The 57,309-nt window shown below is 49.0% G+C and carries 59 protein-coding genes, 1 pseudogene and 1 riboswitch (1 of these 61 only partly in view); of the genes and pseudogenes, 42 read left to right on the top strand and 18 right to left on the bottom strand.

Annotated elements, in window-relative coordinates:
- The 4 genes from ACPV3A_RS19135 to ACPV3A_RS19120 form a co-directional block, all read left to right on the top strand.
- On the top strand, positions 1–11 hold the 3' portion of the coding sequence (locus ACPV3A_RS19135; RefSeq protein ID WP_426200605.1) for a methionine ABC transporter ATP-binding protein. Its footprint begins 1,006 nt before the window's first position; the window shows 11 of its 1,017 coding nt (coding positions 1,007–1,017); its start codon lies off the left edge, out of view; the stop codon is at positions 9–11.
- Positions 11–679 carry a methionine ABC transporter permease gene (locus tag ACPV3A_RS19130; protein WP_426200604.1) on the top strand — a complete coding sequence of 223 codons (669 nt, stop codon included), beginning with the start codon at positions 11–13 and terminating at the stop codon, positions 677–679. The genes ACPV3A_RS19135 and ACPV3A_RS19130 overlap by 1 nt, the downstream gene beginning before the upstream one ends.
- A 69-nt stretch (positions 680–748) precedes the next feature.
- A complete protein-coding gene (locus ACPV3A_RS19125) occupies positions 749–1,591 on the top strand; it encodes a MetQ/NlpA family ABC transporter substrate-binding protein (protein WP_426200603.1) in 843 nt (280 codons plus the stop codon).
- A 203-nt stretch (positions 1,592–1,794) separates the two neighbouring features.
- On the top strand, positions 1,795–2,568 hold the full coding sequence (locus ACPV3A_RS19120) for an SDR family oxidoreductase (protein ID WP_426200602.1): 774 nt from the start codon (positions 1,795–1,797) through the stop codon (positions 2,566–2,568).
- Between the two features lie 197 nt (positions 2,569–2,765).
- Here the strand turns inward: ACPV3A_RS19120 and ACPV3A_RS19115 are convergent, their stop codons facing one another.
- A complete protein-coding gene (locus ACPV3A_RS19115; protein ID WP_006212609.1) occupies positions 2,766–3,011 on the bottom strand; it encodes a NifU family protein in 246 nt (81 codons plus the stop codon).
- An 82-nt stretch (positions 3,012–3,093) separates the two neighbouring features.
- Between ACPV3A_RS19115 and ACPV3A_RS19110 the strand changes: the two genes are divergently transcribed.
- On the top strand, positions 3,094–3,342 hold the full coding sequence (locus ACPV3A_RS19110; protein WP_071222396.1) for a YuzB family protein: 249 nt from the start codon (positions 3,094–3,096) through the stop codon (positions 3,340–3,342).
- Between the two features lie 57 nt (positions 3,343–3,399).
- On the opposite strand, the gene ACPV3A_RS19105 is transcribed toward ACPV3A_RS19110, so the two are convergent.
- Both ACPV3A_RS19105 and mqnE read right to left on the bottom strand, forming a co-directional pair.
- Positions 3,400–4,458: an NAD(P)/FAD-dependent oxidoreductase gene (locus ACPV3A_RS19105; protein WP_426200601.1), complete on the bottom strand. Its 1,059-nt coding sequence runs from the start codon at positions 4,456–4,458 to the stop codon at positions 3,400–3,402.
- A gap of 156 nt (positions 4,459–4,614) precedes the next feature.
- Positions 4,615–5,721 (bottom strand): aminofutalosine synthase MqnE, encoded by a 1,107-nt coding sequence (gene mqnE, locus ACPV3A_RS19100; RefSeq protein WP_426200600.1) that lies wholly within the window; start codon positions 5,719–5,721, stop codon positions 4,615–4,617.
- 392 nt (positions 5,722–6,113) lie between these two features.
- On the opposite strand from mqnE, the gene ACPV3A_RS19095 reads away from it, so the two are divergent.
- A complete protein-coding gene (locus tag ACPV3A_RS19095; protein WP_071222399.1) occupies positions 6,114–6,473 on the top strand; it encodes a HesB/IscA family protein in 360 nt (119 codons plus the stop codon).
- Between the two features lie 173 nt (positions 6,474–6,646).
- Here ACPV3A_RS19095 and ACPV3A_RS19090 read toward each other — a convergent pair whose 3' ends face one another.
- Positions 6,647–6,856, bottom strand: a complete 210-nt coding sequence (locus ACPV3A_RS19090; protein ID WP_071222401.1) for a hypothetical protein — start codon at positions 6,854–6,856, stop codon at positions 6,647–6,649.
- Between the two features lie 221 nt (positions 6,857–7,077).
- Between ACPV3A_RS19090 and ACPV3A_RS19085 the strand changes: the two genes are divergently transcribed.
- Entirely contained in the window at positions 7,078–7,740 is a 663-nt protein-coding gene (locus ACPV3A_RS19085) for a YheC/YheD family protein (protein WP_426200599.1), read from the top strand.
- Positions 7,741–8,039: 299 nt separating this feature from the next.
- Entirely contained in the window at positions 8,040–8,183 is a 144-nt protein-coding gene (locus ACPV3A_RS19080; RefSeq protein ID WP_006212600.1) for a sporulation histidine kinase inhibitor Sda, read from the top strand.
- Between the two features lie 199 nt (positions 8,184–8,382).
- Here ACPV3A_RS19080 and ACPV3A_RS19075 read toward each other — a convergent pair whose 3' ends face one another.
- Entirely contained in the window at positions 8,383–9,384 is a 1,002-nt protein-coding gene (locus tag ACPV3A_RS19075; RefSeq protein WP_426200598.1) for an NAD(P)/FAD-dependent oxidoreductase, read from the bottom strand.
- Positions 9,385–9,863: 479 nt separating this feature from the next.
- Between ACPV3A_RS19075 and ACPV3A_RS19070 the strand changes: the two genes are divergently transcribed.
- Together ACPV3A_RS19070 and ACPV3A_RS19065 are read left to right on the top strand one after the other, a co-directional pair.
- The gene (locus ACPV3A_RS19070) at positions 9,864–11,057 is read left to right on the top strand and encodes an NAD(P)/FAD-dependent oxidoreductase (protein WP_076324836.1); all 1,194 of its coding nucleotides are present in this window, start codon (positions 9,864–9,866) and stop codon (positions 11,055–11,057) included.
- Positions 11,058–11,321, top strand: a complete 264-nt coding sequence (locus ACPV3A_RS19065) for a hypothetical protein (RefSeq protein ID WP_071222405.1) — start codon at positions 11,058–11,060, stop codon at positions 11,319–11,321.
- Between the two features lie 145 nt (positions 11,322–11,466).
- Here ACPV3A_RS19065 and hemQ read toward each other — a convergent pair whose 3' ends face one another.
- The gene (gene hemQ, locus ACPV3A_RS19060) at positions 11,467–12,216 is read right to left on the bottom strand and encodes a hydrogen peroxide-dependent heme synthase (RefSeq protein WP_071222406.1); all 750 of its coding nucleotides are present in this window, start codon (positions 12,214–12,216) and stop codon (positions 11,467–11,469) included.
- A gap of 250 nt (positions 12,217–12,466) precedes the next feature.
- Here hemQ and ACPV3A_RS19055 point away from each other — a divergent pair, with 250 nt between their 5' ends.
- From ACPV3A_RS19055 to dnaI, 3 genes are all read left to right on the top strand, one after another.
- Positions 12,467–12,766 (top strand): YuiB family protein, encoded by a 300-nt coding sequence (locus ACPV3A_RS19055; RefSeq protein ID WP_015737411.1) that lies wholly within the window; start codon positions 12,467–12,469, stop codon positions 12,764–12,766.
- Positions 12,767–12,965: 199 nt separating this feature from the next.
- The gene (locus ACPV3A_RS19050) at positions 12,966–14,471 is read left to right on the top strand and encodes a helicase DnaB (protein WP_426200597.1); all 1,506 of its coding nucleotides are present in this window, start codon (positions 12,966–12,968) and stop codon (positions 14,469–14,471) included.
- A 32-nt stretch (positions 14,472–14,503) separates the two neighbouring features.
- Complete coding sequence (gene dnaI / locus ACPV3A_RS19045) at positions 14,504–15,457, top strand: primosomal protein DnaI (protein WP_216530810.1); 954 nt, start codon at positions 14,504–14,506, stop codon at positions 15,455–15,457.
- 120 nt (positions 15,458–15,577) lie between these two features.
- Here the strand turns inward: dnaI and ACPV3A_RS19040 are convergent, their stop codons facing one another.
- Positions 15,578–15,733, bottom strand: coding sequence for a hypothetical protein (locus ACPV3A_RS19040; RefSeq protein ID WP_006212594.1), 156 nt, complete (start codon positions 15,731–15,733; stop codon positions 15,578–15,580).
- 253 nt (positions 15,734–15,986) lie between these two features.
- On the opposite strand from ACPV3A_RS19040, the gene trxA reads away from it, so the two are divergent.
- Positions 15,987–16,304, top strand: a complete 318-nt coding sequence (gene trxA, locus ACPV3A_RS19035; protein ID WP_009592891.1) for a thioredoxin — start codon at positions 15,987–15,989, stop codon at positions 16,302–16,304.
- A 135-nt stretch (positions 16,305–16,439) separates the two neighbouring features.
- Complete coding sequence (gene uvrC, locus ACPV3A_RS19030) at positions 16,440–18,443, top strand: excinuclease ABC subunit UvrC (RefSeq protein ID WP_426200596.1); 2,004 nt, start codon at positions 16,440–16,442, stop codon at positions 18,441–18,443.
- Here uvrC and ACPV3A_RS19025 read toward each other — a convergent pair.
- On the bottom strand, positions 18,415–20,103 hold the full coding sequence (locus ACPV3A_RS19025) for a CPBP family intramembrane glutamic endopeptidase (RefSeq protein WP_426200595.1): 1,689 nt from the start codon (positions 20,101–20,103) through the stop codon (positions 18,415–18,417). The two genes, uvrC and ACPV3A_RS19025, sit on opposite strands and share 29 nt — an antisense overlap.
- 291 nt (positions 20,104–20,394) lie before the next feature.
- A riboswitch (cyclic di-AMP (ydaO/yuaA leader) is annotated at positions 20,395–20,539 on the top strand.
- A gap of 65 nt (positions 20,540–20,604) precedes the next feature.
- On the opposite strand from ACPV3A_RS19025, the gene ACPV3A_RS19020 reads away from it, so the two are divergent.
- The gene (locus ACPV3A_RS19020) at positions 20,605–21,945 is read left to right on the top strand and encodes a TrkH family potassium uptake protein (RefSeq protein ID WP_426200594.1); all 1,341 of its coding nucleotides are present in this window, start codon (positions 20,605–20,607) and stop codon (positions 21,943–21,945) included.
- Positions 21,946–21,961: 16 nt separating this feature from the next.
- Entirely contained in the window at positions 21,962–22,636 is a 675-nt protein-coding gene (locus tag ACPV3A_RS19015; RefSeq protein WP_009592874.1) for a potassium channel family protein, read from the top strand.
- Between the two features lie 36 nt (positions 22,637–22,672).
- Here ACPV3A_RS19015 and ACPV3A_RS19010 read toward each other — a convergent pair whose 3' ends face one another.
- Positions 22,673–23,590: a LysR family transcriptional regulator gene (locus tag ACPV3A_RS19010; RefSeq protein WP_216530807.1), complete on the bottom strand. Its 918-nt coding sequence runs from the start codon at positions 23,588–23,590 to the stop codon at positions 22,673–22,675.
- Positions 23,591–23,943: 353 nt separating this feature from the next.
- On the opposite strand from ACPV3A_RS19010, the gene ACPV3A_RS19005 reads away from it, so the two are divergent.
- From ACPV3A_RS19005 to ACPV3A_RS18985, 5 genes are all read left to right on the top strand, one after another.
- Positions 23,944–24,612, top strand: coding sequence for a succinate dehydrogenase cytochrome b558 subunit (locus ACPV3A_RS19005; protein ID WP_071222413.1), 669 nt, complete (start codon positions 23,944–23,946; stop codon positions 24,610–24,612).
- Between the two features lie 16 nt (positions 24,613–24,628).
- Positions 24,629–26,371 (top strand): succinate dehydrogenase flavoprotein subunit, encoded by a 1,743-nt coding sequence (gene sdhA, locus ACPV3A_RS19000; protein ID WP_071222414.1) that lies wholly within the window; start codon positions 24,629–24,631, stop codon positions 26,369–26,371.
- 19 nt (positions 26,372–26,390) lie between these two features.
- Positions 26,391–27,155, top strand: a complete 765-nt coding sequence (gene sdhB / locus ACPV3A_RS18995; protein WP_071222415.1) for a succinate dehydrogenase iron-sulfur subunit — start codon at positions 26,391–26,393, stop codon at positions 27,153–27,155.
- Positions 27,156–27,271: 116 nt separating this feature from the next.
- Positions 27,272–28,072, top strand: a complete 801-nt coding sequence (locus tag ACPV3A_RS18990; RefSeq protein WP_426200593.1) for an aminoglycoside N(3)-acetyltransferase — start codon at positions 27,272–27,274, stop codon at positions 28,070–28,072.
- Positions 28,073–28,289: 217 nt separating this feature from the next.
- Complete coding sequence (locus ACPV3A_RS18985) at positions 28,290–28,976, top strand: potassium channel family protein (RefSeq protein ID WP_194544528.1); 687 nt, start codon at positions 28,290–28,292, stop codon at positions 28,974–28,976.
- A 70-nt stretch (positions 28,977–29,046) separates the two neighbouring features.
- Here ACPV3A_RS18985 and ACPV3A_RS18980 read toward each other — a convergent pair whose 3' ends face one another.
- The gene (locus tag ACPV3A_RS18980) at positions 29,047–30,426 is read right to left on the bottom strand and encodes an aldehyde dehydrogenase (RefSeq protein ID WP_426200592.1); all 1,380 of its coding nucleotides are present in this window, start codon (positions 30,424–30,426) and stop codon (positions 29,047–29,049) included.
- Positions 30,427–30,522: 96 nt separating this feature from the next.
- Between ACPV3A_RS18980 and ACPV3A_RS18975 the strand changes: the two genes are divergently transcribed.
- Positions 30,523–31,431, top strand: a complete 909-nt coding sequence (locus ACPV3A_RS18975; RefSeq protein WP_220683918.1) for a metallophosphoesterase — start codon at positions 30,523–30,525, stop codon at positions 31,429–31,431.
- A 233-nt stretch (positions 31,432–31,664) separates the two neighbouring features.
- Here ACPV3A_RS18975 and ACPV3A_RS18970 read toward each other — a convergent pair whose 3' ends face one another.
- Both ACPV3A_RS18970 and ACPV3A_RS18965 read right to left on the bottom strand, forming a co-directional pair.
- Complete coding sequence (locus ACPV3A_RS18970) at positions 31,665–32,474, bottom strand: histidinol-phosphatase (RefSeq protein ID WP_426200591.1); 810 nt, start codon at positions 32,472–32,474, stop codon at positions 31,665–31,667.
- A 53-nt stretch (positions 32,475–32,527) separates the two neighbouring features.
- Entirely contained in the window at positions 32,528–33,430 is a 903-nt protein-coding gene (locus ACPV3A_RS18965) for a LysR family transcriptional regulator (RefSeq protein WP_194544524.1), read from the bottom strand.
- Between the two features lie 418 nt (positions 33,431–33,848).
- On the opposite strand from ACPV3A_RS18965, the gene ACPV3A_RS18960 reads away from it, so the two are divergent.
- Together ACPV3A_RS18960 and ACPV3A_RS18955 are read left to right on the top strand one after the other, a co-directional pair.
- The gene (locus ACPV3A_RS18960) at positions 33,849–34,307 is read left to right on the top strand and encodes a chemotaxis protein CheX (RefSeq protein ID WP_071222422.1); all 459 of its coding nucleotides are present in this window, start codon (positions 33,849–33,851) and stop codon (positions 34,305–34,307) included.
- Positions 34,308–34,401: 94 nt separating this feature from the next.
- Positions 34,402–35,175 (top strand): SDR family NAD(P)-dependent oxidoreductase, encoded by a 774-nt coding sequence (locus ACPV3A_RS18955; protein WP_426200590.1) that lies wholly within the window; start codon positions 34,402–34,404, stop codon positions 35,173–35,175.
- 11 nt (positions 35,176–35,186) lie between these two features.
- Here the strand turns inward: ACPV3A_RS18955 and ACPV3A_RS18950 are convergent.
- Positions 35,187–36,019, bottom strand: a pseudogene (locus tag ACPV3A_RS18950) (nucleotidyltransferase domain-containing protein).
- Positions 36,020–36,273: 254 nt separating this feature from the next.
- Positions 36,274–37,005, bottom strand: coding sequence for a helix-turn-helix transcriptional regulator (locus ACPV3A_RS18945; protein ID WP_426200589.1), 732 nt, complete (start codon positions 37,003–37,005; stop codon positions 36,274–36,276).
- A 147-nt stretch (positions 37,006–37,152) separates the two neighbouring features.
- Between ACPV3A_RS18945 and ACPV3A_RS18940 the strand changes: the two genes are divergently transcribed.
- Entirely contained in the window at positions 37,153–37,905 is a 753-nt protein-coding gene (locus ACPV3A_RS18940) for an alpha/beta fold hydrolase (RefSeq protein ID WP_194544521.1), read from the top strand.
- Here the strand turns inward: ACPV3A_RS18940 and ACPV3A_RS18935 are convergent.
- Positions 37,892–39,172 carry an adenylosuccinate synthase gene (locus ACPV3A_RS18935; protein ID WP_071222426.1) on the bottom strand — a complete coding sequence of 427 codons (1,281 nt, stop codon included), beginning with the start codon at positions 39,170–39,172 and terminating at the stop codon, positions 37,892–37,894. The genes ACPV3A_RS18940 and ACPV3A_RS18935 overlap by 14 nt on opposite strands.
- A gap of 209 nt (positions 39,173–39,381) precedes the next feature.
- Here ACPV3A_RS18935 and ACPV3A_RS18930 point away from each other — a divergent pair, with 209 nt between their 5' ends.
- The 4 genes from ACPV3A_RS18930 to ACPV3A_RS18915 all read left to right on the top strand — a co-directional run bounded on the left by ACPV3A_RS18930 (position 39,382) and on the right by ACPV3A_RS18915 (position 43,956).
- Positions 39,382–40,266, top strand: coding sequence for a LysR family transcriptional regulator (locus ACPV3A_RS18930; protein ID WP_194544519.1), 885 nt, complete (start codon positions 39,382–39,384; stop codon positions 40,264–40,266).
- 254 nt (positions 40,267–40,520) lie between these two features.
- Entirely contained in the window at positions 40,521–41,867 is a 1,347-nt protein-coding gene (locus ACPV3A_RS18925; protein ID WP_220683922.1) for a DEAD/DEAH box helicase, read from the top strand.
- Positions 41,868–41,986: 119 nt separating this feature from the next.
- Positions 41,987–42,739 carry an ABC transporter ATP-binding protein gene (locus tag ACPV3A_RS18920; protein WP_071222429.1) on the top strand — a complete coding sequence of 251 codons (753 nt, stop codon included), beginning with the start codon at positions 41,987–41,989 and terminating at the stop codon, positions 42,737–42,739.
- Positions 42,736–43,956 (top strand): ABC transporter permease, encoded by a 1,221-nt coding sequence (locus ACPV3A_RS18915; protein ID WP_194544517.1) that lies wholly within the window; start codon positions 42,736–42,738, stop codon positions 43,954–43,956. Before ACPV3A_RS18920 ends, ACPV3A_RS18915 begins: the two co-directional genes overlap by 4 nt.
- Before the next feature lie 130 nt (positions 43,957–44,086).
- On the opposite strand, the gene ACPV3A_RS18910 is transcribed toward ACPV3A_RS18915, so the two are convergent.
- The 3 genes from ACPV3A_RS18910 to ACPV3A_RS18900 form a co-directional block, all read right to left on the bottom strand.
- Positions 44,087–44,203 (bottom strand): sporulation protein YjcZ, encoded by a 117-nt coding sequence (locus ACPV3A_RS18910; protein WP_083397722.1) that lies wholly within the window; start codon positions 44,201–44,203, stop codon positions 44,087–44,089.
- Positions 44,204–44,375: 172 nt separating this feature from the next.
- Positions 44,376–45,674 carry an aminotransferase class I/II-fold pyridoxal phosphate-dependent enzyme gene (locus ACPV3A_RS18905; protein ID WP_194544516.1) on the bottom strand — a complete coding sequence of 433 codons (1,299 nt, stop codon included), beginning with the start codon at positions 45,672–45,674 and terminating at the stop codon, positions 44,376–44,378.
- A 127-nt stretch (positions 45,675–45,801) separates the two neighbouring features.
- Positions 45,802–46,416 (bottom strand): pyridoxamine 5'-phosphate oxidase family protein, encoded by a 615-nt coding sequence (locus ACPV3A_RS18900; RefSeq protein WP_194544515.1) that lies wholly within the window; start codon positions 46,414–46,416, stop codon positions 45,802–45,804.
- 125 nt (positions 46,417–46,541) lie between these two features.
- Here ACPV3A_RS18900 and ACPV3A_RS18895 point away from each other — a divergent pair, with 125 nt between their 5' ends.
- The 12 genes from ACPV3A_RS18895 to ACPV3A_RS18840 all read left to right on the top strand — a co-directional run bounded on the left by ACPV3A_RS18895 (position 46,542) and on the right by ACPV3A_RS18840 (position 57,062).
- Positions 46,542–48,008 carry a PLP-dependent aminotransferase family protein gene (locus ACPV3A_RS18895; RefSeq protein ID WP_339219794.1) on the top strand — a complete coding sequence of 489 codons (1,467 nt, stop codon included), beginning with the start codon at positions 46,542–46,544 and terminating at the stop codon, positions 48,006–48,008.
- A 59-nt stretch (positions 48,009–48,067) separates the two neighbouring features.
- Complete coding sequence (locus tag ACPV3A_RS18890; RefSeq protein ID WP_113060056.1) at positions 48,068–48,853, top strand: helix-turn-helix domain-containing protein; 786 nt, start codon at positions 48,068–48,070, stop codon at positions 48,851–48,853.
- Positions 48,854–49,396: 543 nt separating this feature from the next.
- The gene (locus tag ACPV3A_RS18885; protein WP_426200588.1) at positions 49,397–49,501 is read left to right on the top strand and encodes a helix-turn-helix domain-containing protein; all 105 of its coding nucleotides are present in this window, start codon (positions 49,397–49,399) and stop codon (positions 49,499–49,501) included.
- Positions 49,502–49,895: 394 nt separating this feature from the next.
- The gene (locus tag ACPV3A_RS18880; protein WP_426200587.1) at positions 49,896–51,257 is read left to right on the top strand and encodes a tyrosine-type recombinase/integrase; all 1,362 of its coding nucleotides are present in this window, start codon (positions 49,896–49,898) and stop codon (positions 51,255–51,257) included.
- A 5-nt stretch (positions 51,258–51,262) separates the two neighbouring features.
- Positions 51,263–53,398 (top strand): site-specific integrase, encoded by a 2,136-nt coding sequence (locus ACPV3A_RS18875; RefSeq protein ID WP_426200628.1) that lies wholly within the window; start codon positions 51,263–51,265, stop codon positions 53,396–53,398.
- Positions 53,370–53,846, top strand: a complete 477-nt coding sequence (locus tag ACPV3A_RS18870) for a hypothetical protein (protein WP_426200586.1) — start codon at positions 53,370–53,372, stop codon at positions 53,844–53,846. The genes ACPV3A_RS18875 and ACPV3A_RS18870 overlap by 29 nt, the downstream gene beginning before the upstream one ends.
- Before the next feature lie 127 nt (positions 53,847–53,973).
- On the top strand, positions 53,974–54,546 hold the full coding sequence (locus ACPV3A_RS18865) for a uracil-DNA glycosylase family protein (protein WP_426200585.1): 573 nt from the start codon (positions 53,974–53,976) through the stop codon (positions 54,544–54,546).
- 35 nt (positions 54,547–54,581) lie between these two features.
- Positions 54,582–54,881, top strand: coding sequence for an NUDIX domain-containing protein (locus tag ACPV3A_RS18860; protein ID WP_426200627.1), 300 nt, complete (start codon positions 54,582–54,584; stop codon positions 54,879–54,881).
- A gap of 5 nt (positions 54,882–54,886) precedes the next feature.
- The gene (locus tag ACPV3A_RS18855) at positions 54,887–55,129 is read left to right on the top strand and encodes a hypothetical protein (protein WP_426200584.1); all 243 of its coding nucleotides are present in this window, start codon (positions 54,887–54,889) and stop codon (positions 55,127–55,129) included.
- Between the two features lie 44 nt (positions 55,130–55,173).
- The gene (locus tag ACPV3A_RS18850) at positions 55,174–55,737 is read left to right on the top strand and encodes a hypothetical protein (RefSeq protein WP_426200583.1); all 564 of its coding nucleotides are present in this window, start codon (positions 55,174–55,176) and stop codon (positions 55,735–55,737) included.
- Between the two features lie 110 nt (positions 55,738–55,847).
- Positions 55,848–56,300, top strand: coding sequence for an NUDIX hydrolase (locus ACPV3A_RS18845; protein ID WP_426200582.1), 453 nt, complete (start codon positions 55,848–55,850; stop codon positions 56,298–56,300).
- A gap of 255 nt (positions 56,301–56,555) precedes the next feature.
- A complete protein-coding gene (locus tag ACPV3A_RS18840) occupies positions 56,556–57,062 on the top strand; it encodes a hypothetical protein (protein WP_426200581.1) in 507 nt (168 codons plus the stop codon).
- Positions 57,063–57,309 lie beyond the last annotated feature (247 nt).

Raw genomic sequence — 57,309 nt, 5'->3', positions numbered from 1 at the left:
TGATTCATTAATGTTCGAACTCGATTTTACCCAGATCGACTGGAAAGAAATATGGACGGCAACCTTGGATACCCTTCGGATGCTGGGGGCATCGGCATTGTTCAGCTTCATTATCGGACTGCCGATTGGCGTGCTGCTCTACATGGCCGCTAGATCCACATCCGGCCTGGTACGCTTCGGATACTCGATCCTGTCGTTCATTGTGAACATCCTGCGTTCGATTCCATTCATTATCCTGATCGTTGCGATGATCCCGATTACGAAATCGCTTGTGGGTGTTTCTTATGGCGTGCTGGGAACCATTCCACCGCTCGTGATAGGCGCAGCGCCATTCTTCGCCAGACTCGTGGAAACTGCCTTGAATGAGGTGGACAAAGGGGTCATTGAAGCGGCTCAGGCCATGGGCTCCTCGACAAGCCAGATCATATGGAGGGTTCTCCTTCCGGAGGCTCGCCCGGGTTTGCTGGCTGGGATGACCATCACGATTGTAACCCTGGTATCGTATACCGCGATGTCCGGTCAAGTCGGCGGCGGCGGGTTGGGCGATTTGGCTATCAAGTATGGATATTACCGTTATGAGACGGAGATTATGATCCTGGCCGTCGTATTAATGATTGTGCTGGTACAACTGCTGCAGATGGCAGGAGATCGCTTGGTCCGACATTTTACAAGAAAATAACGGAATGGATGAGGCATCAAGGAAGACAATATAAAAAAATAATATATTTTCGGAGGGAGAGTTTTTAGAATGAAAAAATGGACATTGGCATTGATCAGTTTGACATTGGTTACGGTGCTGGCTGCGTGCGGCAGCAAGCCTGCGGATAACGCGGCTGAGCCAGGGGGAACAACAGGAGGCGGCGCTCAAGAGCCCGTAACTTTGAAAGTCGGCGCTTCGCCTTCACCACACGCCAAAATTTTGGAGCATATCAAACCAGCGCTTGAAAAAGAAGGTGTGAACCTGGAAATCGTGGAATTCACCGATTATGTTCTGCCTAATACGCAAGTGGACTCCAAGGAAATCGACGCGAATTTCTTCCAGCACAAGCCTTACCTGGATAATGAAATCAAAGAGCGCAAACTGGACCTGGAGTCCGTGATCGCCGTGCATGTGGAGCCGCTGGGTGCATATTCCAGAACGATTAAATCGGCCGATGAGCTGAAGGATGGAGCCGTTGTGGCGATCCCAAGTGACCCATCGAATGCGGGCCGTGCATTGACCCTGCTGTCCAAGAATGGCGTCATTAAGCTGGAGGATGAAACCAAGCTTGAAGCTACCGCTAAGGATATCGTGGAAAATCCGAAAAACCTGGAGTTCAAAGAAGTTGAAGCCGCGATGCTGCCGCGTATGCTGGATGAGCTGGATCTGGCTGTCATCAACACGAACTACGCGCTTGAAGCGGGACTGGATCCAACAAAGGATGCACTCTTTATCGAAGACAAAGAGAACCCTTACGCCAATCTGCTGGTAGCTCGTCCGGACAACAAAGACTCCGACGCCATTCAAAAATTGGCGAAGGCGCTGACTTCCGAGGACGTGAAGACCTTTATTGAAGAAGAGTACAAAGGTGCTGTCATTCCGGCATTTTAATTCGAGCACCAAGGCTCGATGATGCTGAACATAAGTTTCATCGTATCCGAGAAGAGAGGGCATTATCCAAAAGACCGTGGGTCTTTATGGATAATGCCTTTCTTTTTTTGTATAATGGGCCCTCTCTGCCGGGTTTGCAAGTTGTTAGGCCTTATCAAATCTTTTATACTGAAGGAAGGATATCCATCTGAGGAGGGAAAGCCTTGAAGGGAAAAGTGGCGCTGATTACAGGCAGTGCGACAGGATTGGGGAAAATGACGGCGCTGTCGTTAGCCCGGCAGGGATGTCATTTGGCTATAAATTATGTAAACAGCAAGGATGAAGCGGAAGCGCTCTCCCGCGAAATCGAGGGGTTTGGCGTGAAGTCCATTGCGATTAAAGCCGATATCGCCAGCGAGCGTGAGCTGTATTCATTGGTGGATCAGACGGAGGAGCAGCTGGGAGGCATCGATATCCTGGTGAACAACGCAGGTCCGTTCATTCGGGAACGTCGTCTATTCTCGGAGTACAGCCGCGACGAAATCGTACATATGGTGAATGGCAATTTAACCGGCGTCATGCTGCTGGACCACCGTGTTCTGCCTGCCATGCGGGAGAAAAAGTGGGGACGCATCATCCACTTTGGATTCGGACATGCGGGAGAAGCCCGCGCGTGGCCTCAGCGTTCAGCCTACGCTGCCGCTAAAGTGGGCCTCGTATCCTTTACGAAGACCCTTGCGGTGGAAGAAGCCCCGTATGGAATCACCGTGAACATGATCTGTCCGGGGGATATTCGCGGAGCCAACAAGGAGAAGACCATTGATGAGGTATCGGGCATCCAAGACGGTCTGACCCCGCGCGGACGATCGGGAAGCGGGGAGGACGTCGCCAGGGTGATCGAGTATTTATGCCTGGATAAGTCGGATTTCATTACCGGCAATATCATGGATATATCCGGGGGGCTGGATCCGATCCGTCCGTTGATTAAACCGGATTAATCTAAAATAACCCCACAAAGTGGAGTCCATGCTTCGATGCTAATTCCAAATTCTTTATACTTGCGGGGCTCCCTAAAACATATCATTGCAGTTAAAGAATTGCTTATGCTCCGCTGAAAACTTATATATTCTTTAATCTCAAAAAAAGAGTCTTGGTTCCACGAGGGAAACCAAGACTCTTTATAGTTAAAGAAGATTTAGAATACTTGAACTACTTCTTGAATGCCTTCTACTTCTTCAACCAGGGCGCGTTCGATCCCTGCCTTCAGAGTAATGGTGGAGCTAGGGCAGCTACCGCATGCACCCATCAATTTCAGCTTAACGATGCCGTCTTCAACGTCAACCAGTTCCACGTCACCGCCGTCGCGCTGCAGGAACGGACGAAGTTTATCAAGCACTTCAGCCACTTCATCATATACAGTGGTTTGCGTGTTTTCACTCATCTTGTTCAACTCCTTTCCTCCCTATATTATAGTACATAAACCGGCAAAATAAAATGCCAATCTTAAGGCAGGTCTAATAACAATGTCCATTATCATTGAGTTTTGCACAAGCAATTCCTATTTCGGAACGGATAAAGTTCTGCAGACGCTTGAAGCCAAGTACGATTGTCAAGTCATCGAATACGGCTGCCTGACCAGCTGCGGCCAGTGCTACCTGATGCCCTTCGCTTATGTGGATGGCGAATGGGTCGAGGCCCCCACGGCTGAAGAGCTGCTTGACGTTGTCATAGCCAAGCTGGAGAGCTTTCAGGACAGCGAAGAGGAAAACTGACGCCGGATACCTGGCATTTCCGTGAGGAAGAACATAGCGTCTGCAGCCTGTTCGCTGCTAGTAATGACGCTTGGATTTCCAGAGAACGCCGCTCTTCAATATCCTTGGTACCCGTCCCAGCACCGACGTGCTGCCCATGAGTCCAAAGCCCGCATGTTTGCCGAGGGAGCCGAGGGTTCCCTTGAGCTTCAGCGGAGATACCTTTGGCGTATCATCACGCCATAAGGCTTTCATGACATGTCCCACTTGCTCGGCTTGAGCCCCGGCTGCCTGCGCGCTTGGGACGAACGGAAGGCTGGCGCAGTCGCCGATCACGTACACTTCCGGATGGGACGGAACCTGATACCACTCGTTCAGCAGAATGCGTTCGCTGCGGTCTTTTGGCAGATCGAGATCCTGTACGACCTTTACGGGCTGGATGCCCGCCGTCCATACGGCCAGGTCGGTTGCGATAGGCACATCCAGATTATACACGGCATCCTTCTCAACTCGGGATACGGAAACCCCGCTGTGGATATCCACATGGTGTTCCTCAAACCAGCGATGAATATAAGCAGACAAACGGTTAGGAAAAGAAGAAAGTACCCGTTGTCCCCGGTCCAAAATGGCGATATTAAGGTCAGGCCGGCTTTCACGAAGATCGGCAGCGAGTTCGATGCCGCTTAAGCCTCCGCCAATGATATGAACTTGACCATAAGGTCTGAGGTTGTTCAGGTGCAAATAGGTTTCCCGGGAGGCAGAGAAAGATTGCAGGCTAAACGTGAATTCTTCAGCGCCCGGAACGCCATGATATCGGTCCGTACATCCCAGAGCAATGGCGAGTTGGTCGTATTCCACGGGATCGTTGTTCGTCAGGTTAACAAGCCTCTTCTCTAGATCGATGGATGTGACTTCACCATATACAATTTGGAGGCGGTCATACACCGGGAATTTAACACGAACGGCGGTATCGGCCACGGTGCCTGCTGCCAGCGCGTAGTATTCGGTTTTGAGTCCTTGGTATGGCATGCGGTCGATGAGCACGACCTCCACGTCCGGAGGAAGATAGCTGCTGAATAATTCTTGAATTAGGGCAAGACCACCATAGCCTCCGCCGAGAATGACGAGCTTTTTCATAAATTTCTTCCTTTCTCAAGAGATAAGAAGGTGAGCGCCGATTCGCAAGAAAAACGCCGCTAGAAGCGGCTTAGGTTACCCACGCTATATTATCTCTTTAACCTGTTTTCCGTTTTTTGGAACGTCTCTCGTTTGCTTAAATCCTGCTGGTAAGACTTATTCGTAAACCTTAATCTCGTTGTAGAAGGTATCGCGTTCAACCGGAATCCGGCCAGCGCCTTGGATGAGCCAGACGAGCTCTTTGCGTGTCAGCCCTTCCGGGGTTAAGGCTCCTGCAGCATGGCTGATGCGTTCTTTCAGGATCGTACCATGGACATCGGAAGCGCCGAAGCTGAGAGCAACTTGAGTCAATTGCGGTCCGATATTAATGAAGTACGCTTTGATGTGGTCGATATTATCGAGCATCAGACGGCTGATGGCAATGGTTTTCAAATCCTCGTAGGCCGAATTGCGGCGCATGATGCCTGCATTCTTATTCTTCGGCTGCATGGACAGCGGAATGAATACCATGAATCCACCGGTTTCATCTTGAAGATCCCGAATTTGCAGCATATGGCGGATCCGGTCCTCATGGCTCTCGATCGATCCGTACAGCATGGTCGTGTGCGTCTTCATGCCAAGCTTATGTGCGGTACGGTGAACGTCGAGGTATTGATCTACGTTGGCTTTATCCACCTTCATCTTCTGACGGTATTGGTCAGACAGAATTTCGGCGCCGCCGCCTGTTAAGGATTGAAGACCTGCCTTCTGCAGTTCTTGCAGCACTTCCTTCGTGCTAAGTCCGCTTATGCGAGTGAAGAATTCAATCTCCGCTGCCGTATAGGCTTTCAGAGTTACTTCCGGGAAACGCTCGCTCAATGCCTTCAGGGAATCTACATAGTACTGGAACGGCACATGGTTATTATGTCCGCCAACGATGTGAAATTCACGAATCCCGGGATGAATATGCTGCTCGACATACTCGATCATCTCAGCGCCGGAGAGGGTGTAGGAGCCTTCCTCGCCTTGATCTTTCCGGAAATTGCAAAAAGTGCAGTGGGATTCGCATACATTCGTGAAATAGAGACTCATGTTCTCAATGAAGTAAACTTTTTTCCCGTTCTTGCGCAAATTTGCTTCATTAGCCAGCTGCCCGAGGGTCAGCAGGTCATCGGTTTGGTACAAATACACACCGTCTTCAAGATTCAGGCGTTCGCCGTTTTGGACTTTCGCAACGATCTCCGCCATTCTCTGATCGGTAAATGGTGTCACAATTGTGGACATGTTCAATCCTCCTGTTCACACTTGACCTGCATAGAAGATCCAGCAGAAAAAGCGATCATAAAGTGAATCACTCCCCTAAGGGAACGGTCCGTTTATAGTGGTATAACAACAAGCATCAATAATGGGCTGAATAAATAAGTGAGTTTGTGAAAAAATATACAACTGTGGACCAGCCATAACCTTTGCCGCTTTTTAGCCGGGGGATGTGACAAATATCCAACAGTTGCCGCCCATGTTCCTTCCCTATTATAAACCTGACCCCTCGGGGTAGCAACACAAATAGAGGAATTGAAAATAGGTTATTCATTACATATCAAATGCCATCATAACAACCTTGAGCGAATTCGCGAAGAGGAGTATACTGAAAGAGTGAACGAAAAGGAGGGTGACCTATGATTACAATCAGCGACTCAGCTGCAGAACGTTTGAAAGAAATGCTTGCTGAACAGGAAACGCCCAATATGTTCCTTCGACTGGGTGTCACTGCCGGCGGCTGCAGTGGTTTTTCATATGCAATGGGCTTTGACGATCAAGAAACGGAAGCTGACGTATACATGGACCTGCAGGACATGAAAGTCGTTGTCGAGAAGGACGATCTGAAGTACCTGAACGGTCTTGAAATCGACTTTGAGGAATCCGGCATGACCGGCGGCTTCACCATCCACAACCCGAACGCTACCGTCACTTGCGGCTGTGGTTCGTCATTCCGTACGGCAACGGATGCGGGCAAACCGAACGAGGAACCTTGCTAATAAGGACTCTCTAGAGGGCTAAAGCCTAAGTCCAACAGTTAAAGACCTCTCCCGACAATCTTGTCGGAGAGGTCTTTATTACGTTATCGGGAATATCCGCGTAGCCATAAGAACCCCAAAAAAGCAGCCAACTCCGCGATAAGGAGAGGCTGCTTTTTTGGGGTTCTTCCTATTCAAACCGGGAAGAAGAAGGTATCGTTCAGCATCAGCACGATCATGCCGGCGGCCACAAGCGAAAATACGATGCAGCCCGCTCCGAGCCCTCTGCGCTTATCCTTGATGAACTTGAAGCCCATGACAAAGATAAGAACGGTGATGGCTGCTAGGGCAACCGACATGCCGACAATGGCAATCCAGTACAATATTTCAAACAACGCTGCCAAGGTGACAAAGCCTCCTTTATAGGTATCCATGGTGATGGATTTAATACGGACAAAGCTCTGTTCTTACTATACGATAGATCACAGCATTTGCAAAGGGAGGCTGCCGTGAGGCAGCAAGAACCTCGATTATTAGGCATACCATCACGGACAATCATCCAAGACAAAGTGCGGATAGGGGAATAGGATAACGTATGTCATGAATAAAAGGAGGCGAAAGCAGCATGGCGGGAAGACAACTGGCCAGCAAGTGGTTGAAGACGGAAGCGCTGCTGACCGATCCGCAGGTTGCTCCCTACATTCCGGCTACCCAGTCGTATGGAGGGGATACCCTGGTCTCAATGCTGGCCGAACACGAAATGGTCGTGATTAAGCCGATTATAGGAACCGGTGGTAACGGAGTCATCCGAATACAAAAAGACGGAACGGGATACTTGGTAACCCATAAGAGGCGTACTGTTCATGTAGATACATTGAATTCCCTGTTATACGTACTGAGCAGGATGAGGCTGAGACGGCGCTACATGATACAGCAGGGCATTCATTTGGCCAGAATTCAGGGACGTCCGCTGGATTACCGTGTAAAGGTAGTCAAGGATCGAGGGAGATGGGAATTCCGGGCCATGCTTGGGCGGCTCGCGAGCCCAGGGCTTTTTGTGACGAATATATGTAAAGGGGGGACGCTGCTTCGTTGTGGCCCAGCACTCCGGCTGTCACTGCCCCACATTAATGCTAGGGAAAAGCGCAATGAAATGCGTCAATTAACCAGACAGTGCATAGCGATACTGGAATCCCGCTTTCCAGGGATCGGGGAACTGGGATTTGATTACGGATTAGACAACGATGGAAGGATTTGGATTTTGGAGGTAAATACAAGACCAAGCTGAATTTTTGTTTAATAATCCCAAATGAATTGGGTTTATATGATTTTTTAATAGGGTAATAAAAAAATAACCACAATCTACCGATATTATAATTGATCAATTTTTTTTATAGTAGAATTTCCCTATATCCTGTGTATAACATTTATCCCCATAATCCACTTTGATATGACCCTGTTTTTTACACTTACCAACAAATTATACACAGGATTTCCACAAGAGGTTGTGGATAAGCGAACAGTTGTTCCGTTTTAGCATGTCTGATATGATAGATTCAGGAAATTTGAGGAAGGGGTGTGAGAGGGATGGCTATGTTGACGGATGAGATGCTTCTCGATTCCTATCATATGGCTGTTGAGTTGAAGTTGGAACGAGAGTTCATCACTCTACTGCTAGCCGAAATTCATAAACGGAACTTGGACACCGATTCCGGCAGCATCCTGCATTAATCAGATTTTTCGTATATAGAATAGATAACTTACGACATGATACGTATATAATGTGGGAGCTTTCAACCAAGTTCTACATATGGTTTGAAGAATAGAAAAGGTATCTTCGGTTCCGGGGCGGGTGTAACCCCTTTCGGAACGAAGATACCTTTTTTTCTATGAATATGGATGTAGATGAAGTTAAAAATTCTAGCTGCTCTTACAATTTCATGTTACTGCTGTGGCCCGGTGCCAATCTGGCCTCAGGATCGAAGTAAACCTTGGCATTGTTCACGGCGGTAGGTGCTTCACCAAATCCAACAGCGATCAGTTTGACCTTGCCCGGATAGGTGGTAATATCGCCGGCTGCAAAAATGCCCGGGATACTTGTTTCCATACGGGAATCCACCACAATGGAGTTACTTTCAATGGCAATGCCCCATTCGGAGATCGGACCGAGCGAGGACACAAACCCGAAATTGACAATGACATCGTCCACTTCAATCTCTTGCGTCTCTTTGGTCTTAATATGTGAAAGCGTAACCTTCGTAATCGTATCTTCACCATGCAATTCGGTGATCTCGGTTGGTGTAATGATGTTCACCTTCGATGCCATGAGCTGCTCCACACTATGCTCATGGGCACGGAATTTGTCACGGCGGTGAACCAGCGTAACCTGCTCGGCGATGGGCTCGATCATGAGCGCCCAGTCTACCGCGGAGTCGCCGCCGCCGCTGATGAGAACCTTCTTGCCTTTGAAGCGGCTGAGGTCGTTGACGAAATAATGAAGGTTGGTCTTTTCGTATGCTTCTGCCCTTTCAATCTCCAGTCGACGGGGTTGGAACGCTCCTACACCGGCTGTAATGATAACAGCTTTGGCGTGGTGTTCACCCAAATTCGTTTTTACGACAAAATGACGTTCTTCGAGTTTTTCCACAGCTTGTACTTTCTCTTCAAGACGAATGTCCGTTTTAAAGAGCTCCATTTGGGCGGACAGATTGTTCACAAGCTCTTGAGCGGTTACTTTCGGAAAGCCTGCTACGTCATAAATATATTTCTCAGGATACAGCGCAGCCAATTGGCCTCCAAGCTGAGGCATGCTCTCGATAAGTTTAACCGAAGCTTGGCGCATTCCGCCGTAAAAAGCAGCAAACATACCTGCAGGTCCGCCACCGATAATCAAAAGATCCGTCATATTGCTGTCTTGTGGCATCGTTGTCATGCGGTAAGCACCTCCATAAAATGAGTTTATATTCGAATCAGACAGACGTTCTTGTCCGGATAAAGCTGATTCACGAATTCCTTACCTATTATAATCGTCCCGAAGCGGCATGAAAAGACGAGAAATGAGTTAAAATACCTAACATTGGAATGGATGCGCTTACTTAGTAAGTAAGGGGATAAATGGCGGAATGATTTGCACATTATATGGCAAAAAATTTCTTGATATTTGCATAGTTTATGCATATGATTAACGTGATAACTTGTGTTCATTACAGGGTAGTCCTATATATTGTCAACTGTAGCCGAAGTAAGGAAACCTTAGTGTTACAGCTGTTTTTGAACCTTAATGAACCATCAGGTCAAATGTTGAAACGGGCTCTGATTAGGGCTCTTCTCTTTTTTTGGATGCAATTTCACAGAATGTTAACATGTGCACCATACTGTATATATAAAGAGTAAGCTGGAAGGAGCAATAGAATGAGCAGCATACCGAAGATCGTAATCCTTGGCGCGGGTTACGGAGGCATATTGACAGCGCAGCGGCTGCAAAAAGAGCTGAATTATAATGAGGCCGATGTTACATTGGTGAATCGCCATGATTATCATTATATTACAACGCATTTGCATATGCCGGCAGCAGGAACAGACAGCATTGAGAACACCCGGGTATCCATTTCCAAGTTGATCGACGAATTCAAAATCGACCTGGTCAAATCCTCGGTTCAGGAAATCCGCCTTCACGATAAGAAGGTTATTCTTGAAGATGGAACATTATCCTATGACTATCTTGTCATTGGACTCGGCGGAGAGCCGGAAACCTTCGGGATTCCAGGACTCGCAGAGCATGCGATGACGATCCGAAGCATTAACTCGGTACGATTGATACGTGAGCATATTGAGTATCAGTTTGCTTTATATAAAAATGAGCGCAGACCGCAAGAGCGCATTAACTTTGTGGTTGGCGGAGCCGGATTCAGCGGCATCGAGTTTGTAGCCGAGCTGGCGGACCGCATTCCGAGACTGTGCAAGGAATATGACGTCGATCCGACGCTGGTGAACATCTATAATGTCGAGGCCGCGCCTGCCGCGTTACCGGGGTTTGCACCGGAACTGGTGGAGTACGCCATGAACGTACTTGAGAAGAAAGGCGTTACCTTCAAGATGGGCATTGCGATCAAGGAATGCCTGCCAGGCGGAGTCGTTCTGAACAATGGCGAAGAGATCCGGGCGGCAACGGTGGTATGGACCGGCGGCATCCGCGGGAACCGTCTGGTGGAAGCAGCCGGTTTCGAAACGATGCGAGGCCGCGTCAAGGTTGACGAATATTTGCGTGCTCCCGGATACGAGAACATTTATATTATCGGCGATAACTCCCTGATTTTTAATGAGGAAGGCAGACCTTATCCGCCAACCGCCCAAATGGCGATGCAGCAAGGCGTGTGCTGTGCCCAAAATATCGTTGCGGCAATTCGGGACAAGTCGATGCGCAAATTCGAGTTCCATAACAAAGGCACGGTAGCTTCTCTTGGACGGGGCGAAGGCATTGCGGTTGTCGGGGATAAGAAATATCAGGGATGGAAAGCGGCCCAGCTGAAAAAGTTGGTTGATCTGCGCTACCTCTTCATTATTGGAGGGATTCCGCTCGTCCTGAAAAAAGGCAGGTTTCTATAAATGAGACACTGCAGCGTTCAAGTACGGGGGCTGCTCACCAGAGATGAGCTGGATCGTTATAACGCCCTGATGGAGGTCGGCTCCTATCTGGAGTCGCAGGAGCGGTACGATCTGGCTTACACCATTCAGCAGGAGGTCGACATTCTCATACTTCCTGCTATTGAGCGGCTCAAGGATAAGGGACGTGCCCGGGACCGGGCGACGGCTGAATATCTTGAAACCTTGCGCAAGCAAGAGCAAGATGAGGACGACGGTGAGGAATAGAAGAAGGGATGCTCGTGTTGAGAGCATCCCTTTTTTGACATTATAAGTTTTTTGGGGTCCCCGCAAAGTATTTGGAATAAACATCGTAGCATAGGCTCCACTTTGTGGGGATATTTTGTACATGCTGGTTTATGTGCAGAAGGAATTATACCTTCATTAAATCTGTAAATGAAGCCTGATCGAGCAGGTTGCCGACATAGAACGGACCAAACTCGCCGAAACGCGCACTTACTTCGTCAAATCTCATTTCGTACACGAGCTTCTTGAACTGAAGCGCGTCGTCGCTGAACAGGGTTACGCCCCATTCCCAATCGTCGAATCCAACGGAACCGGTGATGATCTGTTTGACCTTGCCGGCATAACCGCGGCCAATCATCCCGTGGCTCTTCATCATGGATTTGCGTTCGTCCATGCTGAGCATGTACCAGTTGTCCGACAAATCCCGCTTTTTGTTCATCGGATAGAAGCAGATATGCTTCGATTTTGGCAGGGCCGGCTTCAGACGGGCAATGACATGCGGATTCTGCATCGGATCCTCATCGGAGGAGCCGGCCAGGTAGTTGCTCAGCTCGACAATGCTTACATAAGAATAAGCCTTGGTGGTGAACTGGGCGAACGTTGTTTTGTTAAAGGCGTTCTCGATCGCGTTCAGCTCTTCCAGCGTCTCGCGCAAAAGCATAAATACAAAATCGGCTTTCTGACCGACGATGGTATATACAGCGGTACTGCCTTTTTGGGCAGCTTCGACGGCATCCCATTCCTCGCGGAATGCATTCAGCTCGTCCAGCGCAAAAGCACGTACTTCTTCATCTGCAGCTTTCCAGGCCGGCCAATTGATGGTGCGGAAATCGTGCAGCGCATACCAGCCCTCAAGCGTCATGGCAGCTTCGTTCATGTGATCACTCCTAAACGTTATGTTCGTTATAATTGAAGCGGATGGCCGCTTGCATTAACTTCCTATATTGTACTGTAAGCGCAGTCGGAAGGGCAAACGCCGACACAATGTATTCACGATTGTTCGTTGATCTGTGACATTATTTTTAGTAAACTAGCTATTAGCTAAAGCTTGGTGTGCTGTTTCTTGCTGCAATAGAGTAGAATAGCTGCTACGCGTAGGTGATAAAGAAGAGGTGAAAACAGCGATCATGCTTCAATTTATTCCTGTGCTCGTGCTGATGATTTTGTTTTTTGTCATGATGTTCGGTATCGGTTTTATCCTAAATATGTTGATGAAGACGACCTGGTTTCCTTGCTTTCTGTTCGTGATTGTCATTTTGCCGGTCGTTGTATACAGCTTGTGGGATCGGGGCCAAATGTCGTTCTGGACTCACGTGGGATCCTTCCAACTGGTGGATTACTTAACAGGAGTTGCAGGTCTGATTGGTGCCTACATGAGCGGATGGACCATTAAGACATTGCGTATTAAAGGCTTTAGAATGTTTTAAACGCGCTTGGCGCAAATTGAATGTAGTGTTGATGGCGGCTCTGCAATACCTGGGGGCCGTCATTTATTATTTGTGGAAGCATGCAAATGGCGGGCGCAAGAATTCCAGAATTTTTGATGCGAAAGAACCGACTTCGAGACGACGGATTTATGATAGAATAGAGGAAGTCTATTTTTGGGCGACAGGGGGAGCATAAACGATGCGCATGACTAATTTTTTACATTTTACCGAGAACCACCGTTACTGCGTATACCGTGACTTCTGCTTAAGCGGCCTGGATGACAAAATGCTTGGTTCGATTTATCAACCGATGGTTGGCGCGTTTGCTGTCAGTCTGTACCGTCTTCTCGTATCGCATGTGCCGGTGGAGAAGGTGGGTTACTCGGCTATTGAACAGCAGCGAAGATTATTCTTGACATTAGGGCTTGAGCCTAGTGAAAAAGGACGCCGATTTCTCATTGAGCAAACCTCGAAGCTGGAAGCGGTAGGTTTACTGCAGACAAGCCGGATGTTTGTCCCGGAAACGGATGACCATATCTATGAATATGAGCTGCAAGCACCGCTCAGTCCAGCGGAGTTCTTTAACACTCAGCATCTGACACTGCTGCTTCGCGACAAGGTGGGGAAATTCGCCGTGCTGTCGTTAAGAGAAGAGCTTTGGAGCAAGGAACCCCTTGAATGGTCCGGTATTTCCTTCAACAAGGAGAACATTTCGGTTCCCTTTTATGATATTTTTGAGCTGAACACGCATGTCATTGATTATGAACTGGAGCAAGCGCTGGAAGAGGTCGCGGTGTCACGGAAGTCCATGGCGCCGCCAAATCCGCAAGGAGAAGGTCTGAACTATGCGGACATTATTCTCCGTTTCCCGCGCGAATCCCGTAATCGGGTCTTTGTGGAGCGTCTTCGCTACGACCACGAGCAGATGGGCATCGTGAATTACGTGGTGCGGAAATACGATCTCAGCACGCAGGATTTGTGCCGCCTGTTGGACGAGGACGGCATATTTACCGAGCATGGCGAGGTCGTGCTGGATGATCTTCAGCACAAGGCCAGTCTTCACTTTAGGCAGGGAATGAAGATGCAGGAGAAGCGGCAGATTACGGCAGGCAAGGTCGTTGCCTTGCGGCAGGAGATGACGGCCGATCCGGAAGAGCCGGCAAAGGAGCATGCGGTAGAGATGGAATACTATGTAGAGGTTCCGACTCAGTTCCAATCGAAGTGCGATATCCACCAATATAATATGATGCTTCGCAACGAGCCTTATACCCGGCTCCTGCAGACCTTCTTCCCGGGCTCGGTTCCAGCGCAGTTCCTGGACATTTTCGAAAAGATCGATCTGAGTTACAAGCTGCCGGGTGAAGTCATCAACGTACTCATTCATTATTTAATGTCACTCATGGCCGCAGGCGGCGAGCAGCGCATCAACCGCAATTTCGTGGAGGCTATTGCTTCCAATATGCTGCTGAAGCAGGTGAACAGCTATGAGAAAGCTGTTCAGTATATACGCGATCAAGCCAAGATGAAAGGCAAGCAGAAGGCGACCACACAACGTACGCGTACATACGCTAAAGGCGGAAAGGTGAAGCCGGAAATTCCAGTGGCTCTGGAATCCGATCAGGCGGAGGCCGTATCGGATGAGGAATTCGAAGAAATGATGCGATTTGCGGCAGAAATGCAGGCTGGCAGCAAGAAGGGCGGATAAAGAATCCTGCTTAAGAGAGGAGGGAACTAGAGATGGAGTCCCTTGGTGAACTGCTGGAAAGCATGAAAAGTCCTGCGCTCCGGCGCAGGACCGAGCAGATTATGGAAGATTTGCTCAGGAATCCTTTGATTCAAGCATTGCGGAGCGAATACCCGGAGATCGATGACCGGGTCATTCGTTTGAATTTAAGCAAACTGTACCAATATGCGGGAGATCAGGCCCACTGCAAGGCATGTCCGGGTCTGGACCGGTGTCCGAATGATTTCCAGGGACATTTCAGCAAGCTGGATATCCAGCGGATGAACGGAACCGTGGAGATCTATGAGCGGAAGGCGCCGTGTTCCCTGCAGATTGCGAAGACCAATGAGGATCAGATCAAAAAACGGATCCGCAGCTTTTATGTCGATGAGCATGCCTTGAACGAAGGTTATGACAACATGGAGATAATGGCGAAGGACCGCCTGCGGGCACCTGCGGTGCACCAGGTGTTTAAGTACATCCGGGATACGAAGGAGAATGGATTGTCCCCGCGCGGCTTGTATCTCACCGGTTCGTTTGGTACGGGCAAGACCTACCTGATGGGCTACCTGATGCATGAGCTCGCGAAAGTGGGCCATTCGGGCGTTATCGTGTATATGCCTGATTTCGTGGAAGATCTGAAGACCATGATGCAGGACGGTCAGAAGCTGAAGGACATGGTGGAGACGATGAAGCATTGCGATTTGCTGATCTTTGACGATATCGGAGCGGAGAATTTGAATCCGTGGGTTCGGGATCATGTCCTCGGTTCCATCCTGAACTTCCGGATGAACCGGCTGCCGACCTTCTATACGTCGAACTATCCGCTCGACGGGCTTGAACAGCATCTGAGCTTCACGAGCAAGGATGGCGAGGAGCTTCACAAAGGTCAGCGCTTGATGAACCGGATTGCGCCTTTTGTGGATGTCGTTCATTTATTCGGGGAGAACCAGAGAGGTAAATTCTAGTATTGCAAGCAAGCTTCCTATGGACAAACCTCCCATGAATTGTAAAAAGTCTGATCCCGTTAGCGTATGGAACGCGGCAGGGATCAGACTTTTTATTTACGCACAAGGAGTCATCAAGTATTAGCCGACCAAGAACTTGATAATGACGAATCCGAAAAAGATGATGGTCATGAAACCAAACATCCCCACGAAGCCCATCATCAAATCGCCAAAGTCATTGCGTGGTTCTTCATTGATGTGCTCCCGTGGATCGTTAACGCGTACGTTTACATCCATGGTGCTTGCCTCCTCAAAAGGTGAACATGCCGTGCCAACTCGAAAAACTTGACAGTCACCCGACTTGTTACTAGTAGTATACCCAATGCGCAAATCATTTGTAAAGATTGCATAAAAAACCCGTGAAATCCTCTTTCTTTAGGTGAGTATATTTCACTTTTTCCGACCGATTGTGGTATACTAAATTCGTCGACCCATTCGACAATTATGATTCGCACTATACCTGATCTTATCCTGTGAGGAGGAGAATACAATGGCTATCGTCAATGTTACCGACCAAACCTTCGTGAATGAAGTTGAAGGTCAAGGAACGGTTGTAGTTGATTTCTGGGCGCCATGGTGCGGCCCTTGTAAAATGCTTGCTCCGATTCTGGACGAATTGTCTTCAGAACTCGGCGATGATGTAAAAATTGCTAAGGTGAACGTGGATGAGAATCCGGAATCCGCAGCACGTTTCGGCGTGATGAGCATTCCGACCATGATTTTCTTTAAAGACGGCCAACCTGTCGATAAAGTGGTAGGTCTGAACTCCAAAGAAGCCTTGAAAGGCATCATTGCAAAACATCAATAAGCAGGATTGGTCCTAGACCGCCATCTGCTTTCATACAGCGCCTTCGGTGAAACCCGGAGGCGCTTTGTGTGGTTATTCATAGTGTTTTATATTTATGGTTAATACTATATAATCTCCTTGGAGAGGAGGGACAGCATGGACGATTTTGCCAAACAGCTTCAGGAGCAGGAGAAGGCGCTGGAGAATATTCGCCACAAGCTGGCATTGCTGCCGGACCAGCCCGGCTGTTACTTGATGAAGAATCATGAAGGCACGATTATTTATGTGGGCAAGGCCAAAGTGCTGAAGAACCGGGTACGCTCTTATTTTACCGGAAGCCATAACGGGAAGACCCAGATGCTGGTTTCGGAAATCCGTGATTTCGAATACATTGTAACCGGCAGCAACATGGAAGCATTGATTCTGGAGTGCAACCTGATCAAAACCCATCAGCCGAGATTCAACGTGCTGCTGAAGGATGATAAAACCTATCCATATCTTAAAATAACGAATGAAGAGCATCCCCGTCTGGAAGTAACCAGAAGGGTGCTTAAAGATAAAGCCAAATATTTTGGTCCCTACCCGAATGCTTACGCGGCACAGCAGACCAAGAAGCTGCTGGACCGAATGTATCCTTTGCGCAAATGCGGCGTCATGCCGAAAGAAGTGTGCTTGTACTATCATATGGGGCAATGCTTGGCTCCATGTGTGAAGGAGATTCCGAAGTCTGCATATGAGCAGATCACCGGGGAGATTACTTCATTTCTGAGCGGTGGGCATGAGGAGATCAAGAAGGAACTGCAGCGCAAGATGCAGGAGGCCGCGGAGGATTTGTATTTCGAGCGTGCCAAAGAGCTGCGGGATCAGATCATCCATATTGATACGCTGATGGAGAAGCAGAAGATTACGACGACGGATACGCGGGACCGCGACGTATTCGGTTATGCTGTGGATAAAGGCTGGATGTGCGTACAGATCCTGTACATGCGCCAAGGGAAAATGGTGCAGCGCAACAAGTCTGTTTTTCCGTTCTACGGCGATGCGCACAGCGACTTTATGTCTTTTATTGCCCAGTATTACAGCGATAATCCTGCATTGCCGCAGGAAATTCTGCTGCCTGAGCCTCTGTTGATAGACGAGGCTGATTCGGAGTCGGTTACGGGAACGGCTGCGGATACAGGTATGCAAAGCGCAGAGGAAGCCGCGGATTCGGCGAATTCGCTTTCCGGAGGGGCATTGGATGCGCAGCAGGCTGCCCTTGCCCAGGCACAGGAGAAGCAGGCGGAAGCTGCAGGCATCGTGGATGCAGCCGGAGGGGCTGCCGCCCTGCAGGAATGGCTCGGCGTGAAGGTGCATGTGCCGCAGCGCGGCTTGAAGAAGCAGATGGTGGGCATGGCATCGGATAATGCGAAGGTGTCCTTGGACGAGAAATTCCGCTTGATTGAACGTGATGAAGAACGCACCTCGGTTGCCGCGGCGAATCTGGGCGAAGTGATCGGCCTCCAGTCGCTGAACCGGATCGAGGCATTTGATAACTCGAACATTCAGGGGACCAATCCGGTATCGGCCATGGTTGTATTCACCAATGGGAAACCGGACAAGAAGGAATACCGGAAGTACAAGATCCGTACCGTGCTGGGACCGGACGATTATGATACGATGCGTGAAGTCATCCGGCGGCGGTACGAGCGCGTCTTGAAGGAGAACTTGCCGCTTCCCGATCTGATTGTGGTCGATGGAGGGAAGGGACAGATTTCCGCCGCCATCGATGTACTTGAGAATGAGCTGGGGCTGTTTATCCCGGTCTGCGGGCTTGTGAAGGATGCCAAGCATAAAACAGCGCAGCTCATGGTCGGAGACCCGCCGGAGCCGGTTACGCTTCCCCGGGACAGCCAGGAGTTCTATTTGCTGCAGCGCATTCAGGATGAGGTTCACCGTTTTGCGATTTCCTTCCACCGCGAACAGCGCGGCAAATCGATGGTATCCTCCAAGCTGGATTCCATCCCGGGCATTGGAGAGAAGCGCCGCAAGCTGCTGTTAAAGCATTTTGGCTCAGTCAAAAAAATAAAAGAGGCTTCAGTCGAAGACTTCAAGCCCCTTTCAATCGGTGAGAAATTAGCAACGGAAATTCTTAAGGCACTTCGTGAGGAGGAGTCGTGACATACGGCTTCTCTTTTTTTGTTGGATTGAAACGGTAAATCGCATAGGCGACCATCGCCGGAAGGACCATGTAGAACGCACCCATCAGCAAATTGCTGGTATCCTTGAGCAGGATCAGGCTAATGCCCATCAAGATGCTATTAAAGATGACATGGGAGAACATGGCCGCCAAATACCCGTATTTCAAAAAGATGTAGCTGAACAGCAAGCCGATGATAACCAGTTCAATGGGCCGGGAAATTACAGGGTATATCGGATAGAGTGTATGCCCGAGCGCCCAAATGATCGAGGTGATCAAACTGGCTACGAACGTATTTCGGACGATCTTTTTCAGCATTTTGATGCCGAACAGTCGATAGACGGCCTCCTCGGATATGCCGGCCAGCCAGGCCATCAGCGGGAAGAGCCAAGGATAGAGCATGTTGTAAGGCGATTGTGTGGCATCCGTGGTGGACCATGTATTCAAGGTCAGGCCCAGAAGGACAAAGATAATGGATTGGACCCCAAGCAGGATGAAAGCCCACATGTACCCCAGCTTCATGCTGTCCAGCACATAATGACCGTATCCGGGTTCTTTGGCGCGCGGCCATGGATTAAGCCCGTCTTCTTTGAGCCATAGCCCGCTGCCCCCGACAAGGGCGAAATAGAGCAGTGCGGAGAAGATGAGCGAATAGACCGCATAGAAGATCATCATCCCGAGTATGCCGGTTTGCGACATCCCCTCGGATTTGAAAACGGGAATCAGATTGTACGTATTCAGCATCTGGATGACAAACAGCAGCGCCGATAGGAACAGGCCGCGCTTAAACGACGTGTAGGCTCTGGTCTTCACGCTGTACACAATCGCAAGTATGCCAAGGATGAGGGTGAACAGGCCATACCCTGCGAGCGTCAGCAGCGTGGCATCTTGAGTCTGCTTGTTGACATAGGCGGAATGGGCGGCCGGGACCGAAAAAGATGGCTCATAGGAGCGTAATTTCCCCTGCTCGAAGGTGAAACGGTGCTCTAATCTGGAGTCGCCGATCTTGGAATCGGGGTCCACATACCGGAGCCGGGGTTCCCCTTCCCGCGTGACCAGCTCCAGATGCGACAGGTCATAGCCCGCTCGCTGGAGCCAAGGCTCCGCAAGAGCTTGCTTCTCGGATAATGACATGCCGTCCTCGACGACAAGCAGCATCTGACTTTGCGCATCGCCCTTGTTCAGCTCAATCCGGTCATAGCTGGAGCGGGCGTAATCGTACGAGAAGCCGACGATGCCTGAATTTTGCATGTGCACGTCCACATTGAGGGCATCGCCACCCGGCTTGCTGAAGCGAACGCGGTATACGTCATAGGGATATTTGGCTTCATAGGTTTTGTTGTATTCCGAAAGTCTCTTTTCCTTCGCCAGATATCCGTAAAGTTCCGATTTGGATTGATATGTAACCAGCGTGTCATCCGTTTCCGCAGCCGTAAACTGCAAAAACTCTTGAGCAAAGCTTGAAGCTGCTTGCCGAGCCTGCTCCTTGGATATGATATTCGGAGATGCCATCTCGGTAGAATCCGAATTCGTCGACGGAAACACCTGAAATAATAGGAACAGAATCAGGCCGACTGCGGCAGGCGCGATGAGCTGCTTCAGATTGGGCTTCAGCTTCAAGGGCTCTCTTGCACGATTCATGAAATTCCTCCTCTAAGAAAGTTGATACTCCCACTGGTATTCGATATGCCTGATTAAGAACGCATAGAGTCAATATAACATAGTTATGAAAGTCATAAGCAGCTTATCCCAATATCCGGAATAATGAAACAAATCGATGAAAATGAATGAAAGGTTTCGAAAACGTTAGAGAACCCTATGCTTGTATTCTTGAATATGCCCAATTCGCGCTCTTTTAAAGATTTTTTGGGTGAAAAACGGCATTGGGTTACGTACCGGATTGCGTTATAATCACATCATGCTTCAAGGAACCGAATATTCCAGCCGAATTTCGTACTGAAAATGGGGGAACCATGTAATTGGGGTGAATTTCATTATTCCCAGAATAATGAATAGGGCGACCTGTGAAAATGCCCGAATCCGTCAGCTAACCTCGTAGGCTGCAGCACAGGAACCAGACCGTAAAGGGCACTGCGTTTTCCAGTGTCTTTTTTTCTTGATTTTTTTTAAGAAGGTGACCGATTGAACTCTAAATTGAACTGGCTCAGGTTGTCTCCGCCGCAGATTCTCGTGCTTGGTTTCGCGGCTATTATTTTCATCGGGACGGCGCTGTTAATGCTGCCGATATCCACAAGTACAGGTGAACCGCTGGAATTTATCGATGCCTTGTTCACTTCGACATCTGCAACTTGCGTAACGGGTCTGGTTGTGGTGGATACAGGAACGACATTCAGCTCCTTCGGAGAGATCGTGATCATGCTGCTGATTCAGATCGGCGGGCTCGGATTCATGACGATGGCCACTTTGTTTGCCTTGGCTCTCAAAAGGCGCATATCGCTCAAGGATCGCCTCATTCTGCAGGAAGCGATGAATCAGTCCTCGATGGAAGGAATCGTAAGGCTGATTCGCAGAGTGCTCCTGTACTCCCTGATCATCGAGGCCTGCGGTGCCTTGATTTTATCGATCCGCTGGGCATTTGATATGCCGATCGGCCAAGCGATTTATTATGGCGTTTTTCATGCGGTCACGATGTTTAACAACGCCGGTTTCGATTTGTTTGGCGATTTTCGGAGTTTGACCGGGTATGTCTACGATCCTGTAGTCAACGTTGTCGTAATGTTTTTGATTGTCTCAGGCGGCATCGGTTTTATCGTATTATCCGATCTGATTGATTTCCGGAAACAGCGGAGACTTTCCTTGCACTCCAAAGTAGTGCTCACCATGACGGCTACCTTGCTGCTGGTTGGATTTATCGTCATTCTTATTTTTGAATTCACCAATCCGAGGACGCTCGGCTCCCTGAATTGGGGCGGAAAATTCTTCGGCGCATTATTCCAATCCGTAACGCCGCGTACAGCTGGCGCGAATACTATAGATATTACGGGGCTTAGACAGGCCACGCAATTTTTTATCGTTATTCTGATGTTTATCGGAGCATCCCCAGGGTCAACTGGGGGGGGGATCAAAACAACAACCTTCACCATTATGGTGGGGGCGGTCATCGCCATGATGCGCGGGCGTGAAGACATCGTCATGTTCCGTTATCGCCTGGCCCAGGAGCGGGTGCTGAAGGCACTGACCATTGCATTACTGGCACTGCTGCTCGTTCTAACCGTAGCGATGATTCTGTCGACGACAGAGGAAGGGGATTTCCTGGAAATTCTATTCGAAACGACATCCGCCTTCGGTACGGTGGGTCTCTCCATGGGCTTAACGCCCGATTTGACGGTGTTCGGCAAGGTTTTGATCAGCATTACGATGTTTGCAGGGCGATTGGGGCCGTTGACGCTTGCTTATGCACTGGGGCCAAAAAAGGGTAAAGAATTATATCGTCATCCGGAAGGCAAAATGATTATTGGATAAGGAGTACTGGAGAGACATGAAACCAAAGCAATTTGCAATCATCGGTTTGGGACGATTTGGCGCCAGCCTGGCGCTTGAACTGATGGAACAGGGATATGAGGTGCTCGGCATCGACCGCAATGAAGAGGTTGTCGAGGATATGAGCGAGCTGCTGACACACACGGTGGTGGCGGATGCTACCGATGAAGAGGTGCTTAAATCGCTCGGAATTCGTAACTTCGATTGCGGCATTGTTGCGATCGGAAACGATATTCAGATGAGCATCTTATCCGCCATCTTGTTGAAAGAGCTTGGTGTCGCCATGGTCGTTGCCAAGGCGATTTCGGTGCTGCACGGCCGGGCGCTGGAGAAGCTGGGCGTCGACCGGGTGATCTTTCCGGAACGGGATATGGGGATCCGGGTAGCTCATCAGCTTGTCACGCCCAATCTGCTTGACTATATCGAATTATCCAAGGACTATCTGATTGTGGAGATGACGGTCACGGACTGCATGGACGGAAAAACGCTTAGCGAGCTCAATACGAGGGTTCGTTACGGTGTCAGCGTGGTGGCCCTGAATAAACAATCCGGCATCATCGTAGCGCCGACAGCCATGGACGTGGTGAACTCCGGCGACATTATGGTCGTTATCGGCTCCAATGATAATGTGGATCGCTTTGAGTCTGAGGTCGTGAATATGCTCGAAAAATAAATATAGAAGAAAAAAACCTGACGGTCATCCATATCGTCAGGTTTTCTTCATATTATCCTCCTCCAGCTTACGGAACAGAATTTCCGTTTCGTCAATCCAGCGGCTGGCCGCCTTGCTTAAATCCGAGGCTTGGCCGTAGATCAGCGAAGTCGTTCGCCGGGTTTCAATGAGTGCCGGAATATGAATGTCGACAAGCCCGTTATCGGATAACAGCTGCGGCCTGAGATAGGATTTGGGCAGAAGCGCGGCCGCCTTGCAGGTCGGGATGAGCCTGACGATCGCTTCGAAGGAGTCGATCTCCATCCGGATATCCGGCATTATGCCCCAGCGGTGGAACAGGTCATCCGTCAGCTTGCGGTACCAGGTTCCAGTCGAGAAAATGATCATCGGCAAGCCTTGAAGCTGCTCGATTCCAACATCCTCGAGCTCCGCCAGCGGGTGTGAAGATGGGATGACAAGCTCCAGGTGGTCATCAAACAACGGGATGCAGTTTAATCCGGGCTGGTTGATGGAGGAGGCGACAATGCCGACATCGACGCGTTTATCTCTTACATAAGAAACGATTTCATGGGTCTTGCCGGTAATCAGCTTGATTTCGGCCGCGGGATGTCGCTCCATGAATGCGTTAACGAGCGGGGGCAAGGTGGTCTGAAGGGTGGTCAGGCTGGCCCCCAGGTTGATCGAGATCTGATCCCCCTCCCGGTAATGGGCCAACGTCTGCATGAATTTGATCTGCTGCTGACGCTGCTCCAGGGCAAAGGTGTACACAATCTGTCCGATGGAGGTAAGCTCCAGCCGTTTGCCCCGGCGGTTGAACAGCTGCAGCCCGAGCTGGTCCTCCAGCTTGGCTATTTTCCGGGACAGGGCTGGCTGGGACAAGTTAAGCAGCTTGGAGGCCTGGTTTATGCTGGATTGCTCTACAACGACGGCGAACATGTCCAGTTCTTCGAACATGGAATTCCTCCTATATAAAATAGACATGCGTGCAAAACATTGCTTATGCGTATAGATTATAACGATTAATAATTATATTGCAATTCCATTATAAGAAAAAAAGGAGTAACATGAAACATGACACAAGTTGTTCACACGATTGCCGAAATCGGCAGCTTTTTGTCGTTGCAACGGTTTAATGCTAGTTCATAAAGGTCGGTTTAGATGCCGAGTGGCTTCCTGATTCACTTCGTGATCAAAAGCGGGCTTTTTGAACAACCTCCTTTAGGACGGACAGGGTAAGTGTAATTGTTCTGAAAATAGGAAAGATTGAAAATGAAAACGCTGCACATTGGAAAGGGGAACGTCAACTGATGAAAGGGTATTATTCCAGAAAGCTGCATTCTTTACTCGGTGTCATACCGCTTGGAGCATTTTTGCTCAGCCATATGATTTCCAACTTTAAGGCTTTCGAGGGTGGAAAGGAAGGCTTCGCAAGCGCGGTCCATTTTTTGAACAGCATGCCGCTGGTATTTTTCCTCGAGCTGTTCCTGATCTGGCTGCCACTGCTATATCACGGCGTCTACGGGTTATACATTGCTTACCAGGCGAATAACAACGTGGGCAATTACAATTATGAACGGAACATCCGCTTTACCATCCAACGGATCACCGGCGTTATTACGTTCGTTTTTGTTATCTGGCATATGTACGATACGCGTTTCCAAATCATGATCGGCAAAATCACGCATGACGATTTGGGCGCCACGATGCACGGCATCATGAACAATCCGGTTCTGTTTGCTCTGTACGTCATCGGCGTTGTTTCCGCAACCTTCCACTTCGCTAACGGCCTGTGGGCGTTCCTCGTCAGCTGGGGCATTACCGTCGGTCCGCGCGCGCAGAAGGTATCCACTTACATCTGCATGGGCTTGTTCGTATTGATGAGCGTGCTGTTTGTTCTTGCTATGACAGCATTCCGCGGCTCCGAATTCCAGGCGGCGACGGCAGCGATCGATGTAGTTAAGACAGTCTTAAGTTAAGGGGAGTGAACGAAAAATGGCATCTAATATTATTGTAGTGGGCGGCGGCCTCGCCGGGCTGATGGCAACCATCAAAGCGGCAGAAGCAGGAGCTCACGTTCATCTATTCTCACTTGTACCTGTTAAACGCTCTCACTCCGTGTGTGCGCAAGGCGGCATCAATGGAGCCGTGAATACGAAAGGTGAGGGTGACTCTCCTTGGGAGCATTTTGACGATACGGTGTACGGCGGCGACTTCCTTGCGAATCAGCCTCCGGTCAAAGCGATGTGCGAAGCGGCTCCGGGCATTATTCACTTGATGGACCGCATGGGCGTTATGTTTAACCGTACGCCGGAAGGACTGCTCGATTTCCGCCGTTTTGGCGGAACGAAGCGTCACCGGACTGCGTTTGCCGGCGCAACGACCGGACAACAGCTGCTCTATGCGCTTGATGAGCAGGTTCGCCGCTGGGAAACCGCGGGTCTTGTGACCAAGTATGAGAACTGGGAGTTCCTGAATGCGATCATCGACGACGAAGGCGTGTGCCGCGGTATCGCTGCTCAGGATCTGCGCTCGATGGAGATCAAGTCGTTCAAAGCTGAAGCTGTCATTCTCGCAAGCGGTGGTCCTGGTATTATTTTCGGAAAAACGACCAACTCGGTGATCAACACGGGAACAGCGGCCAGTGCCGTTTATCAGCAAGGCGTTCATTATGCCAACGGCGAGTTCATCCAGATTCACCCGACAGCCATTCCAGGCGATGACAAGCTCCGCTTGATGTCGGAATCGGCACGCGGTGAAGGCGGACGGATCTGGACCTATAAAGACGGCAAGCCATGGTACTTCCTCGAAGAGAAATACCCAGCTTACGGAAACTTGGTGCCGCGCGACATCGCTACGCGTGAAATCTTCTCCGTCTGCGTCGATATGGGACTTGGCATCAATGGCGAGAACATGGTCTACCTTGACCTCTCCCATAAAGATCCGAAAGAGCTGGACGTTAAGCTTGGCGGCATCATTGAAATCTATGAGAAATTCATGGGCGACGATCCGCGTAAAATCCCGATGAAGATCTTCCCGGCAGTCCATTATTCCATGGGCGGCATGTGGGTCGATTACAACCAAATGACGAACATTCCGGGGCTGTTCGCAGCCGGAGAATGCGAGTATCAATACCACGGTGCGAACCGTCTGGGAGCGAACTCCCTGGTTTCCGCCATTTACGGCGGTATGGTGGCCGGACCGAAGGCGATTGAATATGTCAAAGGCCTGAAGAAGTCCGCTGAGGATGTTTCCTCCACAGTATTTGATCGCGCTGCGAAAGAGCAAACGACCAAATACGAAGGCCTGCTCAAAATGGAAGGAACCGAGAATGCTTATGTAATCCATAAAGAGCTCGGCGAATGGATGACCAACAACATGACGGTGGTTCGCTACAATGACAAGCTTGAAGCTACCATCGGCAAAATCAAGGAATTGAAGCAGCGTTACCGCAATATCAATATGACGGATACCTCCCGCTGGAACAACCAGGGCGTAGCGTTCACGCGCCAGCTGTGGAACATGCTGGAGCTGTCCGAGGCCATGACGCTGGGTGCGCTTCTCCGGAACGAAAGCCGTGGGGCTCACTATAAGCCGGAATTCCCTGATCGTAACGATGAAGAATTCCTCAAGACAACCAAAGCGACCTGGACGCCGGATGGACCGCAGATTTCATACGAAGAAGTGGATGTTTCCTTAATCCCGCCGCGTATTCGCGACTATTCGAAAGACAAGTAAGAAGGAAGGGGGATTTACGATGTCTCAAACGACAGCCGCCTCAAAGAGCGTTAAGTTTATCATTACACGTCAGGACAATCCGGAGACGAAATCCTATACTGAGGAATTCGAAATTCCGTACCGTCCCGGCATGAACGTTATAAGTGCGCTGATGGAAATTCAGCGCAATCCCAAAAATGCGCAGGGCCAAACGACCGCACCTGTATGCTGGGACTCCAACTGCCTTGAAGAAGTGTGTGGAGCTTGCTCCATGGTAATTAACGGCAAGCCGCGCCAAGCGTGTGCGGCTCTGATCGATAAGCTGGAACAGCCGATCCGAATTCAGCCGATGAAGACTTTCCCGGTTGTGAGAGACTTGGTAATCGACCGCAGTCGCATGTTCACGGCGCTTAAGCGCGTGAAGGCGTGGATTCCGATCGATGGCACCTACGACCTTGGCCCTGGACCTAAAATGGCGGAGAAGAAGCGCCAGTGGGCTTACGAGCTGTCCAAATGCATGACATGCGGTGTATGTCTCGAGGCTTGCCCGAACGTCAACGAAAAAACGGACTTTATCGGACCTGCCGCCATTTCGCAAGTTCGCTTGTTCAATGCTCACCCGACAGGCGAGATGAACAAGGAAGAGCGTCTGGAAGCGCTGATGCAGGACGGAGGCATCGAGGGCTGCGGTAACTCGCAGAACTGCGTGCGTTCTTGTCCGAAGGGCATTCCGCTGACCACGTCGATTGCGGAAATGAACAAGGATACAACCAAACACCTGTTTAAGCGCTGGCTTAGCGTTTAATCGGTTAAGTTCAACACCAGGGCGTCTGACCGGGGCATCGCTTCGGTACAGGCGCTTTTTTGTTGTGTGCTATCATTTATGTGTTTTTTTAGGATATTGAGATAGAGGTGAGTCACTTGATCATTGAAAGACCGATTACGATAAAGGATATAAGCGATGACCTTGTTGCTCTGGGCGTAAGGAAGGGAATGACCCTGCTGGTTCATTCCTCGCTCAAGAGCCTGGGCGGATGGATCGTCGGCGGTCCGGAGGCGGTTATACTGGCCCTGGAGGATATTCTGGGCGATGAAGGGACACTGGTGATGCCGACGCAGTCTGCGAACTTAACCGATCCGAAGACATGGGGGAATCCTCCGGCCGACCCGAAATGGTGGGATCTGATCCGCGAAGGCATGCCTCCCTATGACCCGGCTCTGACCGTCACATCAGGGATGGGGATCATACCGGAAGTGTTCCGCAAGCAAGAAGGGGTCATCCGAAGCCTACACCCGCATGTTTCGTTTGCTGCACGCGGCAGGGATACGAAGGCGCTTATGCAACCCCATTCGCTGGATTACGGCTTGGGAGAAGCCTCTCCGCTGGCGCGTTTATATGAAGCTGGGGCCTATGTGCTTATGCTCGGTAGCGGCTATGGCAATAATACTTCCTTCCACTTAAGCGAATATCGTGCGGATTGGGCAGGCAAGAAGGCCGTTACCGCCCACGCGCCAGTACGCAGGGTACAGGGAATAACAGAGTGGGAGGCATTCCAGGATATCAATTATCACTCCGACGATTTTGAAGCGATTGGAGCCTCGTTTGAAGCGGAATGCACCGGTGCATATAAGCACGGCCGTGTAGGAAAGGCAGACTGCGTATTGGCCGAACAGCGGGCCATGGTGGATCATGCCGCACAGTGGTTGGAGAAGAACCGTTAGATGTTAAAGCAAGCAGTTGGACGGCTTCCGTTCGTCTCGCAATCGTGTTTTGGTGCTATTTTTTAATACGGGCTCGGCCGGACATGAACGTTGTATAAAGTGAGCAGGGGCGAAACTACCAGCGACCTCCAGGTGCATAAATACCGTTACAAGGGTAATAAAGGTGTAATGGTACGGTCTGCAGCTTCAGACCTCAAGCCAAAGGAGGGACTTGAAAATGTCATGGTGGATGTGGCTGCTCAATTTGACGGGCTTCCTGCTGTTGATTTATTTGTTCTACAGTATGGACAAGAAGTGGTCCAGCAGGCCTTTGCTGCTTGCCCCACTGCTCATTTATGTCCTGGTATCGGTTGAAGATTTGCTTGGGTGGATCGATCTGATGAACGTGGTGCCCGGAGATGGTGGCATGCGCGCTCTAATCCTGTTGTTTTCATTATGTTCCGTTATTTTCTATGTGCTGTACATATTCGACAAGATTGCAGACTCCGTCCATCAGCATGTTGATATGAAAACAACCTTGGTTCGAATCAGCATGGCGGCGGGGATGTGCATTTTGTTTTTCACGATGGTGTATATGTCGATCTATAAGCTGTTCGGAGGCACTTCCTTCGAAGGCGAGAACCTTGGCCAGGATTTGCTGAGCCAGTTCATTACCTTCCTGTATTTCAGCATGGCGACGTTTGTCACGGTCGGGTATGGCGATGTAGCCCCAATCGATAATACGTCCCGGCTTGTCGTGGTGCTGGAGATTGCCTTCAGTTTCATTACCGTTGCGTATGCGCTGTCCATGCTGGGAACGCTGCGCCGGATTTTCACACCGGGCGATGACGGCTTGGATGTGGCTGGCAGTGAAGAGAAGGCGAAGGCCAATAAGCCGCATCGAAGAAAGCATTCATCCATGTAAAAAAGCGCATCTTTGACGATGCGCCTTTTTTATTTGTGCTAGTGGCAATTGAGCAAGGTCTTAGTTAAAGCTACGGCTTCATCAGCTTTTTCAGAATGTCGAGCCCGTTCTTGGAAGGATAGCGGAATTTGAAATCGAACCGGTTGGTCTGCTTGAGCACGCTTTTCTTATGGGAGAAGGTATGGAAGCTGTGTTCCCCGTGGTAGGCGCCCATCCCGCTCTCGCCGACACCCCCGAATGGAAGGAAGGGAGTGGCCAGATGCATCAGCGTATCGTTGACACATCCCCCGCCAAAAGAAACCGAGGAGAGCACGTAATCCTGAACGTCTTCATTCTCCGTGAACAAGTAAAGGGCGAGCGGCTTGGGACGGTGATGAATCGCCTGGACAGCTTCGTGTACATCTTCATATGTCAGGATCGGACACAGGGGGCCGAAAATCTCTTCTTCCATAACCGGCATATCCCAAGTGATATCGTCCAGCACGGTGGGCTCGATGCGCAAGTTCTCCTTAGAGCGGTTCCCGCCATGGCGAAGGGTTCCATTGTTCAGAAAGCCGGACAGCCGCTCAAAATGCTTCTCCGATACAATGCGCCCATAGTCGGGATTAGTTAGAGGGTTCTCGCCGTAAAACGAAGTGATGGCGTCTTTCAGGTGCGCGATGAACTTCTCCTTGACCTTGCTGTGTACGAGCACATAATCCGGCGCGACGCAGGTTTGGCCGGCATTGGTATATTTGCCAAAAGCGATACGTGCTGCCGCCAGGGCCAGAGGGGCATCCTCGTGGACGATACAGGGGCTTTTGCCTCCAAGCTCCAGCGTCACCGGGATCAACTGCTTGGCGGCGGCTTGCATGACGATTTTGCCGACATGGGTACTGCCGGTAAAAAAGATATAATCCATTGGCTGCTCCAACAAGCTTGTGCTTACCTCGGGTCCTCCCTCCACTGAAGCCACGTATTGCGGGTCAAACGTCTCCGTGATGATGGACGTAATGAGTCCGGATACGTTAGGCGTCAGCTCGGAGGGCTTTACAATCGCGGTGTTCCCGGCGGCCAAAGCTCCGATCAGCGGAGAGATGGCCAGTTGCCAAGGATAATTCCAGGGAGCAATAATCAGTACCGTACCGTAGGGCTCAGGGTAGACCATTCCCTTGCTGCCTACATGCGTCAATGCGGTTTTGACTCGCTGCGGCTTGGCCCAGCGCTTCAGATTCTTTAGGATAAAGGAAAGCTCCTTATACACAATGCCGATCTCCGTCGTGAAGGCCTCCTGTTCACTTTTGTTCAAGTCTTTGCGAAGGGCCTCCATAATATCGTTTTCCCTGGCAATCAGAACCTGGCGCAGCTTGGTCAGCTGCTGCAGACGGAAATCCACTTCCTTGGTGATGTCTTTATGAAAAAAACGCCGCTGAGCTGAAACTAATGCTGCGATCGAATCGTTAACAATCATATGTAAACCCCTCTCTGTTGTTATTCTATGTATATGAATAACCATAAGGACGATAAAACCTGTACTCTTTATTATTATATAGGAGGATGTCCATCTATGAGAAATCCATCCTCGGCAGCCTCCCATGGCACAGCCCATGAAGGGGGAAAGCGAGAAGTCATGCAGACGAAGATGTCGCGCCGCCAATTTCTGAAGATGGGTGTTTCCGCCGTGGTCGGCGTTGGCGCTGCAGGCGGGGCTTACGCATCGTTATGGGAGCCTCATCAATTGGACATTACAAGACTGACTTTGGCGCTTCCTTCACTGCCCAAGCCTTTTGACGGGATGAAGGTCGTTCAGTTTAGCGATTTGCATCTGGGCTTTCACACCGGGGCAAAAGATGTGGCACGCTTGGTACAAGCCATTCAACAAGAGAAACCGGACATGATCTGTTTCACGGGGGATATGGTGGACGGAAATACAGAGGATATGAGGGCTGCCATTCAACCGTTCACCGAGCTGAAAGCTCCTCTCGGCCTTTTTTCCATATTGGGTAACCATGATTACGAAGACGTGGAGACTCTGATCTCTTTGGAGGAAGAGGCCGGATTTCACGTGCTGCGGAACACGGCCGTGAAGCTGAGGCGGGAGGGTGCCGTCATCGCCGTGGCAGGTTTGGACGACGTATTCTGGGGGCAGCCGGATCCGGCTGCGGCCATTCAAGATTTACCCGACGGGATGTTCAAGCTGCTCTTAATGCACGAGCCGGATTATGCAGATACGACTGCGGCCTATTCATTCCATCTCCAGCTGTCGGGCCACAGCCATGGGGGCCAGATCCGCTTGCCCTGGATTGGCGAGGTGATCACGCCGCCCGGGGCAAAGCGCTATGTGCAAGGACTATATACCACCGGTTCGCAAGGAATGCTGCTCTATGTAAACAGGGGAATCGGCACGACGCAGCTTCCTTTTCGCTTCTTATGCAAACCTGAGCTTACGGTGCTTACCTTGCGCTCCATGACATAATGGGACTGAACTATGTGATCTGAACATTTCAAGATGAAAGGATCACTTGGAATTTGTTACACAAATGAAATATACCTGTTATCAAACTCTAACAGCCGCGGGTTAAACTTATCACATGACCCCCTTTTGAGAATATATATTATGTTTTGGACCCGGTAACGGGTCCACTTTTTTTTGCCTATTTTGTTGTGCTTTCTATATAAATACAAAAAAACAGAAGGAGGTGTACCCCATTAAAGAGGTACGGTCACCTTCTGCTTTTGTTCGAAATATACCCATTCCGTGTATCCGATTTCTTTGAGCACTTTGGCGACTTCGTCAAATTCATCTCCAACCCTTGACGGCTTGTGAGCGTCGGAGCCGAAGGTGACGTCAACACCGTGATGGTGCGCGACCTCCAAGATGGCGTTCGATGGATACCAGCCGCCGCACAGCTTGGTTTTGCCGGACGTGTTGATCTCGATGGCAAGGCCCGATTCCGCGATGACTTTCAACGTTTCCTCAATTGCTTCATCGGCCTTGATTTCGGAGAACAGCGGATAATAGCCTTTCATGGCGTCCATATGGGCGATGATCTGGAACATGCCGCTTCGTGCGGATTGCCGGATCAGATTGAAATATTCCTCTTTATCGGCAACCTGCTGCTCCGGCGTAAGTTTCTTCCAGCGGTTTTTATTGAAGATGCTAATATCCCTGACGTGATGGATGGAGCCGATGATGTAGTCAAAAGGGTAGGCCGCTAACTCCTGCTGATAAACCTGGGCGTGGCTCGGAAAATAATCGGATTCAATGCCCAGCAAGACCTTGATTTTACCTTCATATTCCCGCTTTAAGTCCAAAACTTCTTGTACGTACCCGGCAAAGTCGGCTTTTGCCATGGTGGTGGTCGGGAAGGGGTGTTCCTCCGGACTTCCGAAGTATGGTGTGTGATCCGAGATTCCAATCACCTGTAAATCTGCCGCAATCGCGGCCTCGATATAATCTTGAATGTTGCCGTCTGCGTGACCGCAGCGGAAATGGTGGGTGTGCAGATCAAATTTCATATTGACCTCCTTTATAACGCTTGATTTCTTATTATTCTAGGTTTGATGCGGCGTTATTCGCTGCTGATGAACTGTGTTTCGGGCATGCCTTTCAGGTCACTGAGGAATTGACGCATAGCGGAGCTGACGTATCGTCCGCTCTTATAGATTACGCCGACAGGGTGGCTGACTTCAAGCTCGCTCAGGGGAACAATCTGCAGGGTGCCGTTGCGCAGCTCCGTCGCGACGGACTGCTTCGATATAATCGCTGCGCCCAAATTGATCTCGACCATCCGTTTAATTTCTTCGCTGCTTGACAGTTCCATGACAACCTGCGGCTCAATGCCGTGCTTCTTCATTACGTCGTCTGCGAAGCGGCGGCCAACGGTATCGCGCGTTAGCAGAATAAGGGGGATTCCGCCGAGCACATCCATGCTTGCCGTGGAGAGTTTGGCTAGCGGATGCTGAGGGGATACGACAAGCTCAAAGGTATCGTAGTACAGAATGGATGTGCTTAAGTTGGGATTGCGCTCGATCAGATAACCGATCCCGATGTCGATGAGCCCGTTCTCCACGCTGTGGTAGATTTGCGAAGAGGCCATGGATTGAATGGTTGTTTTAATATGAGGGAATTGATCCTGAAAGTAGGAAAGTACCCGTGGCAGGATCTGAATCGCTATGGAAGTGGTTGTACCCAGCTGAATATGACCCTGGGGAGTTTGATCAAGGTCGGATAGCCGCTGCTTCAGCTCATCGACGATCCCGAGGATTTGTTCGGCATGGTCCACGAAGACCTGTCCCCGGTCGGTTAACGTTACGGGCTGGCTCCGGTCCACCAGCACCGTTTTAAATTCTTCTTCCAGGCTCTTGATCTGGGCGGATACCGCCGGTTGTGTCAGATTAAGAAGCTCTCCCGCTTTGCGAAAGCTCATCGTTTTGGAGATGGTAATAAGCGTTTCCAATTGGCTGATGTTCATAGCCTTCCTCCTTACTTGATATATTCTTCCGCTCATCTATCGCGTGCAATCTGTATTATTTAAATTATAGGTTATTCTTCCCGGTGGAGCAACGAAGGGAGCAAACCTGATTGTTTTCGGCCGAAAAAATGAAAAACATTTTAATTTCCATTTAATTATTATTAAAAGATGGGGAAACCTTCCGATAATAGTAAAGTAGACATAGAAAAAAGGTGAGACCAAAGGCCCGTTTAAGCGAAAGGAATATCTTCGTACTAAAGCGTTTCAAGCGATAGCTGACATGGTAATACAGTTGTTGGAATGAGAGCTGTCGCTATTTTGTGATGATTTATTACAAGGTATCCATTATAATGTTTAAATATATAGGTGGGACTTTGGGACCCTGACCAACAACCCAGTGAAAGGGGCGTAATGAGGAATGAAAGCGGAAGTCATCAATCCTTTTTTAGAGTCCGCACGACACGTGATCGAACAAGTCATACAGGTTTCACCTTCCACGGGGAATCTTGGGGTCAAAGAGATCGGATATTTGGAGAATCATATCTGGATCCAAATTGGCATGACAGGCCAAATGAACGGTGACATTGTATTTGGAATTCAGGAGCAGGTAGCTCTGCAGATGGTATCGGTGATGATGGGCGGCTATGTCATTACCGAGATGGATGAGATGGGGCAAAGCGCGATTTCAGAGCTCGGAAACATGATAAGCGGCAATGCCAGCACCATTTTATCGAACCAGGGCGTCAGCGTGGATATTACGCCTCCCAAGGTAATGAAATCGGATAGCACGTCAAGTCTTATTCAGAAGAAAGCCCTTTGTATTCCGCTGAGAATGGAAGGAATCGGGGAGCTGGATATTCAAGTCATGATTTCATAAAATAGGAGTAATGAACCCAATAGCCGTGCATGCAAGTCTCTGTAAATAAGGAGGAATCATGAGCTGTGCCGGCGAAGAAAGGGATAATGAAATCATGTTAAAAAATAAAGTTGTCGTCGTAACGGGAGCATCCAGCGGAATCGGCGCTTTGATCGCGGAGAAGCTTTCTGCAGAAGGAGCATATGTGGTGCTGTGCGCCCGTTCGGTAGAACGTCTGCAGGAGGTGGGTGCGCGAATGCCGGGCCCCCATGAGCTTGCAGCCATGGATGTTCAAAGCCCAGAGCAGGTGCAATCTGTCATGGAGGGTCTTCTTCTTCGCCATGGCAGAATCGACGTGCTGATAAACAATGCCGGCTATGGCAAGTTCGAAGCCGTTATGGACATGCGCCAAGAAGAGTTTCAGGACATGATGGACGTCAATTATATGGGCATCGTGCGCTGTACGCAAGCCGTGCTGCCGGGGATGCTGGAGCGGGGTGACGGCCATATCGTAAACATTGCATCCATGGCCGGAAAAATCGGAACGGCCAAATCCACCGCCTATTCGGCCACGAAGCATGCCGTGCTTGGGTTCAGCAATTCACTCCGGCAGGAGCTGAGGAACACAGGCATAACCGTGTCTACTGTAAACCCCGGCCCCATCGATACCCCGTTTTTTTCCTTGGCCGATCCGACAGGCGGTTATGTCCAAAATGTGGGCTGGTTTATGATGAAGGCCGAATATGTTGCGGATCAGGTCGTGAAGCTGGTGAGAAAGCGCAAGGAAGAACTCAATCTTCCGAGGCTGGCCTCACTGGGCATAAGGCTGTATCAGCTGTTTCCGAGGTTTGCAGATCGCGTGTCTTACAAATGGATGAATAAGAAATAACGGCTGCGGCGCTACAACGCTTCCGTTTCGGCAACAAGCTCCTGAAGCAGCGCAGTGGCTTGTTTTGTTTTTTCTGCATCTGATGAGAGCAGTGTGATTACTTGGTCCACGCGCTGCTTGTAATTGGTTGGCTTGATGGGAAAGGTTTCGATCATGGCCACCGCACGCTTCTCATTGATGCAGTACGACTCGTTTTTGGCAAACAGCACTTGATTCAAGCTCGAAATGCAGCGGAAGCAGTGGCCGGTTACATAGCTGATATCATCGCTGGCAGCTGTTTTATCCGCAAACATCAAGGAGAAGGATGCTTCGAAGGTAAAGAAGCCAACGATTCATCCTTTAATGCTTTTGGATAAGGAACCGTTTTGGCTTTCAGCGTCTGTATTCGGTTATCCGAATCCCACAGTATGCGGCAAATCGCGATTTCCCCCATATACATCACATTGAGATAAGCATGCGGATGTCCGGTTTGGTAATGCGCGGATACCGTGCCTGCGGAACAGTCGTCGATGATGCCGGACACGCGGCGTACATCACGGAATAAGAAATCCACATGATAGCCCTCGATCATTAACCATCCGCCCCCGTTAACCCAGGCGCCCCATTCACCCAATGAAGTGATAATCCCCTCCCGATGCTCGTCATCTAATTTCTTCGCCACCTTAGCGATGTTCTCTACCTTGAATCCTTGTGATTCATCGTAATAAATGCCGATATCGATATCGGAATCCGGTTTGGCGGTTCCTTTGGCTCTGGACCCCCCGAGTACGATCCCTGTAACGCCGGGCACCTCCCGAAGTTCTTCCGTTATCCGCTGGATCAAAGAATCAACTTCTGCACTCATGCATGTTCCCCTCCTTAAATGTTTTATACGGAATTGATCTACCCTTATGTATACCTTAGCCTCATGGATTCAATTTTGTCGCGGGTCCATTGGACGGCTTCAGCTGGGGAGATGATGGTAGCATCCTCTCCGAGACGCCACACATAGTCCGAATAGAAGAAGATGTCGGCCGCTGGTATTTCAAGTTGAATAATTCCGCTGCCATCCTTGTTCTTATGGATATGGGGGCCGAGGCGAGTATCCGTTTCAAGCAGTCAAACCCCTTTGGAAGTTAATTGTACCTCAAATGGCTTCATTTCCCCATCCCCGGTTTCCGGTATGTCACGCAGCGTTTGGCTGGCGATATCTTCACGGATCGTTATGGACTCATTGAGGCTGGCAGCAATGATCCGGTCGACTCTGAACTGTCTGATATCCTCTTGAGTAAAACAGTAGGCCGGACAATACCAGTAGCCCGAGCTTGCATACAAGCCGATAGGCTGAATATGCCGCTGACTGCTTCCTGTGGATGAACGATAGAAGATAGTGACCACTTGCCGAACCATGATGGCTTCCATTAGCGTTTGTAAAATCTCGCTGGACATCGCACGGAATGGACTGTGGATCATAACGCGATCCTTAAGACGGTCGATCTGCTCCTTGGTATCTGCCGGCAAATAATGATAGAACTTGTGGAGGGCCGTGGCGGCTCCGTCACCGAACGGCAGCGTGCTGAAATAGCTTAAGGATTGGCACGCAAAAAAGATGGCGGTCGCCTCGCTTTCCGTGAAACTGATCGGCGGCAGCATCCGCTCCTGCAGCAATCTGTATCCGCCCCCTCGGCCTTGCACAGAGTAGATGGGAACACCGAGCCCGCTCAGCTCATCCAAATCTCTTGAAAGGGTCCTGACGGAGAGCCCGAATTCATCGGCCAGCTCTTTTACCGTAAACGATTTTTTTGCATTGATCATCATCATTAATTGAATCAGGCGCTGGGATTTCTGCATAGGAGTACCTCCGTCTCATATCATTTATTTTATCTTATTCTTTAAATAAGACAATATTTGTCTTATTTAAAAGATATGATGTTCTCAAGAAGCAAGGGTTCACGCTGAATCCTTGGAGCAGGGTCCATTAAGGGAGGAGAATATAGAATGAAACAAGACATGACTAAAGAAGAGCTGGGATTTGTTTTTATACACGGAGCAGGATTGAACGGAGGAGTATGGGATTACGTTGTGGAAGGGCTGGGTCATCCGTATTTGAAAGTGGAATACCCCTTGCGGGATCGGAATGTGATTTCCGGACATCATTTGGGGCTGGAGGATTACGTAAACCATATGGCGGAGCAGGTGAGAACGTGGGGGACGAACAAGTTTGTCATTGTGGCTCATTCCCTGGGCGGGGTATTGGCTATGGAGCTGGCCTCCAGGTTCACAGGCCGTGTTGCCGGTTTTGTAGCCATCGGTGCGGCTATTCCTAAGCGCGGAGGTTCATTTGTTTCGGTGCTTCCGTTTCCTCTGAGGGCCATCATGCCGATCATCCTGAAAACGGCTGGCACGAAGCCGCCTGAATCCGCAATCCGTCATGGTCTGTGCAGTGATCTGCCGGAGGAGCAGGCTTCCCGAATCGCAGCGGAGTTTGTTCCTGAATCCCGCAGAGTCTATACGGATCGCGTTCAAGCGTCTATTCCCGATGTGCCAAAGCTTTATGTGAAGCTCACCCAAGACAAAGAGTTCGGATTATCCACACAGGATAGCATGATAGCCAATCTGTCTGCAGATGGGGTGGAAAGTCTCAGCACCGGCCATTTGCCAATGCTGAGCGATCCACGTGGAGTCCAGCGGATACTGGATGGCTTCGCAAATCAAGTGAACGAAGGCCGTCACCCGGTTATCTCATCATAATCTGATCCCGTCTCGGGCCGACGGATATCGTCTTGATAGGAACGCCAATGGACGATTCAATGAACTGCACATATTGCTGCGCGGCTTCCGGGAGCTCGTCAAAGGATCGGATATGCGACAGGTCGCATTTCCAGCCCTTCAGTGTTCTCAGAACAGGCTTTGCAGACTGGAGATCGGCCGTTACCGGAAAATGGTCAATGATGCTTCCGTCCTCTAATTCGTAGCCAACGCATACGGGGATGTCATCCAGGTACCCCAGGACGTCAAGGTTGGTGAGAACGGCTTCGGTAGCTCCCTGCACCATGCAGCCGTAACGGGTGGCCACCGTATCAAACCATCCCATTCGTCTTGGCCGGCCGGTCGTTGCGCCGTATTCGCCTGCATCGCCGCCACGGCGGCGGAGCTCATCCGCTTCATCCCCATGCAGTTCGGTCACGAACGGGCCGGCGCCGACACAGCTTGAATAAGCCTTAACTACAGCAATGACTTGGCTGATGGCGTACGGCGGCAGACCAGCTCCGACCGGTGCATAGCCTGCCAGCGTGGAGGAGGAGGTGGAGAACGGGTAAATCCCGTGATCCGGGTCCCGCAGTGCCCCTAATTGGCCCTCCACGAGAATAGGGTCGCCTTTCATATAAGCTTGCTGCAGCATCGTGGTGGTATCCTCGATATATGGAGACAGGAGCCGGAAGGACTCCAGCAGTTGCTTGGTCATCTCATCAACGTTTAGCGGCTCTCTCCCATACAGATGCTGCAGCTGCACGTTCTTGATGGCAAGCATCTGCTCGAGCCGTTCACGAAGTCGCTGGGGATGGAACAGATCAGCTACCTGAATGCCCAGCTTTGCATATTTATCAGCATAAAATGGCGCGATCCCGCGTTTCGTAGAACCGAATCCCCGGGCACCGAGCCGTTCTTCTTCCAGTTCATCCAGCAACCGATGAATAGGAAGCACGACTTGTGCGCGCTCCGATATAAACAGTTTGGGGGCGGGGACGTTCCTTGCTTCCAGCTCCTGCAGCTCCTTGATCAATACCTCCATATCCAAAGCGGTTCCCGGACCGATGATATTCGTTACGTTTGGATAGAATACACCTGACGGCAGCATATGCAGCGAAAACTTCCCATAATCGTTAATAATGGTATGTCCTGCATTGCTCCCTCCCTGAAATCGGACGACATACGACGATTGCGCCGCAAGAACATCCGTCATTTTTCCTTTGCCTTCATCTCCCCAATTGGCTCCTACTATGGCTGTAACTGTCAAAGCATGTTCGCCTCCTACGGTCTTTTTCTTTTACAGGGCTCATTATATGAGTTGCATCATCATAAATAAAATTGATATTAGTAATAGTAGACATTAGTTTCATTTATGTTATACGATTCTGTAGAGAAGAATACGGATAACGGGTGAATTCTAAGCTGATCTTTCGATAAGGGTTCCCGTTATCATAGGATAAAATCGAGGTAATCATAATGGAAATCAATATGGAGTGGTATCGTGTCTTTTATTGGACCGCCCGGCTTGGTAGTTTATCGCGGGCAGCGGAGCATCTGCATATCACCCAGCCGGCCGTCAGCCATACCATTAAGCATTTGGAGGGAACGATCGGAGGACCGCTGTTCTTTCGGACAACCAAGGGGGTTAAACTCACGTCGGAGGGTGATGTGCTGTTTCGCTATATCGAGCAGGCCTTCAGCTTTATCGAGATCGGCGAAAAGGCGATTGCGGACATGCATAACTTGCATAGCGGCGAAATTAATATTGGAGCAAGCGATACGTTGTGCAAATATTATTTGCTGCCGCATTTGGAGTATTTCCACGCCACCTATCCGGATATACGCATCCGCATCTCCAACCGCACAACCCCGGAAACGCTGTCCCTTCTCAAGGAAGGGAAGATTGATTTTGGCATCGTTCATTTACCGGCCTCCGATAAACAAATCGATTTTCGTGCCAGTTCGCCGATCCATGATTGTTTAGTTGCCGGGAAATCATTTGTGGAGCGGGCACAGTTACAGCACCCCTTGTCCCTTCGCGATATCGGGAACTACCCGCTGCTTATGCTGGAGAGGGGCGGGAGCACAAGAAACTATGTCGATCAATATGCAAAGAGGCAGGGAGTGACGCTGAAACCCGAGTTCGAGCTTGGCAGCATTGAGCTGCTGGTACAGTTTGCCCGGAGCGGCTTTGGACTGGCTTTTGTCATTCGCGACTATGCTAACGAGGAATTGCAGGGAGGACAGCTGATCGAGGTGCCGCTCCATCCGCCGATTCCCGAGCGCAGCATAGGAATTGCAACGCTTCAAGGTATACCGCTATCTGCTGCCGCCAAGTCATTTCTTTCTCTTTTGCCTTAGACAGGTCGGTGACGAGCTATTCGAATGCCATATTCGAAGTGCTGTTCACTGCCGTTTAGGATGTTTGATTTGGTGAGGACTCCTGTTTTGGCATATAATGAAAAAGAGTGATCAAAACTTGGTAGGAAACACGCCTGCTACCACCGTATGAAGTAAACAAACCACATGTATCGGAAGGTTTTTTCTAGCGATATCAGGCAGACGCGCTTTGGAATTATAGACTTCTGATATCTAAAAAAAGGATGGACTAACATATGACTGCAACTACATTTCATACATTAGGAATAGCCGAGGATTTGTCCTCCAGATTAACGGAGTTTGGCATTGTCACGCCTTCTCCCGTTCAGGCTGAGGCTATACCGCCCATACTCGAAGGCAAGGACGTGCTTGCGACTTCCCAGACAGGTACAGGCAAGACGCTGGCTTATTTGCTGCCTGTGCTTCAGGGCATCGATCCGGAGATCAAGGGAACACAGAAATTGATTCTTGCTCCGACACAAGAGCTAGCCGTACAGATTGTGAGAGAGAGCGAGCGTTACGGGGAAGCCCGCGGAATCGGTGTGCTCGGTCTCATCGGGGGCGCCGCGGCCAAGCGTCAGATTGAGAAGCTGAAGCTGCATCCGCAGCTGATCGTAGGAACGCCGGGACGCGTGCGGGAGCTGATCGAAATCCGGAAATTGAAGATGCACCAAGTAAGCACGATCGTAGTGGACGAGGTGGATCAGGTATTTAATCTGGGCGGCGCCGGGGATGTGGATCGCATTCTGCGCAGTGCATTACGCGATCGTCAATTGGTATTCTTATCCGCCACGGTGAGTCCGGAGACGGCAGAGCTCGTCAAGAAGGAGATGGATCAGCCGGTCGAAATCGGGATTGATCCTGAGCAGCGGACACCGTCCGCGTTGGAGCATTATTATTTTGTGACCGAAGAGCGTGACAAGTTGGACATGCTGCGCCGCGTAGTCCGGCATTACAATCCCGACCGTGCGATTGTCTTCGTCAATGCCACCGAGGATTTGGCAGAGGTTGAAGCGAAGCTGAACTACCTCGGCTTAAATGCGGCTGCCATCTATGGTGATGCCGACAAGATGACTAGAAGCCGGGTTTTGAATGCGTTTAGAGAAGGGCGTACCAAGCTCTTGGTGGCTAGCGATGTCGCTGCCCGCGGACTTGATATCGAAGGACTCGGCATGGTCATCAATTACGATCCGCCTATTGACGCCGAGCATTATACACATCGCGCAGGACGTACTGGACGCATGGGTCGGAGCGGCATGGCGATCACGCTCGTAACGGACCGTCAGACGTTCATCATGCGCAAGTTCAATCGCGAGCTGGGCATATCGATTGAAGAACGCGCTCTGTATGGCGGGAAGGTTAGATCTCCTCGTGCTACACCGGCCGATCGAGGACATGGTCCGCGTGGGTCAGCCGGAGGTCCTGCCCGAAAAGAGAAACCAGCTCGAAAGCCTGCTTCCACTAGCGCCAATGGTAAGGCGGGAAGCGGTAAGGCTTCGGGTGAGCGTCAGAGTGAAAGGGAGCGGGACCGCAAGAACAAGGGCGCTCCGAAATGGCTGAAGAATAAGCCTCCACGGAGCTAATGGCTGCAGGCTCCATCCATGCGGAGCTTGCAATCGGTATGTTGTTTTTCGGGTCCGATTCATCGGATGTGGTCGACATCCATAGGGACCGGACTTTTCAGAATAAGAGGTGATCGATAATGAGTGAACAGCCGGTATTGTCTGTTCAAGGGTTAAGCGGCGGGTATAGCATGAATCGACCGGTTCTGCATGATGTAACCTTTCAGGTTGAACCGGGTGAGATGGTAGGTTTGATCGGCCTGAACGGGGCGGGCAAGAGCACCACGATGAAGCATATTCTCGGACTGATGAACCCGCAAAAAGGGAGCATTCAGGTGCAAGGGAAGAGCCGGGCAGAGCATTCCGAAGCTTATCACGGCGCTTTGGCGTTTGTCCCCGAATCCCCGTTGCTGTATGAGGAGATGACGGTACGCGAGCATCTGGAGTTTACGGCGCGCTCCTATGGCGTATCCCGTGAAGATTATGAGTCGCGTTCGGAGCAGCTGTCCAAGATGTTCCGCATGGAAGAGAAGATGGACAGCCTGTCCACGCATTTATCCAAGGGTATGCGCCAAAAAGTGATGATCATGTGCGCGTTTGTCGCCAGACCGTCGCTGTACATTATTGACGAGCCCTTCCTTGGGCTTGATCCGCTCGGGATACGTTCGCTGCTTGACTTCATGCTGGAGCTGAAGGCGTCCGGCGCTTCGGTACTGCTCAGCTCCCATATTCTCTCCACGATTGAGAATTATTGCGACCGGTTCATCGTGCTGCACCGCGGCAGCATCATTGCTCAGGGAACGCTGAAGGAAATCCAGGACCAAGCCGGAAGGCCGGGGATGTCGCTGGAGGAGCTGTTTAATGTGCTGATTCAGGATGGTAAAGGCGAATGAACCTGCGTGAGCTGTATGTCAAACGACGCGGGCAGTTCTGGGGTGAAATTCTCCCCTATCTGGGTTATGTCATACAGAGCGGGGTAGCCGTCGTATTTCTGTTTCTGCTGATTGCATTCGCTGCCTGGTATACTGCACTACTGCAGCAGATTCCGCCAGATCTGCCGATTCGCTGGATCATGATGATTTTCCTTGTGCCCCTCATGATCAACAGCAGCATCCGCACCTATCTGCGTCCGGCGGATACGGTGTTCCTCATTCCGCAGGAATCCCGGATGAAGGAATACTTCAGTACAGCATGGTTCAGTGGCGTCATTTATAAAATCATCGGTTTGGGACTGGTGATGTTAATCCTATGGCCTCTATACATACGCAGTGATGTTTCGCCAAAACCGCTGCTGGCAACGTTTGTTGTTCTGACGCTGTTTAAACTGCTGTCAAGCTTCGGCAGCTGGAAGGAGCAGCTTATGGTGTCAAGGAATGCGGCGGCAGCCTACAGGGTACTCCGCTGGATCGTTCCGGCGCTGAGTTTAGCCGCCTGGTTATGGCATCCAACGGGCCGAGCCCTCCTGTTCATGGCGCTGCTTGGCCTCACGTATGTTGCGGCCTTGTCAGTACCCGCCAGGCACCTGGTTGCTTGGGAACGATTCATCGCCGTTGAGGAGCGACAGGCGAGCCGGGTGATGATGGTGCTGAGCTGGTTCGTGAATGTGCCTCAGCGCGGGCAGCGTGTCCATGCGCGGAAATGGCTTTCCGGATGGGGCAAGGGCTTGGCGTGGAAGAAGGAAAGCGCCTATCGCTTTCTTCTCATTAAGAGCCTGACGCGCAGTGATATTCTGGGCATACTGATTCGGGTCGGATTGCTGGGTGCCTTTCTTGTGTGGGCAACCCGGGAGAGTCTGGTATCGGCGATTGTGTATCTGGTCAGCCTGATGATTATCGGACTCCAACTGTCTGCACTGCGAAAGCTTCACCCGGAATCGTTCTGGCTGCATGTCTACCCGCTTCCGGAAGGTACGCGCCGCGACAATGAAGGGAAACTGATCTTCCAGGTGCAGCTGTTCTGGGCTGTCCTCCTGTGGCTCCCACTCATTCCGGACATCCTGAGTGCCCCCGGACGTATATTGGGTACGCTGGCTGCGGGGATCGTGCTTGTATTTCTGTTCCGAAGCGCTGCTGCCCGGAAGAGCCGACGTGAAGATGATGACGACGAATAAATGGGAAGAGGCCGGGACGTTAACGTCCCGGCCTTCTATTGTAATTATAGTATGGGTTATTCCGGTTGCAGAAATCGCAGTGCGTGGTGTGGCGACCTGCGATTTCTGTTAGGCTGTTATCTAGTTGTCATTACACCCAGAAAGAACGAGTGATGATAACGAGCAGGATAAAGAGAACCAGGATTGCTCCAACTCCGTATCCACCGCCGTATCCGCCGCCGTATCTTACTTCTTCAACTGCACCCATGTTCATTCCCCTTTCAGTTCGTTGATTTGTAGTACACGGTATTGTATGTAGCTAATGGTCTATGTGTATGGGCGAGCGTTTATTTGTGGCAGAAGAAAAAATGAAGACCGGGGATGATTCTCCCCGGTCTTTGTTATGCTTGAACGGTTATGTTGTTGGATGCAGCGGATCATTAAACCTTCTGCAGGTCTTGAATCCCTTTGTAGACCAGGTCGAACAGATCCTCCAAATACTCCTCGTCAATACAAGAGAAGGCGATCCGGAGATCATGCTCGCCAAGGGCGATGGTTCCCACGCCATACTCATGGATGAGATGGGAACGAAGCTCCTCGGCATTTACCGTGTTCAGCTTCAGGCACATGAAGTAGCCGGAGTTGAACGGATAGTATTCCCATACATCGCCGTATTTGCCGCTGTCAAGAATGGACTTCACTTTGTTGGCGCGGCCTTTCATGATGGCAAACTTCTCTTCCTTCTGTTCATGGAATTCCGGCGCCTTCAGCGCCTCCAGCACAAAGGTTTGCGAAGGGTGGGAGGCGCTGGATATCGTAGCGCGAATAATGCCGAGCGTCTTCTGCTCCAATGCGTCCAGCACGTCTTTATCTTCTGCCGCATACGTGATAAAGCCAACACGGAATCCCCATACGAATTCTTCCTTGGTCGCTCCGTCAACCTTCACAGGAAGCACGCGAGGGTGAAGGCCTGCCAGACGTCCGAAGAGTGATTCCTTCAGCGAATCTTCAAAGAACAATCCGAAATACGCATCATCCGTAACAACCACAATATTCATACCGGCTTCGGCCGCTTCCTGGATTGCGGACACGATGGCGGCCCCTTCCTGAGCGCCAGGCGTATAACCCGTCGGGTTGTTCGGGAAGTTCAGCAGAACGACCGCTTTGCCTTTATCCTTCTGGCTCAGCAGAGCCTGACGAAGTCCTTCGGCGTTAAATTTCATATCGTCTGTGAAGAGAGGATAGGTTACATGAATGCCATGGCGGCGAATGCCGAATGTCAGCTCATAATTCTCCCAATTCTTATCGGGATAAATAACGGCGTCCCCTTCATCCACGAACAAATCGGCTACGATGCTAAGACCATGCGTCAGCGCATTCGTAACGATCGGATTGCTGAAGCTCTTGCCTTCAAGCGAAGGGTTCTCCTGAATCATCTTGTTTCGCCATACGGAGCGCAGCTCCGGCTTGCCTGCCGGAGGGGCATACGGGTACAGATCCTTCGGCTGGTAAGCCGAAAGTTTGTCCTGGATGACGCCCAGATGCATCGGGACTCCGCCTTCGGTTGCAATACCGATCGTAGCGTTATATTTTTTCGCATGGCTCGTCGCTTCCGCAGATTGGCTCAGTATGCCTTCTTTCGGGAAGTAGATTTCTTTGCCGAGTGTGGAGAGCATGTCGTACACATGCGGATTGCCGGCTTGCATTTTTCCATTCAATTGACCAACCAATGGGTTCATGAACTGATTCCTTCCTTCCGAATACTTTTGGTTAAGGTAAGTGTGCAGGTGACAAGTTGCCTTTACGTTTTCATTGCCTAACATTATACCACCTACCCCAGGAACCGTCACGGATAATTGTAATGCTTTAACGCAGTCCAGGGTGATACTTGCAGATCAGTCCGGCGGTTTCTTCATCCCGCTCCTTGCCGCGGCATTCAAGCCCTTCGACTACGGTCTGGAGCCGATCCGGCTTCAGGTTCTGGCCGAACTTGAATTTAGCGCTCATTCGCTGCGGAGCGAGCTTGATGACGGCTACCCCTTTCAGTCTGGGGATATAAGCCCGGTCATTCGCGTCGATGGCGCGGTATCCGCCTTCAGGCTGCAGTTTAGTCATTAGGGCCTCCATCGCAAGGGCTTTTTCCTCCAGATCATCCACGATTACCACTTCGCCGACAGCCGTTACACTTTTAAAGTAGGCCGTGGCCGGGCAGGCCATCTCCGGATCGGAGAAATAGGAAGGGATTAGGGCATACTCATCGGCGATGGTAAAGCACACGGCGGGCGTCCGGCGCAAATGGTCCATTTTTTCCCCCATCCGGCTGCCATGAAAATAGAACGCACCGTTAACATAGGCGTAGTTCAATGGCGTTACACGCGGAATTCCCTCTTCATCGGCTGTTCCAAGGAAACCAAAGCTCATGCCGCTAAGGAAGTCCTCAATTTCTTGTTGATCCTCCATCGTAAATTCGTCTCTTCTCATGGTTAAACGCTCCCCCTATCATTTTGATTAACAGCATACGATGAACATTGACAAGGAAAAAGCGCCAATTTAGAGTAATTTATATAGTCCAATTTTATTGAAATAACAATAGAGGAGTCGTCATTATGGAGCTGGGATTGCCATTCGAGACCTATGTGGAACAATATCGATATAAATATTTGGCTTTGTACCACGCAATTCGCGCGGCCATTCATAGCGGCAAGCTGCCGGAAGGAACCCGACTTCCCGCGACACGGGAGCTTGCAAAGCTGTATGGCGTGTCCAGGGGATCGGCCGCGCAGTGTTATGACATGCTGATGGCCGAGGGTTACGTCGTATCCCGGCAGGGCAGCGGAACTTATGTTGCCGAAGGGATTGCTGCGATGGCAGACCAGCCGCCATCGGCCGAGCGGGCGCCAGTGCTCTCCGCTTGGGGACAACGCCTGATGGACCAGAGCGGGGAATATGTCTCGGCACAGCAGCTGCTGGAGGAGCCTCCCCCGGGTAAGATCTCTTTCGCGAATGCGAGGATGCCCATGGAGGATTTCCCCTATTCGGAGTGGCGGAGCGCGTTATCCTACGCAGGCGGAAGCGGGGGAATCGAACTGCAGAACGGCGCGCCGCCGGAAGGGGATCCCGAACTGCGACAGGCGATAGCCGGACACCTGCGCTTTACGCGGGGCATACAGGCCGATCCCGAGCATATCGTGATCTTCAGCGGTTCCATGCAGGGGCTTGTCCTGATGTTTCAGCTGCTGATTGATCCCGGCGATCACGTGGTGATGGAGGATCCGGGGTATCAGGGAATCCACCGGGGCATAAACCTGAGCGGCGGGATTCCGCTGCCGTCCCCCGTCGACGATGCCGGATTGATACCGCGTGACTGGGACGCCGGCCTGCTTGTCGTAAGCCCCAGCCGTCAATACCCGACGGGCGCGGTCCTGCCGCTCGAGCGAAGAAGGGCGCTGCTGAATTGGGCACGAAGCCGCCAGGCCTTTATTATCGAGGATGATTACGACAGCGAGTTCCGCTGGGGCGGCAAGCCGATTGAGCCCTTGCGGATGCTGGATAACGAGGGGCGTGTCATCTTCGTCGGTTCGTTCTCCAAAACGATGTTCACCGGGCTCCGCATCGGGTATGCCGTGCTGCCCCCAAGCCTGGTTGAGGCGGTCGTGCAGGCCAAGGCTCTGTACGAGCCGATCTCACCTGCCGTATTAGAGCAGCGCGCGCTGGCGCGCTTTATTGTGCGGGGAGGATACGGTCGGCATCTTAGAAGAATGACCCGGCTGTACGGCGCGCGGTATGGCGCGCTTCGCCAGGCGATGGATACCCATGCCTCCGAACTGTTTCGACTCCATCCCGGCGATGCCGGCCTTCACGTCTACGCCAATTGGCTGCGCTCCGCGGAAGAGTATGCCCTGTTCCAGGAAGCTGCCCGCAAGCGCGGCGTCATGTTTCGGGATGCAGCGGCCTATCATCGTGCGCCCGGGCCGCCTGCCGCCTGCTTCGGCTTCTCGCATCTCGGCATATCCAGCATCGAGGAAGGGGTTGCGCGGATGGCGCAGGCATGGCGGGACATGCAAAAAACATAAAAAACGGGTATGATGGAAAAGAGGTCAATTTTTGAATGAGATGAGGGGGTTATGACGTGATGCTGAATGCATCGCCGTCTTCTTTTATAATCATGCCTGCGCTTGCCAAAATCGTATGTGAGCCGGGCTGGAAATGGCAAAAACGCGAAAGACCCATGCAGAATTATGATTTGTTCTATGTATGGAGCGGTGAAGGCACGGTCGAGCTCAATGACGAGCCCTTTGCCGTGGGAAAAGGAAGCTGCTTCCTGTTCCGACCAGGAGATCATACGAGCGCAACGCATAATCCGCAGAAACCGCTCGTATTGACATATATCCATTTTGACGTTGCCGACCCGGTTCAGCATATCCCTGCATCCTATCGCAAGCTGACGGAAACGATGGATTTCGAATATTTGCTCGCGCGCTACGTGCGTTTGTATCTGGACAAACCCTATGGATCATTGGAGGAGGGGCAGCTTATTCTGAAACAGCTGATGATTCATCTGCTGCGTTCGGATCTCGCTGAGCCGGTGGTCAAAAAAGCAAGCAATCAGCTGTCCGAGGCGATCCATGAAATCGCGAATTACGTTCGCCAGCACCCGGGGGTTCCCCATCGGGTCGAGGATTTGGCGGCCAGAGCGGGGTTGTCCCCCCGTTACTTCTCGATTAAGTTCAAGGAGCTGATCGGCACGCCGGTGCAGTCCTACATCATTCAGATGCGGATCGAGCGGGCGCAGCATCTGCTGCTTCATCAAGGGATGAACGTAACGGAGGTAGCCGACGCGCTGGGTTACCGGGATATATTCTTTTTCAGCCGGCAATTTAAGCAGTATACGGGCAAGAGCCCATCCGAGATTCGGTGATTTCCCGCCCTTCCATAACTTACCTGGCGGGTCGAAGGGCAAATGGGTTTCATAGCAAGCGATTTAGGGTAAAAACGACATACAGTTTCATTTTGAAGGGGGGAGAGAGGAATGAGCCCAAGAAGACGGGTGCGTGGACGTTTCTTTAGTCGCGGTGGTTGCGGTATTTTCAGAAATCGCTTGCGCCGCATGAAGACAACGACTCAGGATCATCAGAATGTGTGGTTTTAACGAGACCTAGGCCTACATACGGGGGACATTGAATCCCGTTATCATATACGCTTTTCTCTGGATGAACGCAAAAGGGAGCTACTCTGTAACATTAAAGATGGAGGAAGCCCACTAAAACCAATAACAATAAGCAATTGAATACAATGTTAGACATTTTAAGAAAGGATGAGTCATGCAATGGGATTATCCCCTTATGCGTGGTGCTCATCCTCTTTTGTTTTTGAAGAAATGAGTGAACTACACTACGACACAAACTGCTATTTACGACCATATTTTGACATGGTATGATGTGACACATTGGGAGGGAATGTTGTGGATGTGTTTACTGTAAAAGAATTAGCTCATCACATGAACAAAAGCGAAGAAACCATTAAGAGGTGGATTAGATCTGGGAAATTCCCTAACGCCTACTTGTGAAGCGACAAAGAAGGATGGAGAATACCTAAACGTGATCTCATTGATGTCGCAATACCGAAACCATTGGTACAACTGATTCAACCAGAAGGCGATGGCAAAAGCTCGATAAAATTAGCGTATGAAGCAGTTACGTTATACACTACAAATGAAGAAACATTAAATATGTTAGGGTACATAGGAATAAAACGGACATTGGAAATCCTGTACCTGTGGAGAAAAAGTGGCAATGCAATGAGATTTCTTCATTTATAAGACAAGCCATTATAGAAGGTTGGTCAACTTCAAGTCAAACGAATGAAATGAAATAGCAATCGGGCAAGAACTTTTTTTATGACATTAAACCGAACGTATATTCTCCTATAGAGTTGTATTCTTAACAGCAATGAGGTGTCTTATGGTTGTCGTACATTCAACAAATTATTATTACGTTTATTGTCCAGAAGGTGTCGAAAGCCGTTATGAGTTGTTAGTGTTCAATGGTGATCATCCTTGCTTGCCATTCACCGATTTCTATCATGACTGTAAAGGAAGGATCAGTCAAAGCTCTGCACTCTCCTACTTGCAAACACTTCTTCCCTTTTTTACATGGTTAGATAAGCACAGCAATTATCAAGGAAGTCGTCTACAGTGGAGTGATCCGCCAGAAGCCATTCGTGTTGCCATTGAAGATTACCTTATGAACGAAATGTTGTGTAAAGTGAAAGAAAGGGATACGTTTCGTTTTGTAAACCTAACTCAAAAAAGTCCGAATACGGTGAATCGATTTCTATCGTCTGTGAAGTCATTTTACAAGTCTATGATCTATCTAAGACAGTATCCCTTCTATAACCCTCTAATCGATTCACAAGCCATTTTAAACGATTACAGGAGTAATACTGAAGGGGTGAGGATAAATAAGCAACGAATGCCATCTATGGGTGGAACAGAGGACCCCATCCCAACACGCCGATTAACAGATTCTTTTTTTAAGTTGATTAACGAAGAATGGCAGCCCCAAATTATTGACGATCCTGATCTACCCTATCAAGTGTATCAGTTGGGTAAGAAAGCGAATTGGTCAGATCGAGAGATGATCATCGCTCGCATGTTATTTGAAACAGGAGCCAGAGTTTCGGAGATTATAGAGCTTACAATTGGCGATTACCGTGCAAGGAAGAGCTTCCAAGAGGTCAGCACCTTTAATAAAGGGAGCCATGGTCGCAAGGTGAAATTCTTACGGTTTAGTAAAGATACTGTGAAGCGTCTGAATCAATACATTAACACGGAACGAAGGCAGCTTGATCCGAACCATTGGGGATTTGATGAATTGCCTGATTCTGCACCAATATTTCTGACGGAGCAGGGAACGCCACTAACGTATGAATCTTGGTATTACCACTGGAATAAAGCCATGGCAAAAAGCCAACTCAAGCTCAACCCTCACAAAGCCAGACATTGGTTCGTGACAACAAGGCTAAGAGAAATTTACAACATTTCAAAAACGGAAGCTGAGATCCAGCAACGAAAAAATGAGCTTATTAAGTACATGAAGTGGAGAAACGAAGATACCATTAAAGTATATGAGCATTATTTTGACGAAGAAAAACATCGTGAAGCTCATGACCGAATGCTTGATAGCATGGAGCAAAGAGAGCATGATTACAATACCAACCGTAAAGTAGAACGTAAGCAGAAACAACAGTTAACACACAAAAAGAACTCAAGTGATTTAGAATTTGATCATGACTTACAAGAATTACTGGATGGATTGGAGTGACCGTATTGACTTTATTATGTGTAAAGCCTGAATCAGAGCATTATTCAACATTACAAGGAAAAGTAGATAATAACATTCTACATCTCCAAAATGCCAGAGGCATGTTCTTGTTAGATAATGTAAACGAACGGAATATAAAGTACTTTATTAATCAAATTATCGAAATGCCGTGGCGTAATCATCTTTTGCTTGCTATCTTGATTCAAGCAGATCGAAATTTAGATCCAGCAACAAGCTATCTAATGTTGAAGTCTATCCATCCAAGAATCAAAGATTTATTCCATTTCTACTCGATCCAAGAAATCCGGGAGTTCACTACAGATCTTCATATGTACGGCTATCTCAAGGGAGAGTGCTATCCTGAGCATTCAAATAATATGCGGCGGGTTTTTTTGAAAGAATATGAGTTGGTTGCATACAACACAAAAATATGGCTCACGCGGAAGTTGAATCAAGATCAACAAGCCTATTTTGAACAGTTTTTATTCCCAATGCCATCTTTTGAGTCAAAAGATTTTTCTTTTGGCAAGTTAGCTATAGAACAAGCTCAAAATAACCGCAAATATGAGACAGATGCCATTGTCCCATATTTGCCTGTAATCAGGGCGACTGCACGTTTTCGTTCGAGCCAAATGAAACGTCTGCGGGATGCTTTCCACAAAGCCATAGAAGAGGTACAGAAGCGTCCTAATTGCCTCCCATTAGAATTTCACTACGATGAACCTGAACGCATTGGAGAACGTCTGTATTTCCGTTTATGGGACAAACCGTCTTTTGTCTTACACCACCAGGATCAATTCTCTGAAACGGTTGTTCAGCTTGCTGAGGATAGAAAAAGCACATACTCAGAAGATAATAACCATTTCTTTGTTGAATATGTAAAGGCTGAACGCCTGGATGATGACGAGGAAGCCGGTGGATTATGGTTCACCGAAATCATTCAATTAGGCGTATTGGGGAATTGGAGTCAAAACGCTTCATTCGAAGAAATGGAGCGAAAGCGTACCATCTTAAACACATGGGGATACGGCGAAGAAGATTCGGAAAAGAATGCTATCCCCTTCCTTTCATCGCATAAAGGAATCCTGTTCCAACATCCATTTGTTTCACATCATAAAGATAAAGCAGAGGGCGTTGTGTTTGACGTAGAACCGTTTCATGTAGCCTGCACCTTTGGTTTGTTAGCGATTGACGTGTTTACGACAACAGGAGCAAGAATTAACGAATTGTTGCAGATCAACAGCACGAAAGAGTGTATTCAAGTGAAAAAGGTGAAAGACAAACATCATTATTCTTTTCGTGCGATTCCCAAGGGGCGTGACGAGGTTGAAGAATTCTACATCAGCAAACAAACGATGGGATACTTGCAAATCGTTCTTCGGATGCTTAAAGACCATTATCAAAGTGAGAAAATCCCAAGTGTTGAATATAGGTGTTACCGTAAACATTTACTATCAGAACCGAAACCATATTATTTTCAGTATCACAACAAGGCATTGAAAGATGTAGCCCTTGTATCATGTATAAAATTCCTACTTCACGCACTACGGTTTGAAACGCAAGAAGGAACCCCTGTGACGGTGAAAAGTCACCTGCTCCGTCACGCATTTGCAACAGAGGCGGTTCAACGACAAAAGATACCAATTGATATCGTTGCAAAAATTCTTCACCAAAGGGATCTGAATGTTACAGAGTATTATTCATCCCCTACAGCTACTCAAGTTGCTCATGCTGTTGGTGAATTACATGATGCTATTGCAAGCTACGTAGATATCGATGAAGTGATACTCCGTAGTCCAGAAGAGTTGCGAAGAGAGTTAGAGGAACATAATAGTAAAGTCGGTGTTTTTAATAAAGTTTTAGGCGGTACTTGCGTTACGGATTATGTGTGCCCTACGAAAATGGCGTGTTTAGGCTGTAAAGCTAAAATCCCTGAACCTGAGCAAGAACATGAATTACATGAAGTGATTAAGCTTTCTAAGGATATGGAGGAACGCTTTACGAAAATGGGGCTTGAAGTGGAAGTTAAAAAGGCGAAAGAAATGCGTAAGCAAGCGAGGATTGAACTTAAAGAAATTGAGTCGATTAAACAATACAGGGAGGAACAGCAATATGAGCCAATTGTCCACACTAACAAATGATGATCGTCCTTGGCTTCATACTGTTCATGAAAAAAATAAAGCTCGTTCTTTTCACTTAGGTAAGTCCGCTATCGATGCGTTGGTGAAAGAGGGCAATCCTGTTACCCTTAATAACGTTCATAATAAATCAAAAGTGATTGATCCTACTGGTAAAGGAATACATCCGAACACTATAAAAACGAATGTATTGTTATTCGATTATTACAAGCAACACAGCCATACGTATAAACAACGGCAAGCAAAAAAACGACCTTCTCAATTAAGTACAACGCAAGATACCGATCTAAGACGCATCAGCCCTAATCGTGATCTTGTACAGCTTCGTCAAAAATACATGAAATTAACGAAACAGGAGCTTGTAGATAAGCTGATAACGGCGGAGCAGTTCATTGCCGAAAACCATAGTAAATGGACAGCCAGTATGTTTGAACAGTTTAGTCGAGATTAAGCTAACGGGCAGGATAATGCGGAAGAAGGAAAAAAAGTAAGCCTATCGAATTTTTTATATCAGGTGTCGATTGTACATAACCAATGACTGAAGAACATTAACTTTAATCAATAAAGTGGGGTTAACATTGAACTTTAATGAAATGAAAGAAAGAATTCTTATGTGTGAAGATTGTAAAGGAAAGTTCGGGTTCAAGCCGGTTCCAATTTTTCATGGAAATGAACGCTCAAAAATAATGCAAATAAGTCAAGCTCCCTCCAATAATGTTCACATAACAAAAAAACCATTCAATGATCTAACCGGAGCGAAATTGAAATACAAATGGTATCAAATAACCGACGATGTCTTTTACAATGAAGATAATTTTTATGTTACCGCATTGTCGCACTGTTTCCCTGGAAAAAACGCAAAAGGCGGAGACAACCCTCCTCCATCAGCTTGTGCTAGAAAATGGCTATCCAGGGAATTTGAATTGGTTGATAATAAATTATTTGTAATCATTGGAGCAAAAGCTGCAAAGTTTTTGTTTCCTAAAGAGAATTTTGAAGAGTTGGTCTTTAAGAATAATCAAATTAATAATAAACCGGCGATCGTGTTACCGCATCCTTCGCCACTTAATATTAAGTGGTTTAAGGACCATCCAATATTCGAAGAAAAAAGGTTACCGGAAATAAGAGAAATAATCTGGAGTGTACTATGACAACGTTAAGGACGTTCCGCTAAACGGTTAGTCAAATTTGGAGGAGATTACATGATTACTCTAAGGCAAATGTCGTCGCCTTTCTCTTTCACAAAGATAAAGTGTTATTAATGGAAAAGCCAAAAAATAATAGTTTTGTTTCGGGGAAGGTTGTACCTATTGGGGGGCACCTAGAGCAGCATGAAATGAATACCCCAAAAGAAGCGTGTTTGAGGGAAGTTGAAGAAGAGACGGGACTGACAAGTACTGACCTGACAGGGTTGAAGCTCAAATACATAGTTTTACGTATTAAGGAAACGGAGATAAGACTCCAATATGTATACTTTTCAATGTAAAGCACATGACTGTGCGTGAAAGTGAAGAAGGTAAACTGTCGTGGATTGATGTAAAATTGGCTGACGAATTGAATGTGACAGCGACTACGAAATGCATCTTTAAACATTTTTCTGAGAACAAAAAATCATCAGAGATTTATGTAGGAACTATGAAAGCAGTCGGGAGTGAGCCTAAAATTACTTGGGCTTTACTAGAAGATTGGGAAAAAAATAAGGTTTCGCATCAAGCTAACGGGCAGGATAGTTGAATTAAATAAGGGTATAATATCACAAAAATTCTGGAGGGAATACTTTGTTTAAACGGTTTGTTTCTGTGATTTTTATCTGTACTTTGTCCGTTGGAATCAACAATGAACCACCTATCGCTACAGCTACACCTAAGCTGTTTTCTTTAAATGTTGAATTGAACAAATTACAAAATGCTGCCGATTTCAAACTGCTTGCACCATCTCTCACGGATCAAAAGTATAAGTTGGAGATTAAGAAACCCTATCCATTTGTCCCCGATAAACCCGTTTCAGAAGTTAGACTTCATTTCTTTGATGAATCTGGACAAACATATTTGTTTGCAATTGAAGAACACAATGAAGTTGGCTATAAAATAGAACGAGATGTCACTAGCATTGATATTCTAAATCAAACAAGTACAACAAGAACTATTGTTGAGGATTTTAAATTTAGTGAACGTGGAACGAAAGTTAACATAAATGGAAGTGAAGGACGATTTGAACCATGGGCTAACCACATAGCAGGAGGGTTACTACGCTGGGTCCAGGATGGTACTTTTATTGAAATTGACAGCAAAGTTTTTACTAAAGAGGAAATGATCTATTTGGCAAAATCAATGTTCAACTAACGGGAAACGTTAGTTGAATAAAGAAGAGAAGGCAGCCGGTAACGGGCAGGATAGCATAGCGTGGGTAAAGAAAGATTAACAAGAGATTTTTTCAATAGGAGGAGATATGGTTGGGATATGTTGAAGAACTCAGGGCTGTTGTCGGAAAGAGGCCGTTAATTTTTGTGGGATCAGTCGTTATATTAAAGAACAAATCTAATCAGATTCTGCTCCAAAAAAGAAAATATCCTGTAGGTTCATGGGCAATACCTGGCGGATTGATGGAATTAGGGGAATCAGCTGAAGAAACTGCAAAAAGAGAAATCAAAGAGGAAACCAACTTATCTATCGACAATTTAAAACTCATTAATGTCTACTCAGGTCAAGATCATTACATTAAGCAACCGAATGGCGATGAATTCTATGTTGTTGTCATTGCGTTCTATGCTGAACATTTTGAAGGGGAATTGCTTGTTAATCGTTCAGAATCATTAGATTTCGAGTTTATTAATTTTAATGAAATCCCCGATAATCTTGCAAAGAGTCATAAACCTATTATTAAAGACTTTTTATCAGTTTTATAGTGAAAAACATTCTTTTGTTCAAGTAACGGGGACTGAAAGCACAGAAAGAAATGAAATCAACAGCAGCCGGATATTCTGGCTGCTGTTTTCAACTAACGGGCTGACAATAGGGATCGTTGCAAAAAGGCTTCTTTTTGTATACCTCTACGGACAATACTCACGATGCCTCATTAAACTAACGGGCATGATAGTTTAAACAATACGACGAAATATCTCAACAAAGGTAGTTCCACGAATACAATCTGGAAGAAAGAGGTGTTTGCAATCCGAATCCATATCATCGGCGGCTCAGGAAGCGGTAAATCCTATATCGCGGCGTTATTGAGCGCTAAGCTCCGGATCCCGCATTACGATCTAGACGATATTTTCTGGGAACATCAATCGAACGAATATGGCGTAAAGGCACCAGAGGATGAGCGTGACCTCCGGCTCAGAGAAATCATCGGTCTCGATTCGTGGATCGCAGAAGGCGTATACAGGTCGTGGGTAGGGCCGAGTTTTGCCGCTGCAGATAAGATCGTCGTACTGATGACGCCGTTGTCTGTTCAGGAGGAACGAATCTGGAAGCGTTATGAAGATCGCATTGCGGGCATCGTCCCAAGAAAGAAGCGCGAGACGCTCGAAGGCATCCACAACTTGTTGGCATGGAATAAAGACTACAATCTGACGAAGCTGCCTAACTTGATTGGTCATTGGGACTATAAGGACAAAATGATCCTCGTTCGCGATAATTTGGATCTTCTTGAACTTCAATTGATGTGACTTGCTTTTTCTTGTTAAGCTAACGGGAAACGATAGCTCAATCGAGTGTTGATTTACTAAGTGAAAATGTTGTTGTAAATAACAAAAAGAAAAGGATAGAGATTCAGATTTTTTCTGAAACCTCTATCCATTTTTATTTAGCTAATAAAATGTTTAACATTATATACAATCACTTATTATTGTTAGCTTTAATGAACTTCCCCCAACTTTCAATAAAATAATGAACTTCCCCCAACTTTCAATAAAA

It is taken from the genome of Paenibacillus sp. Dod16 (assembly GCF_049893405.1).
Lineage (GTDB): Bacteria > Bacillota > Bacilli > Paenibacillales > Paenibacillaceae > Paenibacillus_AQ.
The sequence above is the reverse complement of the archived record's forward strand: the minus strand, read 5'-3'. Positions and strand labels throughout refer to the sequence as shown.

Coding starts and splice junctions, on each gene's coding strand:
- ACPV3A_RS19130 (WP_426200604.1), top strand. CDS start 11: ATGTTCGAACTCGATTTTACCCAGATCGACTGGAAAGAAATATGGACG.
- ACPV3A_RS19125 (WP_426200603.1), top strand. CDS start 749: ATGAAAAAATGGACATTGGCATTGATCAGTTTGACATTGGTTACGGTG.
- ACPV3A_RS19115 (WP_006212609.1), bottom strand. CDS start 3,011: ATGAGTGAAAACACGCAAACCACTGTATATGATGAAGTGGCTGAAGTG.
- ACPV3A_RS19110 (WP_071222396.1), top strand. CDS start 3,094: ATGTCCATTATCATTGAGTTTTGCACAAGCAATTCCTATTTCGGAACG.
- ACPV3A_RS19105 (WP_426200601.1), bottom strand. CDS start 4,458: ATGAAAAAGCTCGTCATTCTCGGCGGAGGCTATGGTGGTCTTGCCCTA.
- mqnE (WP_426200600.1), bottom strand. CDS start 5,721: ATGTCCACAATTGTGACACCATTTACCGATCAGAGAATGGCGGAGATC.
- ACPV3A_RS19095 (WP_071222399.1), top strand. CDS start 6,114: ATGATTACAATCAGCGACTCAGCTGCAGAACGTTTGAAAGAAATGCTT.
- ACPV3A_RS19085 (WP_426200599.1), top strand. CDS start 7,078: ATGGCGGGAAGACAACTGGCCAGCAAGTGGTTGAAGACGGAAGCGCTG.
- ACPV3A_RS19080 (WP_006212600.1), top strand. CDS start 8,040: ATGGCTATGTTGACGGATGAGATGCTTCTCGATTCCTATCATATGGCT.
- ACPV3A_RS19075 (WP_426200598.1), bottom strand. CDS start 9,384: ATGACAACGATGCCACAAGACAGCAATATGACGGATCTTTTGATTATC.
- ACPV3A_RS19070 (WP_076324836.1), top strand. CDS start 9,864: ATGAGCAGCATACCGAAGATCGTAATCCTTGGCGCGGGTTACGGAGGC.
- ACPV3A_RS19065 (WP_071222405.1), top strand. CDS start 11,058: ATGAGACACTGCAGCGTTCAAGTACGGGGGCTGCTCACCAGAGATGAG.
- hemQ (WP_071222406.1), bottom strand. CDS start 12,216: ATGAACGAAGCTGCCATGACGCTTGAGGGCTGGTATGCGCTGCACGAT.
- ACPV3A_RS19055 (WP_015737411.1), top strand. CDS start 12,467: ATGCTTCAATTTATTCCTGTGCTCGTGCTGATGATTTTGTTTTTTGTC.
- ACPV3A_RS19050 (WP_426200597.1), top strand. CDS start 12,966: ATGCGCATGACTAATTTTTTACATTTTACCGAGAACCACCGTTACTGC.
- dnaI (WP_216530810.1), top strand. CDS start 14,504: ATGGAGTCCCTTGGTGAACTGCTGGAAAGCATGAAAAGTCCTGCGCTC.
- ACPV3A_RS19040 (WP_006212594.1), bottom strand. CDS start 15,733: ATGGATGTAAACGTACGCGTTAACGATCCACGGGAGCACATCAATGAA.
- trxA (WP_009592891.1), top strand. CDS start 15,987: ATGGCTATCGTCAATGTTACCGACCAAACCTTCGTGAATGAAGTTGAA.
- uvrC (WP_426200596.1), top strand. CDS start 16,440: ATGGACGATTTTGCCAAACAGCTTCAGGAGCAGGAGAAGGCGCTGGAG.
- ACPV3A_RS19025 (WP_426200595.1), bottom strand. CDS start 20,103: ATGAATCGTGCAAGAGAGCCCTTGAAGCTGAAGCCCAATCTGAAGCAG.
- ACPV3A_RS19015 (WP_009592874.1), top strand. CDS start 21,962: ATGAAACCAAAGCAATTTGCAATCATCGGTTTGGGACGATTTGGCGCC.
- ACPV3A_RS19010 (WP_216530807.1), bottom strand. CDS start 23,590: ATGTTCGAAGAACTGGACATGTTCGCCGTCGTTGTAGAGCAATCCAGC.
- ACPV3A_RS19005 (WP_071222413.1), top strand. CDS start 23,944: ATGAAAGGGTATTATTCCAGAAAGCTGCATTCTTTACTCGGTGTCATA.
- sdhA (WP_071222414.1), top strand. CDS start 24,629: ATGGCATCTAATATTATTGTAGTGGGCGGCGGCCTCGCCGGGCTGATG.
- sdhB (WP_071222415.1), top strand. CDS start 26,391: ATGTCTCAAACGACAGCCGCCTCAAAGAGCGTTAAGTTTATCATTACA.
- ACPV3A_RS18985 (WP_194544528.1), top strand. CDS start 28,290: ATGTCATGGTGGATGTGGCTGCTCAATTTGACGGGCTTCCTGCTGTTG.
- ACPV3A_RS18980 (WP_426200592.1), bottom strand. CDS start 30,426: ATGATTGTTAACGATTCGATCGCAGCATTAGTTTCAGCTCAGCGGCGT.
- ACPV3A_RS18975 (WP_220683918.1), top strand. CDS start 30,523: ATGAGAAATCCATCCTCGGCAGCCTCCCATGGCACAGCCCATGAAGGG.
- ACPV3A_RS18970 (WP_426200591.1), bottom strand. CDS start 32,474: ATGAAATTTGATCTGCACACCCACCATTTCCGCTGCGGTCACGCAGAC.
- ACPV3A_RS18965 (WP_194544524.1), bottom strand. CDS start 33,430: ATGAACATCAGCCAATTGGAAACGCTTATTACCATCTCCAAAACGATG.
- ACPV3A_RS18960 (WP_071222422.1), top strand. CDS start 33,849: ATGAAAGCGGAAGTCATCAATCCTTTTTTAGAGTCCGCACGACACGTG.
- ACPV3A_RS18955 (WP_426200590.1), top strand. CDS start 34,402: ATGTTAAAAAATAAAGTTGTCGTCGTAACGGGAGCATCCAGCGGAATC.
- ACPV3A_RS18945 (WP_426200589.1), bottom strand. CDS start 37,005: ATGCAGAAATCCCAGCGCCTGATTCAATTAATGATGATGATCAATGCA.
- ACPV3A_RS18940 (WP_194544521.1), top strand. CDS start 37,153: ATGAAACAAGACATGACTAAAGAAGAGCTGGGATTTGTTTTTATACAC.
- ACPV3A_RS18930 (WP_194544519.1), top strand. CDS start 39,382: ATGGAAATCAATATGGAGTGGTATCGTGTCTTTTATTGGACCGCCCGG.
- ACPV3A_RS18925 (WP_220683922.1), top strand. CDS start 40,521: ATGACTGCAACTACATTTCATACATTAGGAATAGCCGAGGATTTGTCC.
- ACPV3A_RS18920 (WP_071222429.1), top strand. CDS start 41,987: ATGAGTGAACAGCCGGTATTGTCTGTTCAAGGGTTAAGCGGCGGGTAT.
- ACPV3A_RS18915 (WP_194544517.1), top strand. CDS start 42,736: ATGAACCTGCGTGAGCTGTATGTCAAACGACGCGGGCAGTTCTGGGGT.
- ACPV3A_RS18910 (WP_083397722.1), bottom strand. CDS start 44,203: ATGGGTGCAGTTGAAGAAGTAAGATACGGCGGCGGATACGGCGGTGGA.
- ACPV3A_RS18905 (WP_194544516.1), bottom strand. CDS start 45,674: ATGAACCCATTGGTTGGTCAATTGAATGGAAAAATGCAAGCCGGCAAT.
- ACPV3A_RS18900 (WP_194544515.1), bottom strand. CDS start 46,416: ATGAGAAGAGACGAATTTACGATGGAGGATCAACAAGAAATTGAGGAC.
- ACPV3A_RS18895 (WP_339219794.1), top strand. CDS start 46,542: ATGGAGCTGGGATTGCCATTCGAGACCTATGTGGAACAATATCGATAT.
- ACPV3A_RS18890 (WP_113060056.1), top strand. CDS start 48,068: ATGCTGAATGCATCGCCGTCTTCTTTTATAATCATGCCTGCGCTTGCC.
- ACPV3A_RS18880 (WP_426200587.1), top strand. CDS start 49,896: ATGGTTGTCGTACATTCAACAAATTATTATTACGTTTATTGTCCAGAA.
- ACPV3A_RS18870 (WP_426200586.1), top strand. CDS start 53,370: ATGAGCCAATTGTCCACACTAACAAATGATGATCGTCCTTGGCTTCAT.
- ACPV3A_RS18855 (WP_426200584.1), top strand. CDS start 54,887: ATGACTGTGCGTGAAAGTGAAGAAGGTAAACTGTCGTGGATTGATGTA.